The organism is Salinivibrio sp. MA427, assembly GCF_001996115.1.
GTDB classification, from domain to species: Bacteria; Pseudomonadota; Gammaproteobacteria; order Enterobacterales; family Vibrionaceae; genus Salinivibrio; species Salinivibrio costicola.
In genome coordinates, this window is sequence record NZ_MUFH01000004.1 from 1 (window position 1) to 43,169 (window position 43,169).

Genomic DNA, 43,169 nt, shown 5'->3' on the forward strand with positions numbered 1-43,169 from the left:
ATATAAAGATCTTATATATATAAAGCGAAAGCCTTAAGAAGATCAGGATCAAGGTTTGGTTCCTTGTTGAGATAAAAAGCGCTAGAATGTCGCCCCTTTTGCTTAGTTCATGCGCAAACACTTAACCAGGTTGAGGCTTTAATCATGTTTTACCAGGATCACTTTGACGTCATCGTTGTATATAAAGATCTTATATATATAAAGCGAAAGCCTTAAGAAGATCAGGATCAAGGTTTGGTTCCTTGTTGAGATAAAAAGCGCTAGAATGTCGCCCCTTTTGCTTAGTTCATGCGCAAACACTTAACCAGGTTGAGGCTTTAATCATGTTTTACCAGGATCACTTTGACGTCATCGTTGTGGGTGGTGGCCATGCTGGTACCGAGGCAGCACTAGCCGCCGCTCGAATGAATCAAAGAACGTTGTTATTAACCCATAATATCGACACTTTGGGACAAATGTCGTGTAACCCTGCAATTGGCGGGATCGGGAAAGGACACCTGGTAAAAGAAATTGATGCCTTAGGCGGCGCGATGGCGCAAGCTATCGACAAAGGCGGGATCCAGTTTAGAACCCTGAACGCGTCGAAAGGACCCGCAGTACGAGCAACACGAGCACAAGCTGATCGTGCGTTGTACAAAGCGGCGATCCGCCATACCCTGGAAAACACGCCACACCTATCCCTTTTCCAACAAGCCGTGGTGGATTTGATCGTCGATCAGGATCGCGTCACTGGGGTAGAAACAGAAATGGGACTGAAATTCAGCGCAACCACTGTGGTGTTGACTGTCGGTACCTTTTTAGGTGGAAAAATCCATATTGGTATGGATAACTACTCCGGAGGGCGCGCCGGAGATCCACCGTCGAACAAGCTCGCCGATCGCCTACGTGCATTGCCGTTTCGCGTCGATCGTTTAAAAACGGGAACGCCACCACGTATCGATGCGCGTTCAGTCGATTTCTCAGTGATGCAAACCCAACATGGTGATACACCGCGTCCGGTCTTTTCATTTTTGGGCGATGTCAGTCAACATCCTCAACAAATGCCTTGCTATATCACGTATACCAATGAAAAAACCCATGACGTGATTCGAGAAAACTTATCTCGAAGCCCAATGTATGCCGGTGTCATTGAAGGGATTGGTCCACGCTATTGCCCATCGATTGAAGACAAAGTGATGCGCTTTGCCGACAAAGACAAACATCAGATCTTTGTTGAACCTGAAGGGCTAACCAGCAATGAGCTGTATCCAAATGGCATTTCCACCAGCTTACCGTTTGATGTGCAAATGGGGATCATTCAATCGATAAAAGGCTTTGAAAACGCCAAAGTGATCCGCCCAGGTTATGCGATCGAGTATGACTTTTTCGATCCTCGCGATCTTAAGCAAACACTAGAAACCAAATTTATTAGCGGGTTATTCTTTGCCGGACAAATCAACGGCACCACCGGCTATGAAGAAGCGGGGGCTCAAGGTTTGCTGGCAGGATGTAACGCGGCGCTGCAAGCACAAGGCAAAGACGGTTGGAGCCCGCGTCGCGACCAAGCGTATATGGGCGTGTTGATTGATGATCTCTCTACCATGGGCACGCAAGAGCCCTACCGTATGTTTACGTCGCGTGCTGAGTATCGCCTATTGCTGCGTGAAGATAATGCGGATATGCGTTTGACGGAAAAAGGCCGTGAGCTCGGTTTGGTCGATGATACGCGCTGGGCGCGTTTTAATCAGAAAATGGAAAACATGGAGCAAGAGCGTCAACGCTTACGTGGCACATGGATCCATCCCCATTCTGACGATGTGGCAGCACTGAACGCGATGCTCAAAACACCGTTAACACGCGAAGCGAATGGCGAGGATCTCCTGCGTCGTCCTGAGTTGCGGTATCGCGATATTGTGACATTACCAAGTTTTGAACCGGCTCATGCGGATCAGCAAGCCAGTGAACAGGTGGAAATTCAGGTGAAATATGCGGGGTATATTGACCGTCAGCAAGATGAAATTGCTAAATCACAACGTCATGAAAATACCGAATTGCCTACTGATCTCGACTACGACCACATAAAAGGTTTATCGAACGAAGTGAAAGGTAAGCTCGCCGATGCGCGTCCTGAAACCGTGGGTAAAGCATCACGTATCTCTGGCGTTACGCCGGCGGCGATCTCCATTTTGCTTGTCCATTTGAAAAAGCAAGGCATGCTGAAAAAAGGGGCATAAAATGGAACAACAACTCGAATATGGGCTGGCGCAAGCTGGCCTTGTCCTGTCAGCACAACAGCAACAGCAGTTACTGGACTACGTGCGTCTGCTGCACAAATGGAATAAAGCTTACAATTTAACCTCGGTCCGTCATCCTGACGACATGGTGGTGAAACATATTCTTGATAGTCTCGTTGTCTCGCCCCACCTCAAAGGCCAACAGTTTATCGATGTCGGCACAGGACCGGGACTACCAGGCATCCCATTGGCCATTGCTAATCCGGACAAACAGTTCACCCTATTGGACAGTTTGGGTAAACGGATTCGTTTTATTCGCCAAGTTCTTCACGAACTTGGGCTGACAAATGTGACCCCGGTCCAAAGTCGGGTGGAAGACTTTACCCCTGAGCATGGATTTGATGCTGTACTCAGTCGCGCCTTTGCATCGATGAGCGACATGGTGAGCTGGTGTCACCACTTACCGCATGCGCAAGGATGCTTCTATGCGTTGAAAGGACAAGTGGACCAACAAGAAATTGATGCGCTTCCTACTGATTGTTCTGTGACCGATATCAAAGCTTTGAAGGTACCGGGATTGGAAGGGGCGCGTCATCTAGTAATCTTGAGAGCTAAGAGTAACGAGTAGAGGTCGAAAGCACGTGGGTAAAGTTATCGCGGTAGCAAACCAAAAGGGCGGCGTGGGTAAAACCACCACGAGTGTCAATCTCGCAGCATCACTGGCTGCCACCAATCGCAAGGTGCTACTGATCGATTTGGACCCACAAGGCAATGCGACCATGGCGAGCGGCATCGATAAGTACGATGTCCATGCAACGGCCTATGACCTACTCATTGAAGAAACACCGTTCGAACAAGTTGTGGTTGAAAATACGGCGGGAAGTTATCACCTTGTCGCAGCCAACGGTGATGTGACAGCAGCAGAAATAAAACTCATGGAAGTGTTCGCTCGAGAGGTTCGTCTACGCACGATGCTCGAGACTGTTGTTGACCGTTATGATTATATTTTTATTGACTGTCCCCCTTCCCTGAACCTTCTGACCATCAATGCGATGACTGCGGCTAATTCCGTTCTTGTCCCGATGCAATGTGAGTACTTTGCCCTGGAAGGACTGACTGCTTTAATGGATACCATTAGCAAGCTGGCAAGCGTGGTGAACGCCGACCTTCACGTTGAAGGTGTCTTGCGTACTATGTACGACCCAAGAAACCGATTAGCGACCGAAGTATCGGATCAGATCAAAAAACACTTCGGTGATAAGGTGTATCGTACAGTGATTCCCCGCAATGTGCGGCTCGCGGAAGCGCCAAGTCATGGCCGACCCGCCATGTACTACGACAAACTATCGAGCGGTGCTAAAGCCTACCTCGCCCTTGCGGGTGAAATTCTGCGTCGCGAAGAGCAAGCTCGCTCCTCGCCAGACGCTGTCAATGCCTGAGGAAAACAATGAATTCAGCGAAACGCGGGCTTGGAAAGGGCCTCGACGCCCTATTGGCGACCAGTGCACAGGCACAGTCTTCACAAACAGTGGTCCCTGAATCGACCGATACCAGCAATAGCGAATTACAACAGCTATCGGTCACCGTGCTGGAGCCGGGTCAGTATCAGCCGCGCCAGGGCATGGCTGAAGACGCACTGGAAGAACTGACGGAGTCAATTCGCGCTCAAGGTGTGATTCAACCTTTAGTCGTGCGTCAGATCGCGGCGGGACGCTATGAGATCATCGCCGGTGAACGTCGTTGGCGAGCCGCTAAACAAGCAGGATTAAAGCAAGTTCCTTGTTTGGTACGGGAAATGAGCAATAAGGTCGCGAGCGCGGTCGCTTTAATTGAAAACATTCAACGCGAAAACTTGAATGCCATGGAAGAAGCGCAGGCATTGGCGCGCTTAGTAGATGAATTTGAACTGACTCACCAACAGCTTGCTGAGTCACTGGGAAAGTCTCGGACCACTATTAGTAACCTACTTCGGTTAAATGGTTTGGAATCCGGGGTGCGGCAATTGCTGCTCAACAAACAACTCGAAATGGGCCACGCACGTGCCTTGCTGGCACTGGAAGGCGACGTACAAATTGATGCGGCTTTGACCGCGGTCAATAAGAAAATGACGGTTCGCCAAATAGAAAAACTGGTAAAAAAAATGCTTTCGCCACCAGTTGAAGCGAAAAAGCCTAAATTATCACCTGAAGTTGAATCCCTTCAGCAACGCCTGGGCGATAAATTTGGCGTGAGTGTCGCTTTAACACAACAGRAAAACGGCAGTGGGAAATTAGTGATTAATTTCGAAGAATCTGAAAAGTTAGCGCAAATTCTTGCAATTTTCGACGAAGAAATGTGACTTATGCCAGTCGCTTTTTGTTACATAAAAGTGCTTACTGTGATCAGGTTACGCTGTTGTAAAATTTTCCCTGCTTTTTTACATTGATGCGATTGCATTAGTCGGGGCGAAACGTATAATTTTTGCTGTTTTCCCAGCACGGCAACAGTGCTAAGTGGAACGGAATCGAGGAACAAATACATGGTATCGACGCTCGCGCGGCCGGGTCGTGAAATCGCGACAAAATTGGTGCTTTTGCAGGCTGGCGTCGTATTAGCAACGGCAATCTTGATGGCACTTGCTATCAATGTCGACTGGGGAAAATCCGCGTTAATCGGTGGGGGTATCTTTGTGATAGCCAATGCTGTGTTTGCGTCGTGTGCTTTCCTCTTTAGTGGGGCAAGAGCTGCAAAATTTGTGGTCGCGTCCTTCTTTGGCGGTGAAGTCTTAAAAATTTCACTGACCGTCGTCCTGTTTGTCCTTGCTTACCTGTATGTCGAGGTGGAACTTGTTCCCCTCAAACTGGCCTATTTGCTGGCATTAGGGATTAATATCTTTGCGCCAGTTTTATTCATTAACAACAACAAATAGGATGAGTTATGGCTGCGTCAGGTGATGCGCTTACACCGTCTAGCTACATCACTCACCACCTGACACACTTGTCAAGCGGTGAGGGGTTTTGGGCGGTTCATATTGATAGCCTGTTTTTCTCTGTCCTCATCGGTATCGTCTTCTTAGGCATTTTCCGATCAGTGGCAAAGAAAGCATCGACAGGTGTCCCGGGTAAGCTTCAGTGTTTTGTCGAAATCTTGGTTGAATTCGTTGATGACAATGTCCGCGAAACCTTCCATGGACGCAATCCGCTGATCGCACCTTTGGCCCTGACTATCTTCGTCTGGATATTCCTGATGAATACGATGGACTTAATTCCTATCGATTTTCTTCCTTATCCGGCGGAACACTGGTTGGGTATTCCATATTTAAAAGTGGTTCCAACTGCAGACGTAAATATCACCCTTGCAATGGCGCTGGGCGTGTTCTTCTTGATGATTTTTTACAGCATCAAGATAAAGGGTATCGGTGGCTTTGCTAAAGAGCTAGCGTTACACCCGTTTAATCACCCGATCATGATTCCGTTCAACCTCCTGTTGGAGATAGTTTCGTTACTGGCGAAGCCTATTTCTCTTGGGATGCGTCTGTTCGGTAACATGTTTGCCGGTGAGGTGGTATTTATTCTTATCGCGGCGTTACTGCCGTGGTGGGCGCAATGGCTGGGTTCTGTGCCGTGGGCAATTTTCCACATTCTAGTCATTACGATTCAAGCCTTTGTCTTTATGATGTTGACCGTCGTGTATCTCTCGCAGGCGCACGAAGACTCAGATCATTGATGACATTTTTTAGAAAGCAATTTGTTAGTCATTATTGGCTTATAGCCGACAACGAAAACTGGAGATAGTGATGGAAACTTTATTGAGCTTTTCTGCAATTGCCGTGGGCATCATTGTAGGTCTTGCTTCCCTTGGTACTGCGATTGGTTTCGCCCTGCTGGGTGGTAAATTCCTTGAAGGTGCAGCACGTCAACCTGAGATGGCTCCTATGCTGCAAGTTAAGATGTTCATCATCGCGGGTCTTCTTGATGCGGTTCCAATGATCGGTATCGTAATTGCACTGCTGTTCACGTTCGCGAACCCATTCGTAGGTCAACTGTAAACTGGCTAATAGCTGAACAGACCCTTTAGCTTATGATTAAGGAGGCGCCGTTGTGAATATCAACGCAACTCTGCTAGGCCAGGCAATCGCGTTCACTATCTWTGTGTGGTTCTGCATGAAATATGTATGGCCACCATTGATGCAAGCGATTGAAGAGCGTCAGAAAAAAATCGCTGACGGTCTCGCGGCGGCTGATCGCGCCGCCAAAGACCTGGATTTAGCCCAGGCGAACGCTTCTGATCAATTGAAAGAAGCGAAGCGCAATGCAACTGACATTATCGAGCAGGCCAACAAACGCAAAGCACAAATCCTCGATGAGGCACGTGCCGAAGCGGCTGCTGAGCGCGACAATATCCTAAACCAGGGTAAGGCCGAGTTGGAAGCAGAGCGTAACCGTGCACGCGATGAGCTGCGTAAGCAAGTCGCATCGCTCGCTGTTATTGGTGCCGAGAAAATTATTGAGCGTTCTATTGACCAGAACGCGCATAAAGATCTTCTCGATAAAATCACTGCAGAACTGTAACAAGGAGGGGCAGCAATGTCTGAACTGACAACACTCGCTCGCCCCTACGCGAAAGCAGCCTTTGATTTTGCGGTAGAAAAAGGCGAGTTAGTCCAATGGGCTGAAATGCTTGCCTTTACTGCTGAGATTGCCCGTGATGAGCGCGTAAAACATATGTTAGACGCGTCCTACTCTGCCGAGAAATTAGCAGATATTTTCATCACAGTGGGTGGCGATCAGCTCAACGATTTCGGCCAAAATTTGATTAAAATGATGGCGGAAAACAAGCGTCTAAAAGCGCTTCCTGAAGTTTGTGAACAGTTTCTCGCCATGCGCGCGGAATTGGAAAAAGAAGTTGATGTGCAAGTCACGTCAGCGACGGCTCTTTCCGAAGAGCAACAACAAGCCATCAGTGAAAAGCTAACGACGCGTTTTGAGCGCAAAGTAAAGCTGAACTGTAGTGTAGACGAAGCCCTGGTTGCCGGGGTTATTATTCGAGCTGGAGACTTGGTCATCGATAACTCAGTAAGTGGCCGTATGCGCCGCCTGAGCGATGCATTGCAGTCTTGATTTGGGGAATTGGAGCATGCAACTTAATTCCACGGAAATTAGCGATCTGATCAAACAACGCATCGAAAAATTCGACGTTGTGAGTGAAGCGCGTAACGAAGGTACCATCGTGTCAGTCAGCGACGGTATTATTCGTATCCATGGCCTTGCTGATGCGATGCAAGGGGAAATGATTGAACTGCCTGGTAACCGTTATGCGCTAGCATTAAACCTTGAGCGTGACTCTGTAGGTGCGGTTGTGRTGGGTCCGTATTCGGACCTACAAGAAGGCATGAAAGTCACCGGTACTGGTCGCATTCTTGAAGTACCGACGGGTCCTGAACTGTTAGGTCGTGTGGTGAACACCTTGGGTGAGCCAATCGACGGTAAAGGACCGATCGAAACCGAAACCACTTCGCCTGTCGAAGTGATTGCGCCGGGCGTTATCGCTCGTCAATCGGTCGATCAACCTGTTCAAACCGGCTATAAAGCGGTTGACTCAATGATCCCTATCGGCCGAGGCCAGCGTGAGCTGATCATCGGTGACCGCCAAACCGGTAAAACAGCGTTGGCGATCGATGCGATCATTAACCAGAAAAACTCTGGTATCTACTCTATTTATGTCGCGATTGGTCAAAAAGCCTCAACCATTGCCAACGTAGTTCGCAAGCTGGAAGAGCATGATGCACTGAAAAACACCATCATCGTCGTATCATCGGCTTCTGAAGCGGCTGCTCTGCAATACCTGGCACCTTATGCAGGTTGTGCAATGGGCGAGTATTTCCGTGACCGCGGTGAAGATGCGCTGATTGTGTATGATGATTTGTCGAAGCAAGCTGTTGCTTATCGTCAGATTTCATTGCTATTGCGTCGCCCACCAGGCCGTGAAGCCTATCCAGGTGACGTTTTCTACTTGCACTCACGTCTTCTTGAGCGGGCTGCACGTGTAAACGCGCACTATGTCGAAGAGTTCACCAAAGGTGAAGTGAAAGGTAAAACCGGTTCATTAACCGCCTTGCCTATCATTGAAACCCAAGCGGGTGACGTGTCTGCATTCGTACCGACCAACGTTATCTCGATCACCGATGGTCAGATCTTCCTGCAAACTGAGCTGTTCAACGCCGGTATCCGTCCCGCGGTTGACCCAGGTATCTCGGTCTCTCGTGTCGGTGGCTCTGCGCAAACTAAGATCATGAAAAAACTGTCAGGCGGTATTCGTACAGCCTTGGCACAATATCGTGAGCTTGCTGCATTTGCTCAGTTCTCATCGGATCTGGATGACGCAACCAAGAAGCAATTGGATCACGGTCAGAAAGTGACCGAGCTGATGAAGCAGATGCAATATGCGCCAATGTCTGTCTTTGAGCAGGCCATGGTTATTTTTGCGGCTGAAAAAGGCTACTTGGAAGACGTTGAGCTGAACAAGATCGGTGACTTTGAGCGCTCTCTGCTCGCCTTTGCGAAGGCGCAGTATGCCGACCTAGCTGCTCAGATTGATGAGTCTGGTGCTTACAACGATGACGTTGAAGCGCAGTTGAGAAAGCTGTTGGACGACTTCAAAGCGACCCAGACTTGGTAACATTGTAGGTGACCACTTAGGTGGTCACCCACTAACGGAGAGTAACTATGGCCGGCGCAAAAGAGATTCGTACTAAGATCGGAAGTGTGAAAAACACACAGAAGATCACTAAAGCGATGGAAATGGTGGCAGCCTCCAAAATGCGTAAAACGCAAGAAGCCATGGAGTCGTCACGTCCATATGCTGTCACTATGCGCAAAGTGATCGGTCATCTTGCACTGGGTAACTTGGAGTACCGTCATCCTTATTTGGAAGAGCGGGAAGCCAAGCGCGTTGGTTACATCATCATTTCTACTGACCGCGGATTGTGTGGTGGCTTGAACATTAACCTGTTCAAAAATGTCATCACAGATATGGAAAGCTGGACCCACAAAGGTGCTGAGATCGATATGGCATTGGTCGGGGCGAAAGCGACCGCTTTCTTTAACAATTACGGCGGAAATGTAGTCGCACAAACCTCTGGTTTGGGGGATACCCCCGTACTGGAAGACCTGATCGGTACGGTCGGGGTGATGCTGAAAAAATACAATGAAGGTGAGCTGGACCGCTTATATGTTGTTTTCAATAAATTTGAGAACACCATGGTGCAGACCCCAGTGATCGATCAATTGCTGCCTTTGCCCAAGTCAGACGACGAGGATATGCAGACTAGCCACGCTTGGGATTATATCTATGAGCCTGAGCCGAAGCCCTTGCTCGATACTTTGTTGGTTCGCTATGCCGAGTCACAAGTGTATCAAGGTGTGGTGGAAAACCTCGCCAGTGAGCAAGCGGCGCGTATGGTGGCGATGAAAGCTGCGACCGACAATGCAGGTAATCTGATTGATGATCTGCAGTTGGTGTACAACAAAGCCCGTCAGGCTGCGATCACCCAAGAGCTGTCAGAGATTGTTTCTGGCGCAAGTGCGGTGTAAAGGCAAAGGTTAACGAACTAGTTTAGAGGAATAACGATGGCTACAGGTAAGATCGTTCAGATCATCGGTGCGGTAGTCGACGTAGAGTTTCCACAAGACGCAGTGCCTAAGGTATATGATGCGTTGAATGTGAAACGTGAAGGCGAGCGTCTGGTGTTGGAAGTTCAGCAGCAGCTAGGTGGTGGCGTAATTCGTGCTATCGCTATGGGCTCATCTGATGGTCTGCGTCGTGGAATCGAAGTAGAAAACTCAGGGGCTGCAATCCAAGTCCCTGTTGGGGAAGCAACGCTAGGACGTATCGTCAACGTTCTGGGTGATGCAATTGATGAGCGTGGCGATCTTGGTGAAAAAGAGCGCTACTCGATTCACCGTGAAGCGCCAACTTACGAAGAACAATCGAATTCCACTGAGCTTTTGGAAACCGGTGTTAAGGTTATCGACCTTATCTGCCCGTTTGCGAAAGGCGGTAAAATCGGTTTGTTCGGTGGTGCGGGTGTTGGTAAAACCGTCAACATGATGGAGCTTATCAACAACATCGCACTGCAACACTCAGGTCTGTCTGTATTTGCTGGTGTAGGGGAGCGTACTCGTGAGGGTAACGACTTCTACTACGAAATGCAGGAAGCGGGTGTTGTTAATATCGAAAACCCTGAAGAGTCAAAAGTGGCCATGGTGTATGGTCAGATGAACGAGCCACCAGGTAACCGCCTGCGTGTCGCACTGACCGGTCTAACCATGGCGGAAAAATTCCGTGATGATGGCCGTGATGTTCTACTGTTCATCGACAACATCTATCGCTATACCCTTGCCGGTACTGAGGTATCTGCACTGTTGGGTCGTATGCCATCAGCAGTAGGTTATCAGCCAACGCTCGCTGAAGAGATGGGTGTATTGCAAGAGCGGATCACGTCTACCCGTACTGGTTCGATTACTTCCGTACAGGCGGTTTACGTGCCAGCGGATGACTTGACTGACCCGTCACCAGCCACCACCTTTGCCCACTTGGATGCAACGGTTGTATTGTCACGTAACATCGCGTCTATGGGTATGTACCCAGCGATCGACCCATTGGATTCGACATCACGTATGTTGGACCCCTTGGTGGTAGGTCAAGACCACTATGATATGGCACGTGGTGTGCAATCTGTGCTTCAGCGCTATAAAGAGCTGAAAGACATTATTGCTATTCTGGGTATGGATGAGCTATCTGAAGAAGATAAGCTAACGGTTGCACGTGCACGTAAGATTGAACGTTTCTTGACTCAACCTTACCACGTCGCTGAAGTGTTCACCGGCCAACCAGGTGTTTATGTTTCGCTGAAAGATACTATTGCAAGCTTCAAAGGCCTGCTCAGTGGCGAGTACGATGATATTCCAGAGCAGGCTTTCCTGTACTGCGGTAGCATCGACGAAGTACTCGAAAAAGCGAAAAACCTGTAAGGCTTGAGTAGGAGGCGATATGGCAGCGATAACCTTCCATCTGGATGTGGTCAGTGCAGAGCGACGATTGTTCTCTGGCCGTGCCGAGCATATTCAGGTGACCGGTAGCGAAGGTGAACTGGGTATTCACGCAGGACACACACCGCTGCTGACCGCTATCACGCCGGGCATGGTGCGTATCGTCAAGCAAGGCGGTAGCGAAGAGATCATTTATCTTTCTGGCGGCACGCTTGAAGTTCAGCCTAGTACAGTCACTGTACTAGCTGATACGGCAATTCGTGGTGAAGAGCTAGACCAAGCCAAGGCAGAAGAAGCGAAGCGTCGCGCTGAGGATAAAATCCATAATCAGCATAAAGACGTCGACTTTGCTCAAGCGGCCAGTGACCTGGCTAAAGCGGTTGCGAAGCTTCGAGTGATCGAGCTGACCAAACACAAGCGTTAATCAGGCACTTACGGTAAGAATATAAGCGACGCTTCGGCGTCGCTTTTTTTATGTGCCGCGCGACGTGATATCTGCTAGGTGCGTCTTACCACCAAAAAGCGTTACACTGAGCCTCATTATTTATTCAAATCAACCCTCATCACGGAAAGACTATGCAATACAGTGCGGTTATTCTCGCGGCCGGTAAGGGCACGCGCATGTATTCTCAAACCCCTAAAGTGCTTCACACATTGGCTGGTAAACCAATGGTTGAACATGTGATTGATACCTGCCATGGCCTCGGCGCTTCGCAAATTCATTTAGTGTATGGCCATGGTGGTGAAACCATGCAGCGTGTGTTAGCTCACTCGCCGGTGAATTGGTGCTTACAAGCCGAGCAGCTCGGGACAGGCCATGCAGTGCAACAAGCTGCGCCACATTTCGCCGATGATGAGCAAGTGTTGGTGCTCTATGGCGATGTGCCCTTAATTTCAGAGCAAACCTTAACGCGTTTGCTAGAAGGGCAGCCAGAGGGCGGGATTGGGCTGTTAACTGTGCATCAGGACGATCCAACCGGTTACGGTCGTATTGTGCGTGAAAAAGGGGAAGTGGTCGCGATTGTCGAGCAAAAAGATGCGACTGACAGTCAGCTTGCGATCACCGAAATTAACACCGGCGTATTGGTGGCAACAGGACGCGACCTACGTCATTGGTTGTCGCAGCTAGACAATAATAATGCCCAAGGCGAGTTTTACCTTACGGATGTGATTGCGCTGGCGCATCAACAAGGCCGGGCTATTCAAGCGGTTCACCCCGTCAATGCTGTCGAAGTCGAAGGCGTCAATAACCGCCTGCAGCTCTCTCGTCTTGAGCGTGAGTATCAAAAAATGCAAGCCGAGCAACTGCTACTGAGCGGCGTCATGCTTACCGATCCGGCGCGCTTTGATCTACGCGGCCAGTTGCAATGTGGCCGAGATGTCACCATTGATGCCAACGTCATCATCGAAGGCAGTGTGACCTTGGGTGATAACGTCACTATCGGGGCCGGAAGCGTACTGATTGATTGCGAGATTGATGACAACACCTTAATTCGCCCTTATAGCGTGGTGGAAGGTGCTAGCGTCGGGGAAGACTGCACGGTTGGGCCGTTTACGCGGCTACGTCCCGGCGCTGAAATGGCACGCAATGCCCATGTGGGCAACTTCGTGGAAATGAAAAAAAGCCAACTTGGCGAAGGTTCTAAAGCCAACCATCTGACGTATCTTGGTGATACTGAGGTGGGATGCGGCGTGAATATCGGCGCTGGCGTGATCACCTGCAATTACGATGGTGCCAATAAACATAAAACCGTGATTAAAGATAATGCCTTTATTGGATCGGACTCTCAGCTCGTCGCCCCGGTGGTGATTGGTGAAGGGGTCACCGTTGGCGCGGGCAGTACCATCAGTAAAGATGTCGCGGATGGTCAACTAATCATCACTCGCGCCAAACCAAGGACAATTGAGGCTTGGCAACGGCCGAAAAAAAAGTAGAATACTGACTATTGAGCGCGCACAGCGGCTTTTTAGCTTGATAGGCGAAAAGTTGTGCGGTTGGTAAAATCAGGTATTGACTCCCGATAAAAACCAGCCTATTATGCGCGCCTCAGTTGGGGTATCGCCAAGCGGTAAGGCAACGGGTTTTGATCTCGTCATTCCCAGGTTCGAATCCTGGTACCCCAGCCAACGCGTCCGTAGCTCAGCTGGATAGAGTACCTGGCTACGAACCAGGCGGTCGGAGGTTCGAATCCTCCCGGACGCGCCATCTTTCTTCAACTACCATGAAGTGAGATGAACAACTTGGAAAGCGGAAGTGGCGGAATTGGTAGACGCACCAGATTTAGGTTCTGGCGCCGCAAGGTGTGAGAGTTCAAGTCTCTCCTTCCGCACCATTTATTAAAGACATGTGGCTGTAAAGCGGCATGAAAAATTGGGGTATCGCCAAGCGGTAAGGCAACGGGTTTTGATCTCGTCATTCCCAGGTTCGAATCCTGGTACCCCAGCCACTTTAGGTCGGCTACGTAGCTCAGTTGGTTAGAGCACATCACTCATAATGATGGGGTCACAGGTTCGAATCCCGTCGTAGCCACCATTATTCTGATTTATTGCAGATGCAGTGAATCACACCGGTTTGCGGCGGTGGCGGAATTGGTAGACGCGCTAGCTTCAGGTGCTAGTGTCCGAAAGGACGTGAGGGTTCAAGTCCCTCCCCCCGCACCAAGACAATTGATACTTAGCCCGCCCGCTGAGTTATCATAAAAAACATGCGGAAGTGGCGGAATTGGTAGACGCACCAGATTTAGGTTCTGGCGCCGCAAGGTGTGAGAGTTCAAGTCTCTCCTTCCGCACCATATTAAGCCCACTAGCTTCAGCTGGTGGGCTTTTTTCGTTTTTGTTATCTGCCAGTCACACTTCTCGGTCCCTCTAATACTTTTCGCCACTTCATCTTGAACTTTGTTTTGTTTTGTTTATCATAAGTTTCGAATCGAAACTTTAGTGGTTATATGTCGAAACGAAATACCCAACAACGCCGTCACACCATTGTGTCCTTGCTAACAGAGCAAGGGCAGGTGAGTGTTGATGCCCTCTCTCAACGCTTTGAAACCTCCGAAGTGACTATCCGTAAAGATTTGGCCGAGCTGGAGAAAAACGGCCTGCTACTGCGCCGTTATGGCGGAGCTGTGCCTGTACCGCAAGAAATGGTATCGGAGCAGGCGGTGAAAGTGTCGAAGCAAAAGCAAAGTATTGCCGATACTGCGGCGGCGCGTATTCGAGATCATAACCGTATCGTCGTCGACAGTGGCACCACGACTGCGGCTTTAATCCCTTTGCTCGACAAAAAGCGCGGTCTAGTGGTGATGACTAACTCATTGCAGGTTGCCAATGCGATTCGTGAGCTTGAACACGAACCCACTTTATTAATGACGGGGGGAACGTGGGATACCCATTCTGAGTCCTTTCAAGGCCAAGTAGCCGAACAAACCTTACGTGCCTATGACTTTGATCAGCTCTTTGTTGGCGCCGACGGCATTGATGTCGGGCGTGGCACGACCACATTTAATGAAATGACGGGTCTGACACGGGTGATGGCGGAGGTCGCGCGTGAAGTGGTGGTGATGATCGAATCTGACAAGATCAGTCGCCGTATTCCTAACTTGGAGCTTGCCTGGTCCAGCATCGATACCTTGATCACCGATAGCCAACTCGACGACGATCTCAAGCGCGCGATCGAACAAACGGGGACAGATGTGATCTGTGCCGATACCTGATAAACCCAATAAGGAAAGACTATGTGTGGAATTGTAGGCGCTGTGGCGCAGCGTGATGTGGCTGAAATTTTAGTGGAAGGCCTACGTCGTCTTGAATACCGCGGTTATGACTCTGCTGGCGTTGCGATCACGGATGACCAGGGGCAATTAACCCGCGTTCGTCGTTTGGGTAAGGTTGCTGCGCTCTCCGATGCTGTTGCAGCGTCTCATCCGACCGGGGGAACGGGGATTGCGCATACACGTTGGGCCACCCATGGAGAACCCAGCGAAGCCAATGCCCACCCACACATGTCCGGTAATGATATTGCGGTGGTCCATAATGGCATTATCGAAAACCATCAGACATTGCGTGAACAGCTGCAAGCACGTGGCTATCAATTTGATTCGCAAACCGATACCGAAGTGATCGCTCACTTAGTTGACTGGGAGATGCAACAAGGTGGTGATTTGCTGAATGCATTTCAACGCACCGTCGATCAGCTTGAAGGGGCTTACGGCACCGTAGTGATGGATAGACGCCAACCTGAACGGTTGATTGCCGCGCGCTCGGGCAGTCCATTAGTGATTGGCCTTGGGGTAGGAGAAAACTTTCTCGCCTCGGATCAGCTTGCGCTTTTGAATGTGACGCGTCGCTTTATTTACCTTGAAGAAGGGGATGTGGCTGATATCTCTCGCCGCGAGGTGACAATTTATAATCAGGAAGGCACACCGGTCGATCGCGAGGTGCATGAAGCCAGTGCTCAATACGATGCCGCCGATAAAGGCCAATATCGCCACTACATGCAAAAAGAAATCTATGAGCAACCCACGGCATTGACGAACACCATGGAAGGCCGTTTGGGCAACGACCATGTGATTGTGGATGCGATTGGCAATGGCGCCAGCGATATTTTGGCCAAAGCGCAGCACATTCAAATTATCGCCTGCGGGACCTCTTACAATGCGGGCATGGTGGCACGTTATTGGTTTGAGTCGTTGGCTGGGATTAGCTGTGATGTCGAGATTGCTTCTGAGTTTCGCTATCGCCAGTTTGTTACCCGTCCCAACAGTGTGCTCATTACCTTATCGCAATCTGGCGAAACGGCCGATACGCTAGCGGCGCTGCGCTTAGCGAAAGAGCGTGGTTATATGGCGACCATGGCCATTTGTAATGTGGCAGGTTCATCACTGGTTCGTGAGTCTGACTTAGCCTTTATGACGCGAGCAGGGACGGAAATCGGCGTTGCATCGACCAAAGCTTTTACTACCCAGCTGTCCGCGCTACTGATGCTGGTCACCGCGCTGGGTAAAATGCAAGGGCGTATCGGCCGTGATAAAGAGCGTGAGGTTGTCGATGCCTTGCACCATCTCCCCTCTAGCATTGAGCAGGCACTCACGTTTGATAAAGCGATTGAGCAGCTCGCTCAGGACTTTGCTGACAAGCATCATGCGCTCTTCCTTGGCCGTGGTGAGTATTATCCGATTGCTATTGAAGCCGCGCTCAAGCTAAAAGAAATCTCTTACATTCACGCTGAGGCCTATGCCGCTGGTGAGCTAAAGCATGGCCCATTGGCGCTGATTGATGCTGACATGCCGGTGATTGTGATCGCACCGAACAATGAGCTGTTGGAAAAGCTCAAATCAAACATTGAAGAAGTACGTGCTCGTGGTGGCCAGCTCTATGTGTTTGCCGATCAAGATGCCGGTTTTACACCGGAAGAAGGCATGAAAATTATCGCCATGCCACACGTGGATGACATCATCGCCCCGGTGTTCTACACCATCCCGATGCAGCAATTGTCGTATCATGTGGCCTTAATTAAAGGCACGGACGTTGACCAACCTCGTAACCTCGCCAAAGCGGTGACGGTGGAATAATCCTGCCTAGTAATCACCACGCTCTGACTAGGAGCGTGGTTGATCATTTATCAGTTACTTCTTCTTTGCTATAAAAATGCGATCTGCATAGGCTTTGTTGCAAAATGCAAATCATTTTGCATTCAATCTCAGGCATGGCGTCTTGAAATGTAAACAGGACGTCGCGTTTATATCTAACTCTATGATTTTTAAGTCTTTATTTGATGCCTAATAACCTGGCCTACATTGTGCATACTCAGGGTATAACGACAAATATTGATAAGTTGTAGTGAGGAAGCAATGATTGATTCTAAAACCCAAGTAGCAAAACGCATCAAAGAAGCGCGTGAGTGGAAAGGCATCACTCAAGTGAAAATGGCCAAACTACTCAATGTGGCGCGTCAGACTTATTTGGATATCGAAAACGGTAAAACTGAGCCTCGCGTTCGCATGCTTTCCAATATCGCTGAATTGACTGAACGTCCATTAGTGTGGTTTGTCTATGGCGACGAAGATGTTGAGATGCATGATGTTCAATATAAGCAAGATGTGAACCGCTTGCTCGAGCATTTCTCGCGTTTACCCCATGAAGCGCGCACGGCCATTTTAAATCAAAGCGTGAATATGGCGTCGTTCCTTGTGAACTATTCAAAGGCCGCTCAACGCGCATAAGAGCACTGCCTGACCGACTAGATATGCGGGTAAGTGCTTGCTTACTGAGGTAGGCATCCGTAGCGCAGCATCACACTATCGATGTGCGCTACCATGATACGCCTATCGAGCCATGCATAATGCAGGGTTGGTGTTGTGACGGGCTTTTGTTTAATACAGCTCGGGTAGCAGAGATGAGGCATGAATCATGGTGATTTCGACCGCGCATATGGCGCAACGGATCCGTGRAGCACGGGAATTCAGTAAAATCACTCAGGTAGAGATGGCGCAGCGTTTGAATGTCGCGCGGCAAACCTATCTAGATATGGAATCGGGAAAAACCGATCCAAAAATTCTAGCGCTGGTCACGATTGCAGAGATCACCGGTCGCCCTTTTAATTGGTTCGTGCATGGTGAGTCTGATGAGCGCGACATTGCCTTCACTCATCGTGACGATTTAGCCGCCTTAACCAGCTTGCTGAGTCAGTTGCCGCAAGTTGCGCGTCAAACCGTTATGGATAACGCACTATCAATTGCTGAGTATGTCGTATCAATGACGCCCGAGCCGCGAAACGAATAAACAAAAAGCCCGATAAACGTTATCGGGCTTTTGCTTATTTGGCGTCTATGTCGCCGAGTGGGAGAGGAAAAAACGAAAGGCGGGATTCGACGTTTCATCTTTCCATTCATAGCCGAGCTCGCGTAAATGCGCGGTAAATGCCAGCAAATCCTGGTCGCCGATCTCAAAGCCACATAAAACACGTCCGTAATCTGAGCCATGGTTTCGGTAGTTAAACAGGCTAATATTCCAGTGGGTGCCCAGTGTTTGTAAAAAATGCAATAGTGCGCCTGGGTATTCAGGAAATTCGAAGCTGTACAGGCGTTCATGGAGGTGGGTTGAGGGACGCCCGCCAATCATGTAACGCACATGAACCTTGGCCATTTCATCGTCGGATAAATCTTCTACCGGATAACCTGCTTGGCGTAGATCCTTGATTATCTGATCCAACTCTTCTTGGCCTCCCAGCAACCGCACCCCGACGAAAATGTTCGCCAGGTTTTCATCCCCATATCGATAGTTAAACTCAGTCACGGCGCGATCGCCCAAAATCTGACAGAAATTGAAAAAAGCGCCAGTGTGTTCAGGGATAGTGACGGCAAGTAGGCCTTCGCGTTTTTCCCCCAGCTCAGCCCGTTCAGAGACGTAGCGTAGCGAGTGAAAGTTGGTGTTGGCACCGGATAACACCGCCGCCATTTGCTTGTCTTTTAGCTGATGTTTTTCAACATAGTGTTTTAGTCCAGCCAGTGCTAACGCGCCTGACGGCTCGGAAATAGCACGGGTGTCTTCAAAAATGTCTTGTACCGCCGCGCAAATGGCATCACTGGACACCGTGATGCTGTCATCAAGGTATTGCTGGCATAGCCGAAAGGATTCATCGCCGATGCGCTTGACTGCAACGCCATCGGCAAAGGTTCCAACCCGATCGAGGGTGACGGGAAAGCCAGCATCTAACGCCGCGCGCAGACAGGCCGAGTCTTCCGCTTCGACACCGATCACCTTGATATTAGGCATCAGTTGTTTGATAAGCACTGCGACGCCGGCAGCGATGCCTCCGCCCCCGACGGGTAAGAAGACATAATCGAGATGACCATTTTGTTGCACTAGCTCAAGACCGATAGTTCCTTGACCGGCAATCACCTGTGGGTGATCAAAGGGCGGAACAAAGGTATAGCCATGCTCATCGGCAAGCTGTTGTGCTCTGCCTTTGGCGTCATCAAAATTATTACCATATAGTACCACTTTGCCGCCAAAGCCGCGTACCGCATCGACTTTAATCGCCGGTGTTGTCCGTGGCATGACGATGGTTGCTTGCACGCCAAGCTTGCTTCCAGATAACGCCACCCCTTGTGCATGATTACCGGCAGAGGCAGCAATCACACCGGCTTGCTTTTGCGCGTCGGTTAACTGGGCCATCATATTATGCGCGCCACGCAGTTTAAATGAATGAACCGGTTGACGGTCTTCGCGTTTGAGCTGCACCTGGTTATCGAAGCGCTCAGACAAGCGTTTCATGGTTTGAAGTGGCGAGGTGATCGCCACTTCATAAACAGGCGCGCGCAAGATATCCCTAAGGTAATCAGCACCGTCCATCGGTTGTGCGGGTAAAGATTGCGCCTGTTGCATGCTTACTCCTCCAATTTACTGCGATCGCGCACCGCGCCTTTATCAGCACTGGTGGCAAGGGTGGCATAGGCTCTTAAGGCGTAAGAAACCTGACGCTGGCGATCTTTCGGTTTCCACCCTCTTGCCTGCGCCTTTTCTCGGCGTGCAGTGAGGGTGGCTTCATCTACCTGCAAGCTGATTTCACGGGTCGGGATGTCAATGTGAATGCGATCACCGTCTTCAACGAGGGCGATGGTGCCGCCGTTAGCTGCTTCGGGTGACACATGACCAATGGATAGCCCGGAAGTGCCGCCAGAAAAACGGCCATCAGTGAGCAGGGCGCACGACTTACCCAGCCCCATCGATTTTAAGTAGGTGGTGGGGTAGAGCATTTCTTGCATCCCTGGTCCACCTTTGGGTCCTTCATAGCGAATCACGACCACATCGCCGGCTTTGACTTTTCCACCGAGAATCGCTTCCACGGCGGTGTCTTGGCTTTCGAAGACCACCGCGGGCCCTTCGAAGGTCAGAATGCTCTCATCCACGCCGGCGGTTTTGACGATACAGCCATTTAAGGCGATATTACCTTGTAGCACGGCAAGGCCACCGTCTTGGCTGAATGCGTGCTCGAGGGTACGAATACAACCAGATTGACGGTCATCATCCAGAGTGTCCCAACGACAGCGTTGCGAGAAGGCTTGGGTGGTACGGATGCCCGCCGGCCCTGCTCGATAAAACGCTTTGATGTCTTCATCGTCGGTTTGCATGATGTCATAGTGCGCCAGTTGCTCTTTAAGGCTCATGCCCAGCACAGTTTGCTGGTCCATATTCAGTAAGTTGGCGCGTTGGAGTTCGCCGAGGATCCCCATCACACCACCGGCGCGGTGCACATCTTCCATGTGATACTGCTGAGTGGATGGTGCCACTTTGCAAAGATGAGGGACTTGGCGTGACATGCGATCAATATCATCCATACCAAAATCGATATCGCCTTCTTGAGAGGCGGCCAGCAAGTGCAGCACGGTATTGGTTGATCCTCCCATGGCAATGTCGAGTGCCATGGCATTTTCAAATGAGGCGCGATTTGCAATATTGCGTGGCAGGATGCTGTCGTCGTCTTGCTCGTAATAGCGCTTGGCGAGCGAAACAATCCGTTTACCGGCGTTGAGAAACAGTTGTTCACGATCTGCATGAGTGGCGAGCATGGATCCATTACCGGGTTGGCTGAGCCCCAGCGCTTCGGTTAAACAGTTCATCGAGTTGGCAGTAAACATCCCTGAGCATGAGCCACAAGTGGGGCACGCTGAGCGTTCAATTTGCTCGCTTTGCTCATCAGACACATCTGGGTTGGCCCCTTGCATCATGGCATCGACCAGATCGAGTTTAAGGATTTGATCGGAAAGCTTGGTTTTCCCCGCTTCCATCGGCCCGCCAGAGACAAAAATAACGGGCACATTTAAGCGCATGGCGGCCATTAACATGCCTGGGGTAATTTTGTCACAGTTGGAAATACAGACCATGGCATCGGCACAGTGGGCGTTGACCATGTACTCGACCGAGTCAGCGATAATCTCACGCGAGGGCAGTGAGTAGAGCATGCCGCCGTGGCCCATGGCGATGCCATCATCCACCGCGATGGTATTAAATTCTTTGGCAATCCCGCCGGCTTGTTCGATTTCTCGCGCCACCAGCTGGCCCATATCTTTGAGGTGGACGTGCCCGGGCACAAACTGGGTAAACGAGTTCACCACCGCGATGATGGGCTTGCCGAAATCATCATCTTTAACGCCGGTGGCACGCCATAGTGCGCGTGCGCCTGCCATGTTGCGACCGTGGGTGGTGGTTTTGGAACGATAGGTTGGCATATTACGACTCCTTTGCCTTATGCGCGCTGGTCGGGGTGAACGGGATCAAGCCAGCCCCATTTGTCTTCGGTAGTGCCATCAAACAGGCCAAAAAAGGCTTGCTGTAGTGAGGCGGTGATCGGGCCTCGTTGACCTTCACCCACTGTAATTTGGTCGACGCTGCGCACGGGGACGATTTCAGCTGCGGTTCCCGTCATAAACACTTCATCGGCCAGATAAAGCGCTTCACGTGCAATCGACTCTTCGCGAATCGTTAGCCCTTGTTCTTTGGCAAGTGTGATGATGGAATTTGGGGGCGGCACGGTTCCAGCTCGAGACCATGGCATCGACCCCTTGTGCGAGGGCGTCTTCGCCAAGGTAGCTTCCCCAGCTAAAGGCAGCGATGATGATGTCCATCTGTGTCTCTGGCGGTGGACAAACGCCGAGGCCAACATTGCCGACAAAGCCAAGCGGACGAATATAGGCGGAGCGAAGCTGGTTCACGCGCAGGGTTTCTCGGCAACCTTCCATCAGCGCATCCACGCTAAATGGGATCGGAAAACGATAAATCTTCGCCGAGTCTTTAAGGCGCTGCATGTGTTCGCGATGGCGAAATACCACGGGGCCGTTTGGGGTGTCGTAGCAACGTATCCCTTCAAAGACTGAGGTGCCATAGTGCATGGCGTGGGTGAGTACGTGCACAGTGGCATCCTGCCAAGCGATCATTTCCCCGTTAGACCAAATATAATCAGCGGTATTTGTCGACATTCTTTTCTTCCTTTTTGGTTATGCGCGTAGGGACTGTGTAGTCGAAGAGGCCATCATGACCTCTGCCACGTCCCATAGCTTAGTCAGTTGTGGCCGCAAGGTCTCGATCGCGCGTTGGCTTTCGACGGTGACATCAAAAATTACCTGTCCCGAGTCCGAAGGCATTGACATCGTAAACTGGCAGACGGTAAAGCCACGATGACGGATCACGCGCAACACGCGCTCCAACAACTCAGGGCTGTGGGTGGCATGAATTGAAAATTGGTGTTGTGTCATCAGCTTTGCTCCATCATTTGTTGGTTGGCTGCCCCAGGCGGTACCAGTGGCCATACATTTTCCATTTCGTCGATGGCAACATGCAGCAAATACGGGCCCTGATGTGTCATCAAGGTGTTGAGGGCGTCCTCGACCTCGTCTTTGCGCTGGATACTGTGTCCAGGAATATCAAAGGCGCGCGCTAGGGTGAGAAAATCCGGATTGTCAGACAGATCGGTCTCACTGTAGCGTTGATCGAAAAACAGCTGCTGCCATTGACGAACCATGCCTAAACGCTGGTTATCAAGCAGAATGATTTTAACGGCGATCCCTCGGCGTTTGAGTGTGCCCAGCTCTTGAATATTCATCATAAACGAGCCATCTCCGGTCACTAACACCACCTCATCATTGGGGCGAGCGACTTTGGCGCCCATTGCAGCCGGTAAACCAAAGCCCATAGTGCCCAGCCCTGCTGAGGTTAATAGATTCTCTGGCCGTGATGGGAGTACATGTTGCGCGACCCACATCTGGTGCTGGCCGACATCGGTCGCGACCACCGTACTGGTTGGCATACGCTGCGAAAGGTTGTTCAGCAGTGCCGGCGCATAGATAGCGTCACCTGGGTGGTCATAACGCCACGCGTGCGTCGTTTGCCAGGTGGTGATTTGAGCGCGCCAATCAGGCGATGTGTCAGGGTTTTCTAAGGCGGGAAGCACGAGATTGAGCGGGGCGCAAACCGGTGCTTGTGCGCGGCGCAGTTTGTTGATTTCCGCCGCATCGATATCGATATGCACCACGTTAGCGTGGGGGGCGAATGTATCGAGCTTGCCGGTGACTCTGTCATCAAAGCGTGCGCCGATGACAATCAGCAAATCGGACGCTTGCACCGCCAAGTTAGCGGCTTTGGTGCCATGCATGCCCAACATGCCTAGATAATACGGATAGTGCGGTGCGACGGTGCCTAAGCCTTTTAAGGTGCTGACCACAGGCAGTTCACTGCGCGCTAAATAATCGCGCACTGCTTGAGTGGCTTTGCCTAACACCACACCGCCGCCGAGATAGACCATAGGGCGCTGACTGGCTCGGATAAGCGCATTCGCCTGGTCGATATCTGTCTTGTTGAGTGGCGCGATATGTGGCGTGGTGATCTGGACTGTAGTCTCAGGGATCAAGCCTTGCTGTACGTCTTTGGCGATATCGACGAGCACGGGGCCCGGTCGACCTGATTGTGCCACTTCAAATGCTTGTGCGAGTGTGGGGGTGAGCTCAGCGGGATCGGTCACTAAAAAACTGTGTTTGGTGCAGGCTAACGATAAGCCCAGCACATCGATTTCTTGAAAAGCATCGGTACCGATAAGAGGGCTAGCAACCTGGCCGGTGATGGCCACAATAGGGACTGAGTCCATCATCGCATCGGCAAGCCCGGTCACGAGATTGGTGGCGCCAGGGCCTGATGTCGCAATGCATACCCCAGGACGGCCACTGGCTCGGGCATACCCGATCGCAGCCATGGCGGCGCCTTGCTCGTGGCGACAGAGGATATGTTCCACCCCACCGTCAAAAAGGGCATCGTAAACGGGCATGATGGCGCCCCCAGGATAACCAAAAACGGTATCCACCCCTTGTTGTTGTAACGCTTTTACCACCCATTGTGCACCGGTCATCGTCGCCCCTCCCCGTCTAAGCGGGGAGAGCAGGGTTGCGAATAACCTGTCTCTGCGCGCTCCATCATGATTGCTTCCGTTGTCGCGTGGCATCGCCACATGAATGAAAAAAGCCCCCGAACCTTTGGGTTGCGGGGGCTTGGTTGCGATGTTGCTGCTGTCTTTCGCGTACCTACACCCCTCGCGGAATAATGACCACGATGAGGCGAATAATGAGAACGATAGCGAAATTTAACATGTGTCTGTCTTATCTTTTATTGGGCCCATTTTATGAGCGTTTTGTTAATTATGTTTTTGTTTATGCCTGCTTGTTGCAGGTCAGTCACGGAGCCGATCTATCGCCGAGTCTCGTGTTTAATTGTTGTGCATTTGTAGTGGTATCACAGACCTCACTCGCATGACAAGAAAAAATTACTCTCAATCACAGATTAGCGCGGCAGTATAAGAGCTGGGTTTCATAGCGATGACAGTAAGCGGAGTGGGAAAATATGGCATTGGCGATAGTTCACAGTCGAGCCTGTGTCGGTGTAGAAGCGCCGAGTGTGACCGTAGAAGTACATATATCCAATGGTTTACCGGGGTTTGCGCTGGTGGGCTTACCGGAAACGACGGTCAAAGAAGCCCGTGATCGGGTACGAAGTGCGATTGTGACTTCTAATTTTGAGTTCCCTTCGCGCCGGATCACCGTCAACCTGGCCCCAGCCGACTTACCTAAAGAAGGGGGACGATTTGATTTACCCATTGCGCTTGGGATCTTGGTGGCGTCGGGACAGTTGCCAGAAAAGCGTTTAAACGCGTTTGAGTTTTTAGGTGAACTGGCGTTGTCGGGACAATTACGGCCGGTTAAAGGCGCATTGCCGGCGGCGCTCGCCAGTCAAAAAGCGCAGCGAGCCCTGGTGGTACCGGATGATAATGCCAATCAAGTGGCGCTGGTAGACAATGAGCGGCATGTGTCAGCGCCCGACCTGATTGCCGTGAGCCAACACCTAGCCGGCCAGCAAAGTTTATGTTTAAACGCTGTCCCTGCCGTGAATGACACGCCAGCGGTGACGCGATGCTTACGCGACATTATCGGTCAGCAACAAGGCAAGCGGGCGTTAGAAATTGCCGCCAGTGGCTCTCATAACTTACTTTTTGTAGGTCCTCCCGGCACTGGAAAAACCATGCTTGCGTCGCGTTTATGTGACTTGCTGCCACCGATGAATGATGATGAAGCGTTGGCCTCAGCCGCCGTCACCTCTTTGACTCAACAACCTTTGCATGAGGGAAATTGGCGTCAGCGCCCTTTCCGTAGCCCCCACCATTCCAGCTCCATGGCAGCCTTGGTCGGAGGCGGCAGCGTACCGCGCCCTGGTGAGATTTCGCTGTCTCACCATGGGGTATTGTTTCTTGATGAAATGCCGGAGTTTGAGCGTCGCGTACTCGATGCGTTGCGCGAGCCGCTTGAGTCTGGCGAAATTGTGATTTCGCGCGCCAATGGTAAAACCCGGTTTCCGGCTCGCTTCCAACTTATCGGTGCATTAAACCCGAGTCCAACCGGTCATCACGAGGGTGAATTGGCCCGGTCTAACCCACAACAAATTCTGCGTTATTTAGCGCGTTTATCTGGCCCACTGTTAGACCGATTTGATATGTCCATTGATATTCCCGCACTGCCACGAGGCTGTCTTTCTAGTGGCGGAGAACGCGGTGAGTCAACGTCGACGGTAAAAGCGCGGGTAGCGGCTGCGCGTGAGCGTATGCTGGCACGCCARGGAAAGGTGAATGCGTTGTTGAGTAATCAAGAAATGGAGCTGCATTGTCAGCTCGTTCAGGCTGATGCGGCGTTTTTAGAACAGGCTTTACATCGATTGGGGTTGTCCGTTCGGGCCTATCACCGCATTATCAAGGTAGCACGTACCATTGCCGATCTTGGCGGCGACGCTCAGATCTCACGACCTCATTTAGCGGAAGCGCTGGGATATCGGGCGATGGATGGCTTATTGCGCCATCTCAACGCCCAAGTCAGCTAATTACTTTTGGGTCAGTAAAAAGTTGATCAACTGGAAGTATTCTTCCGGAGTTTCTACTGTTTTGGGTGTCACGTGATATTTACCGTTGACGATCACCGCAGGCACACCGCGCAAGCCCGCTTTTTCGAACGATTGGTCGAAACGCTTGGCCATGGAGTTCGCGGCAAAGCTGTTGTAAGCGCTGTCAAATTCTTTGCCATCAATGCCGTTATCGACAAACATTTGGCGAACCTCCGCCAGTGATTTCGGTGGGTTTTGTGCCGCATGAATGCGATCAAACATCACCGGAATAATGGTTTTTTGTGCATCGAGCACAACCGCCGCTGCGTAGGCGCGTGTTACCACACTGCCCATCTCGCCGCCCATAAAAGACACATGGTGTTTTACCACTTTCGCATTATCAGGCACTTGTTGTTTGAGCTGCTGGACCAGTGGTTCAAACTGATAACAATGTGGGCAATAGAAAGAGAAAAACTCGGTCACTGTTGGGGAATCAGTTGCCGGCGTCTCTAGCACCTGGTAATCCTCACCAGCTTTAAAGCGGCCTGGTTTAGCATCCGCTACCTCAATCGGTGTTGCAGGCTCTGCCGACTCCGTTTGCGTCTGCGTGGTTTCGGTTGTTGGGGTGGTGTCTGGTGATGTCTGCGTCACGCTCTCAGGCTCAGAGCACGCGGTTAGGCCTACGACCAGTAGCAAAGGCAACAGTTTTTTAAACATGATTGAATGACTCTCCGTTATCGATTGAGTGCTTACGGATACAGTGTAAGCGGTGGTGCTTCAAGGGCGGCAAGTTGTTCTTTAAAAGCGAGTACCTGACCTTCCCAGTATTTTGCATCAGCAAACCAAGGAAATGCACGAGGAAACGCCGGGTCTTGCCAGCGTTTTGCCAACCAGGCCATGTAATGCACCATTCTCAGACCACGCAATGGCTCGATCAGTTGCAATTGGTCGGCAGGGAATTCACGAAATTCGCGATAACCCTCCGCCAAGGTGTCGAGTTGCGCGAGCTGATCGGCGCGACTGCCGTTTAAAAATAGCCATAAATCTTGCATCGCGGGACCGTTACGGGTGTCATCAAAATCGACAAATAGTGGACCGTCTCGCCACAAAATATTGCTGGGATGACAATCGCCATGGAGCCGAATCGCGGGCCACTCCGTGTGCCATCGCGCCGCGATGGCATCGATTAATCGGTCGAGATCAGAGAAGAATGTCGCTTGCAGGCTTGCTGGGATCAAGCTGGCTTCTCCTAGCTCGCGGCGTGGCTGATAAAGGTGGCTGTCGAGATCAAATTTAGCGCGAGTTTGAAAAGGCTTAGCGGCGCCCATTTGGTGGATTCGACCCAGATAACGGCCGACCGCTTCGAGCTGATCCCAATTGTCCACTTCAAAGCCGCGACCGCCCACACTGGGGAATAAGGCAAAGCGAAAGCCTGACGCGTAAAAAAGACTGGTTCCCTCTCGTTGAATCGGCGCAACGACGGGAATATCTGCGTCAGCTAGCTCGCGGCAGAAAGCATGTTCTTCATGAATTTGCGCATCGGACCAGCGAGCGGGCCGATAGAACTTGACCACATAGCGCTGGCCATCATCGGCGACAAACTGGGCCACCCGATTTTCATAGCTGTTCAGCGCGAGTAGGCCGGATTGAGGAAAAATACCGACCGATTCAATCGCATTTAATTGAACGTCGGGAGTAAGAGCATGAAAGTCAAAGCCTATCTCGGTCATACGCCACCTGGCTCCATCTCGTACGTATCGACTGCCAGACTAATCGGCAGTGAGAAAACCTCACCCGCTTGTACACTAACGGTTTGTGGCCCGTGCCATGTCACCTCATCCAAGCCTTTAACCGACAGCTGATATACGTCGTCTGTCTGCGTTTTATTTAAGATTTTTAAGGTGTAGGTATTTTCAACCAGTCCTTGGTTGTTAATGCGATACAGTTGATTACGGTCGCGTATCACATCCAGCTCCATCGGCATGACCGACATCGCCAGATAAATAAACATTGCAGTCACAATAACCATGACCGCCCCATAACCCACCAGTTTTGGTCGCATGACCGCGGTTTTCTTGCCTTCGAGCTTGTGCTCGGTGGTGTAGCTGATTAGGCCGCGCGCGTACCCCATGCGATCCATAGTTTCATCACACGCATCGACACAGGCACCACAGTTGATGCATTCATACTGCAAACCATCACGAATATCGATACCTGTCGGACACACTTGCACACATAGGTTGCAGTCAATACAGTCGCCTAATCCTAATGCTTTGGAATCTTTCTTACGTGGGCGAGGCCCGCGTTTTTCGCCGCGTTTGGCATCATAGCCAACGATAAAGGTGTCTTTATCAAACATTGCGGACTGAAAGCGCGCGTAGGGGCACATGTGAATACACATGATCGATCGCATCCAGCCCGCATTCCCGTAGGTGCAGGCAGCAAAGAAGATCACCCAAAAGCCGACCCAAAAGCTAGTATCGAACGTGACTAAATCGACCGCGAGCGATTGCACGGGAACAAAGTAACCGACAAATGTGGCGCCCGTGACCAGAGATATGAGCCACCAAGCCGCATGCTTCGCGGCTTTTCGCGCGGCCAATGCCGGCGTAAGTTTGAGCGAGTCTTGTTTTCGGCGTTTGTTGGCCGCCCCCTCCAGCTTTTCTTCAAACCAGATAAAGAGAAAGGTCCATACTGTTTGCGGGCACAAATAGCCACACCACACCCGGCCAAGAAAAGTGGTAATAAAAAAGAGGCCGAAGGCGGCGAGCATCAAAAGTGCAGCCAACAAGGTCAGGTCTTGTGGCCACAACGTGGTGCCGAAAAAATTAAACTTTTGATTGCCTATATCCAGCAAAATGGCTTGTCGGCCTTGATACGGGATCCAGGGCGTTAGCAGAAACAGCAGCATAAAGAACCAGCCCATGTAACGGCGCATTCGCTGGTAATAGCCTTTCACCGCGCGCACATAAATGCGATTACTCGGATTAAAGCGATCGTCGTTACCTTTATGGGTTTTGGGATTGTATTCTTTTGCAGTCACGTCTTTGACGTTAATTTTTTTATCGCTCATGACATTGGCTTTCCTTGGGATAGCGGGTCCATGGTGCATTGCCAGGCCCTAATTATCATTGTGCCTGTGATTGTAGCGCAGCAAACGCCGTGAATACGCTACCAGAGTCATAGTTTGCGATACAGCCACAAACTGAACGAATTCCAGCTATAACAGACGATTAGCGAGGCCACTGACTCACTCTTTTGTTGGGGTAATGCCTCTCGCCCGTAAAATAGCGGCTTTAAAGTCGTCTTCATTGTCTTTTGCAAGGCCAGGAATAGGCGCGTTGCTATCTTCTAGTCGCATTTTGAGTTGATAGATCAAGGTGTCGTCCGATAGCGTTGTTAAGTCATCGCGATGACCGGCCTCTTGGGCAATCAGATTGAGCATGGTCATGAGCGAGTGATCGGGCGTTTGTTGCCAAGATTGGTTCAGTAGATCGAGTAACTCGTTGATACGATGGCAGTGCATGGTGGTATCCTTAATGTGGCACGTAAAAAATACCATTTTGCCCGACGGCGAGCGGTGAATACTTAGCCAAGATCAAATTCCTTTCAGGCGAGAGTTAATTTATCGGCATCACACGATTACGCCCGAGGTTTTTGGCCTTATAGAGTTGTTGATCAGCACGATAAATGAGGTCGGCGCCAGATTCGCGAGCATGCTCGTCGTACTCTGCGACGCCCATAGACACGGTAATATGATCCAATGTTTGGCCACGACGCCGGTCTTTTATCACCATTCTATCGATAGCGGCACGTAGCGTTTCAGCGGTCCGTTTTGCGCTGTTTAGGCGTCTTTTAGGTAACAGTAGCGCAAACTCTTCGCCGCCGTAGCGGAACGCTTGTACGCCTTCTCGGCAGTAGTCGAGTAATCGCTTGGCGACCTGCTTCAAAGCGATATCGCCGAGCACGTGACCGTATGTATCGTTAAGTTGTTTAAAGTGATCGAGGTCGACGAGGACTAAAGCAAACGGCCAGGTTTGTGCGTTTTCGGTGTACGCATTGAGCTCGCGTTCAAAGGCGGCCCGATTGAGCAGGCCGGTTAAGCCATCATGGGTGGCTTGCTCGGTCATCTCTGCGAGGTTTTGTTTTAGTTGGGCAATTTCTTGCTGGGCATCACTCAGTTGGTGTTTAAAGTAGCGGGTCGATTGCGTCAGAGCTTGCGAGTCTTTCACTACATTACGGACAACGGCGATGGTTTCATCAATGGACAACCCTTCGTTTTCAACGCGAGACAGCTGTTCGAATGTTTTGTCGAGTACCGAGTGAAACGCGTCTGTGTCCTGAAGCGTGTCAGACATCGAATGACTCATCTCCGTCATCATTGACTCAAGGCTTTGCTTAAGGCTGCCAATGTTCTGGCTGTGTTTATCCGCCATATGCTTTTGATACAAGATGTCGCTTTGAAGAGGACTGCACGTGCCATGCTCATGGACGGTGGTATCGACGTCAGCGGTGAGCTTTGGATCGGTATTGGCGACGTAGGTGTACCATAGCGCGTAGTTGGTCGGTGTCGTGGGCACCTTATATTTCATCATCAAAGGGACCGCTTTTTTGAGAAATACGGTCGATTGTTGAAATTGATCGTCTGACATGGCGGTCCTTTCTGCTAAGCAACATAGATAGGCACTTTGTTCAGTGTATACCCAAAGTGACAGGAGTGGCAGCGTTGAGATAAAAAGCGTGAGCCTGCAGACACGGATGTCTGCAGGCTTGTGTTGGCGCAATAACGGGTGTTAAAGAAAGAACGGGCTGGGTTGGAATAGGCGTTCAACATCCGGAATGTATTTTTTATTCACCAAGAATAACACCACATGATCATCTTGCTGGATCACGGTTTTATCATGGGCAATCAATACTTCATCGCCTCGTACAACCGCACCTATGGTCGTGCCCGGTGGTAACTTTATCTCGCCAATTGCCCGGCCAACCACTTTGGACGTTGACGCATCACCGTGCGCAATTGCTTCAATTGCTTCAGCGGCGCCGCGTCGTAATGACGACACATTGACAATATCGGCGCGGCGTACATGGGTGAGCAACGCCGAAATCGTCGCTTGTTGGGGGGAGATGGCAATATCAATCACCCCACCTTGAACCAAGTCGACATAAGCACCGCGTTGAATCAGCACCATGACTTTTTTTGCCCCTAGGCGTTTAGCGAGCATTGCCGACATAATATTGGCTTCATCTTCGTTGGTGACCGCGATAAAGACATCAATCTGCTCAATGTGCTCTTCGCTGAGTAATTCCTGGTCAGACGCATCGCCACAAAAAACGGTGGTTTCTTCTAATAGCTCAGCCAAGTGTTCAGCACGAGCTGGATTGCGCTCAATTAACTTCACGCTGTACTGGCGCTCAAGTGCCATGGCTAGGCCAGCACCAATATTCCCCCCACCCACAATCATGATGCGTTTGTAAGGCTTTTCGAGGCGCTGCAGTTCACTCATCACTGAGCGGATATGGTTGCTGGCGGCGACGAAAAAGACTTCATCATCGGCTTCGATAATGGTCGTGCCTTGGGGGCGAATCGGGCGGTCACGCCGAAAGATAGCGGCAACACGGGTATCGACATGCGGCATGTGCTCGCGCAGTGCTGAGAGCGCTTTGCCGACCAAAGGCCCGCCGTAATAGGCCTTAACAGCCACCAGGCCCACTTTTTTGTCGGCAAAGCTGACCACTTGTAACGCGCCTGGGTATTCAATTAAGCGACGAATATAATGCGTCACCAGCTCCTCTGGGGCGATAAGGTGGTCAACCGGACAGGCGTCACTGTTAAACAGTTGCTCTTTTACCGCGAGATATTCAGGACTTCGGATCCGAGCAACACGATTGGGTGTGTTAAAGCGGGTAAAAGCGACCTGACAAGCGATCATGTTTGTTTCATCGGAGTTGGTTACGGCAACCAGCATATCCGCATCTTGCGCGCCAGCCTCTTGCAAGGTCGACGGATGGCTGGCAAACCCGTGTACAACACGTAAGTCGTATTTATCTTGCAGTTCGCGAAGCCGTTCTGGGGCGCGGTCAACAATGGTGATGTCATTGTTTTCTCCGACCAGATTTTCTGCCAAGGTACCGCCGACTTGGCCTGCACCCAAGATAATSATTTTCATGTTGTTGTTACTCCCTGCCTCGTTACTTGCCGGTTGGCTTTTTTAGGCATGCGTAATAGAAGCCGTCCATGTCGTGTTCTCCGGGGAGAATTTGTCGTCCTGGCTGGTCGTGGGTGCCGGTGCGCAATATTGCTGTTGGCTCGCGAGTTAAAAAGGCGCGAATTTGTGTCGCGTTTTCATCCGGTAATACCGAGCAGGTCGCGTAGACCAGCGTACCGCCTGGCGCCAATTGCTGCCACATTGCGTCCAAAATCTCCGCTTGTAACGTGACCAAGGCTTGAATATCGCTATCGCGTCTTAGCCATTTAATGTCCGGATGGCGACGGATCACACCTGTGGCCGAGCAGGGCGCATCCAGCAAAATGCGATCAAATGCTGGGCCCGAATGCCAAGCGCTCGGCAAGCGAGCATCGGCGTGTTTCACCTCAGCATTAAGCCCTAAGCGCGATAGGTTCTCTTTGATCCGCGACAAGCGATTTTCATCGGCATCAATGGCAGTGACGATCGCATCAGGCTGATGTTCAAGAATATGACAGGTTTTGCCACCGGGGGCGGCACAGCAGTCGAGAATGTGCTCTGCTGAATCGGGCTGGAGGTAGTCGACAGCGAGTTGTGCGGCGGCATCTTGTACCGATACCCAACCTTGGGTAAAGCCTGGCAAACGTGTTACGTCGCACGGTGCGTCGAGCTTGATTGCGTCCAAAGCTTGGGTGTGCGGAGAACCAGCGATACCCGCCGCTTGCAGTTCAGCAAGGTAGCTTGCCTGAGTATGATGCTGGCGGTTTACGCGCAACCACATGGGGGCTTTTTGATGGTTCGCCGCGATAATCTCTTGCCACTGGTTAGGGTAGGCCTGTTGAAGACGCGTTAATAACCAGCTGGGATGGCAGTGTTGCCCGGCGGACTCGGCTTGACTGGCATCATCGAGCGAGGCTTGATCGCGTTGATAGTTACGCAATATCGCATTGATAAGGCCACGTAACTGCGGACGCTTGAGTGTTTTGGTCGCGTTGACTGTTTCCGCCACCGCGGCATGGGCCGGAATACGCATATAGCCGAGTTGATAGAGGCCAACGAGTAACAGGTGATGAAACACACGTTGCTTACCTTTTAATGGTTTGTCCATCAAAGCTTGCACGATATGCTCTAAACGCGGCAACCAACGTAAGGTGCCGTAGCAGATCTCTTGCAGTAACGCCGCATCCCGTGGTGCGATGTGCTGCTGCGCAAGTGGCAGTTGCTGCGAGAGAGATTGGCCTTGATCGACCACTTGATATAGAACGCGGGCAGCCGCGGCTCTTACATTCATATGTTTACCCATTAAAAGGCCAAAATGGCATCAGACGATAGCGTCGCCTGTTACATTAAAAAAGGCCAGCGTACTGGCCTTAAACGATGTTGCTACATAAACGCACCCTTTATACTAATTGGGTGCCGGTTTCAAACCACTCGCGACGCGCATTGAGCAGCTCGTGAGCCTGCATGGCTTTCTTGCCCGGTGGCTGTAGGTGTGTCAGCTGAAGAACACCTTTGCCGGTCGCAATTTGAATACCGTGTTTATCAGTGTTAATGACGGTCCCCGGCGCAGCATCAACATCAATATCGAGTGCGTTCGCGCCCCACACTTTGATATTTTGCTCACCTAAGGTGAAAAAACTCACCGGGCGAGGATTGAATGCGCGTACACAGCGTTCGATAAACGCCGCGTCTTGATGCCAATCGATATGAGCTTCTTGCTTGGTTAGCTTTTCGGCGTAATTGGCTTTGGCGTCATTTTGCGGTTCAGCCAATATAATGCCGTTGGCCATATCATTGAGGCAATCAATCAGTGCCTGTGGACCCAGCTCAGCCAAGCGCTCATACAGACTGCCACTGGTTTCTTTGTCGTCAATCGGTAAGGTGGCGATTTTTAACATGTCACCGGTATCGAGCCCTTCATCCATCTGCATGATGGTGACGCCGGTTTCGTTGTCGCCTGCCCAGACCGCTCGCTCAATCGGTGCGGCCCCCCGCCAACGTGGCAAAATTGAGCCATGCACATTAACGCAGCCCAATCTTGGGATCGTTAACACGGCTTTCGGCAAAATAAGTCCATAGGCGACCACCACCAGAACGTCGGCATCGAGTGCGGCTAACTCGGCCTGTGCCGTTTCGTCACGCAACGTGCGAGGCTGGTATACTGGGAGTGCATGTTCAATCGCCAGTTGTTTAACTGGGCTCGCCGTGAGCTTTTTGCCCCGTCCTGCTGGTTTATCTTCGCGGCTATAGACCGCAATGACCTCATGCTCACTGTCGAGCAAGGCTTGTAAATGGCGCGCGGCAAAGTCCGGCGTGCCCGCAAATACTATACGCAGCGGTTTGCTCAAAGTGACCTCAGCTTACTTTTTGGTTAGCGCGTTTGAGTTTTTCCATTTTTTGCTTGATGCGTTGGCGCTTCAATGGTGATAGATAATCAACGAATAGCTTGCCTTCTAAGTGGTCAAGCTCGTGTTGAATACAAATCGCCAGTAAGTCGTCTGCATCGAACTGAAATGGGTTGCCGTCACGATCGAGTGCTTTGACCGTCACTTCGGCTGCTCGAGGCACTAAGGCACGTGAGCTCGGCACAGAGAGGCACCCTTCTTCAATACCGTCTTCACCGCGCTTTTCGATAATTTCAGGGTTGATCAGCACCATAGGCTCGTCACGCGTTTCTGATACATCGATCACGACCATGCGTTGGTGAAAATCAACCTGAGTAGCGGCAAGACCGATACCGTCTTGGTCGTACATGGTTTCAATCATGTCATCGGCCATTTTCTGGATCTCAGGGGTAACGGTATCCACCGGTTTCGCAACGGTGCGAAGGCGCTCATCTGGAAATGTTAATACGTTCAGTAAAGCCATAACGTCTCGCAAAAATTGAACTGTGCCGAATGCGGCACGGGATAATTGGGTTAATTCTAGACATTTTGCCAGCCAATTGACAGCATCAGCGCGTTCTGTCTGACAAGGAAGACGACGATGACAAAGAAACTGTGTAGGCTTGCTATGGCAGTCCTATTGACAGCGCTACTCCCGTTCAGTGTGGCGGCACAAAAGAGTGAAACACGTTATACCGTTGAGCGTGGCGATACGCTTTGGGATATTGCCGCCACCTTTTTTGCTGACCCTTGGCATTGGCCAAAGGTATGGTACGACAACCCAAGTATAAAGGATCCACACCTTATCTACCCGGGCGATACGTTGACGCTAAAGTGGCAACAAGGGAAACCGCATCTAACATACCAAGCCTCTCACACGATAGCCGCAGACGAACCGGCATCGCCTGTGCCCAGTGTTGCGCCCTTACTCTTACCCCACCTAGCACAAGATACCTTGATTGAGAAAGCACGATTAGTCGCGTTACCCAGGGTGTTGGGCTCGCCTGAGGGGCGTCGCCTTTTATCGGCGGCAGACACTGTGTATATCGATGCCGCATTACACGCGATCGATTGGCAGGTATATCGGGTCGCGCACACCTTTTCGCATCAACGCGCAGATCAAACGGCTGATAATCGCCCACAAATGGTTAGCTTGACGCACGTGGCCAATGGTTCAATCACCGACGTGGCGTCGAACTATAGCGTGATGACACTGACTCAGGTCAATCAAGAGATACGACCCAATGACGTGCTATTGCCGGCCCCCGACCGTGTTCAGGCGCCATTCTGGCCTTATCCTGCGAAAATCAAAGCGACCTTATTGGGTCACCTTTACGGCAGTGAATACGTGGCTCAAGGGCAGTTAGTCGTTCTGGATAAAGGGGCAAAGGCGCAGGTTTCGGCTGGGCAAGTATTTGAAGTCACTCAACCTGGAAAACAGGTCGTGAATCAGCCAGGTGAGTACCAGTATCAAGCACAAGCCGATAAAACCCCACGTGAGGTCACTGTATTACCGAACGTCAAAGTCGGTGAGCTGATGGTTATCCGCTCCTATCCATGGATGAGTTTGGCTGTCGTACAGCAAGCCACTCAGCCGATTAAAGCGGGTATGCAGGCGATTCCGCCTTCAAGCGCTCGGATCAGTCATGAAAGATGAGACGTTATACGCGTGGTTAACCTTGGCTCAAGTGCCACGGCTACGGGCCGGGCAACGTCGAAAACTCTTATCGACATGGCCGGTCGAGGCTATCCATCAGCAATCTCAGCAGGCGTTGGCCGCGATTGGATTAAGTGAGGATCAATGCCAGGCGATATGCAGCCCAAATCAGGCGTTAATCAATGCGAGCTTGCGCTGGGCCGAGGCGCCCGATTGCCACTTATTGTGTTTTGATCATCCCGCTTATCCCTCGTTGTTAAAAGAAATCGCCAGCGCGCCTCTCATTCTCTATGTTCAAGGTGATCCCAGCGCCTTAGCCAAGCCCCAGCTCGCCATGGTTGGCAGTCGTCATGCCACCCAATCTGGATTGACGACGGCTTATCACTTTGCCAAACAGTTGGCCGACTACGGGTTGACCATTACCAGCGGTTTAGCCTTGGGCATTGATGGGCGGGCGCATAAAGGTGCCTTAGACGGCAATGGACAAACATTGGCGGTGCTCGGCAGCGGGCTAGGGCGTATTTATCCTGCACGTCACCGTGACTTAGCCAGCCAAATTATTACGCAAGGGGCGTTGGTGTCCGAGTTCTGGCCAGATGCGCCGCCACGGGCGGAACACTTTCCTCGTCGTAACCGTCTGATCAGTGGCTTATCAGCGGGCGTATTAGTGGTGGAGGCTGCACCGCAAAGTGGCTCATTGATTACCGCGCGCTACGCACTTGAGCAAAATCGAGGGGTGTTTGCGATCCCAGGCCCAATCGATCAGGTCCAAGCGCGTGGATGCCATCAATTGATCAAGCAGGGCGCAACCTTGACGGACAGTGTGGATGATATTTTAAGTGAAGTAGACAGTTTGGTTCAGTTTGCAGTGAGCCAACAAAGCGAATTATTTAGTGATGCGCCCAAGTTAGATGCCGATCAAGGATTGCCATTTCCCACGCTGTTGGCTAACGTAGGGACTAACGCGACGTGTGTCGACGTACTAGCTGAGCGCTGCAACCAACCGGTTCACGAAATCATGATGCAGTTGTTAGACTTAGAACTCCAGGGGCTTGTAGCAGCAGTACCCGGTGGCTATGTCAGAACGAGGAGGGGCTAGCCATGATGGACATTCTTATGTACCTGTTTGAAACCTACATCCACAGTGATGTCGAGGTCATTATCGATCAGGACGAGTTAGCGGATGAATTGTCCCGTGCGGGTTTTCATCAAGATGATATTTATAAGGCCCTAAACTGGCTGGAAAAATTAGCTCAGTTACAAAACGCGGATAAACAGCCCTATCTAACAGGCAGTGCACAGAGCTCGATTCGTGTATTCACCGAGCAAGAAACCCGTTTTCTCGATCAAGAAAGCCGAGGTTTTTTATTGTTTTTAGAACAAGCTGGGGTGCTGTCACCAGAAACGCGTGAGATGGTGATCGATCGGGTGATGGAGTTAGAAACGCAAGAGTTTGGTTTGGATGATCTAAAATGGGTGATCCTAATGGTGCTGTTTAACGTGCCAGGTAATGAGCGCGCGTATACGCAAATGGAAGACATGCTGTACGACGCACAAGAGGGGTACGTGCATTAACGCTTATCAATAACAGTAAAGGTGTGAATGAATACAGATAACACCCCGAAGACCCAGGAGCGCTGCCCGGAATGTGGCAGCGCTCTTGCGTTTAAATCGGGCAAACGAGGCCCGTTTCTGGCCTGTACGGCCTATCCAGACTGCCACTATACCAAAGCGTTACACCATGGTGATGGCCATGTGGTGAAAGCGCTTGGCGTGACCTGTCCGGCGTGTCAGCAGGGAGAGTTGGTGCTGCGCCAAGGTCGATTCGGCATGTTTATTGGCTGTGATCAGTTCCCGCAATGCACGCATATCGAAAAACCAGATGAACCCGATCACACCACTCTGACCTGCCCAGCCTGCCACAAAGGTGAGCTGGTGGAGCGTACCTCGCGCTATGGCAAGCGCTTTTTTGCCTGTGATCAGTACCCTAAGTGCCATTTTGCCGTGAATGCACAACCGATAGCTGGTACCTGCGAGGCATGTGGTTTTGCACTCTTGGTCGAGCGTAAAAAAGGTGGGAAAACCGTGCATCAATGTGCTGATAAGCCCTGCAGCGCGATTCAAGATGAATCGGCTGCAGAGTCGGAGAGCGAGGATTAATCGGCTTGTGCGGCCAGTGCTAACGCGGCGGACTGTAAACCGTGAAAGGTGTCGTCGGGCAGGTAGCTGGCGAGGCTCGCTAACGTGGTGGCAAGCTCGGCGTTCGAGGTGGCCGTGACATTGATATGGCCCACTTTGCGCCCCGGGAGAGGCGTTTTATTGTACCAATGCACATGGGCGTCGCGATAGGTCGCAAGCGGGACACTACCTTGACCCAAAATATTGATCATCGCAGTGGGCTGAACCAAACGGGTAGCGCCAAGCGGTAAGCCGCTGACCGCACGCAAGTGGTTTTCAAACTGACAACAGGCGCTACCTTGCTGGGTCCAGTGGCCCGAGTTATGGACTCGAGGTGCGATTTCGTTCACCAGCAAGCGACCGTCAACATCAAAAAATTCGACCGCGAGCACACCCACGTAATTGAGTGTGTCGGCAATCTTTTTCACCATTTCAGCCGCTTGTAACTGCAAACCCTGTTCGTCAGGCCGTGCCACCGACAAAGTCAGTACGCCGTTGTGGTGATGGTTTTGGGTTAGGCTGTAGCTGGCAAATTCGCCATTGGCACCACGTACACCAATTAGTGACACTTCACGCTCAAAAGGGATCATGGTCTCAGCAATGATCGCCTGGCCATCGCGCTGCTCGGGCGCGGCAAGAAAGGCGTCCAATTCGGCCCATAATGCGCTGAGATCATCACCATCACGATAGCGCCATTGCCCTTTGCCGTCATAACCATCGAGCGTGCTTTTTAACACCAAGGGCGCGCCCAGTGCATCGACGGCCTTTTCCAAATCCGCCTGTGTATACACCACACGGTATGGCGCGTTAGCCACCCCAGCTTGCATCAATAAGGCTTTCTCTATTTGACGGTCGCCACCGGTTAAAATTGCCTGCGCACTGGGGCGTAACTTTCCGCTTTGCTCGCATTGATGCAAAATGTTGGCAGGAATATGTTCAAATTCAGCGGTGATAATATCCGCGCCGGCTATCGCGGTATCGAGCCCTTGACCGAGTGGCTGCTGGGTTAAAGGATGGATAATGTCGCCGCTGCGCACATCATAAGCACTGACGATAAGATTGAGCGGCGCGCCGGCTAATGCCATCATCCGGGCCAGTTGTCCCGCGCCTAACACCAGAATATTCATGGCCTTACCCTTGTGGGTTGGGTTGAGCGAGAACGGCTTCAGTTTGCGTTTGGCGAAACGCATCCACTTTTGCCATCAAATTAGGGTCGGCAGTGGCGAGAATTTGTGCCGCAAGGAGGCCTGCATTCGCGGCGCCTGCCTCACCAATAGCGAGCGTGCCCACCGCCACGCCTTTTGGCATTTGAGCAATCGAAAGCAATGAGTCCATGCCTTTTAACGCTTTCGACTGGACCGGTACGCCGAGTACCGGCAGGCTGGTGTGTGCGGCAGTCATCCCGGGTAGATGGGCGGCACCACCGGCGCCGGCAATAATCACTTTAATCCCGCGCTCAGCCGCTTGCTGGGCATAGTCGGCAAGTAACTGTGGCGTGCGATGGGCGGAGACAATACGGGTTTCGTAAGGGATAGCAAAGTGATCCAACATAGCCGCTGCATGTGTCATGGTAGGCCAATCGGATTGCGAGCCCATGATGATACCGACAGTCATAATACGTCCTTCTTGATGACAAGCGTGAATAAGTTAAGCTGAGCGTGGCGTGAATTATACCCAGATTTCATCGCAAGGAAAACGTTTGCGTCAGCGGTGGGAGATGAAATTCCGTTAAGATCCCACTGCGTGGATCAGGTAAAGTACACACATAGTCTCAGTAACAAAGGATGTGAGCGTGGCACACGGTCAGTCGACAATTGATAAGCAAGCCGTGAAGGCTTTTTTCCTCCAGCTTCAAGATGATATTTGCCAACAGCTTGCGCAACAAGATGGTCAAGCGCACTTTATTGAAGATGCGTGGGAGCGTGAGAAAGGGGGCGGTGGCCGTAGTCGCGTCCTGCGTCAGGGCCACGTGTTTGAACAAGCGGGAGTGAACTTCTCGCATGTATTTGGCGATCAAATGCCTGCTTCGGCGACAGCACACCGTCCGGAGCTCGCCGGGCGCTGTTTTGAGGCCATGGGGGTGTCGTTAGTGATCCATCCTCATAACCCATACGTGCCAACCTCACACGCGAACGTGCGGTTTTTCATTGCCGAAAAAGAAGGCGCTGATCCTGTGTGGTGGTTTGGCGGTGGCTTTGACCTCACGCCTTTCTATCCGTTCGAGGAAGACTGCCAGCACTGGCATGAGACCGCCAAAGCCTTGTGCGCGCCCTTTGGTGATAGCGTGTACGCTGATCACAAAGCATGGTGCGATCGCTATTTTTATCTGCCCCATCGCGATGAAACCCGTGGCGTCGGCGGGCTTTTCTTTGATGATTTGAACCAATGGCCATTCGAACAGTGCTTTGCCTACACCCAAGCGGTTGGAAAAGGTTTTATCGATGCCTATCTGCCGATTGTACAGTGCCGCAAAGCTACGCCCTATGGTGAGCGTGAACGCGATTTTCAGCTTTACCGTCGCGGACGCTATGTTGAGTTTAACTTGGTGTATGACAGAGGCACGCTATTTGGCTTGCAAAGCGGTGGGCGTACCGAATCTATTCTGATGTCGATGCCGCCGATGGCGCGTTGGGAATATAATTGGTCACCTGATGACGATGCGCCGGAAGCGAGACTCTATCGCGACTACCTTAAACCGAGGGAGTGGTAACCAATGACCGATCGTTATTGCGTGGTCGGCCACCCGATTGGCCACAGTAAGTCGCCGCAGATCCACGCCGCGTTTGCGACACAAACCCAACAAGACATCGACTATCAAGCCATTGAGGCGCCGCTTGAAGGCTTTGTGACCACCATGCAGGCGTTTTTTGCGCAAGGAGGGCGCGGCGCCAATGTGACCGTGCCTTTTAAACAGCAAGCGTATGATTGGGCTGATACACTGACAGAGCGTGCCCGCCGCGCCGGTGCCGTGAATACGCTGGTTAAGCAAAGCGATGGCTCTCTACTCGGTGATAACACCGATGGCGCCGGTTTGGTGACTGACTTACACCACCACCATGTGGCACTGCRCGATAAGCGCATTATAGTCGTGGGAGCGGGCGGTGCCGCACGGGGTGTGTTGCTTCCTTTACTGGAGCAAGCGCCAGCATCGCTGATGATTGTCAATCGCACCGAGCAAAAAGCCCAGCAATTAGCCGCTGCATTTGGTGAGGCCGGACCGATCGCCAGTCATGCCGTGGATAAACCTGTGGCGGCGCCTGTTGATGTGATCATTAATGCGACCTCGGCAAGCTTACATCAAAGCTATCCCCCTCTCCCGCAAGGAGCGATTGGCCCAGCGACCACTGTCTATGACATGGTGTATCAAGCTGGCAGCACAACCAGCAACCAATGGGCGCAACGCCAAGGAGCAGGGCGGTGTTTAGACGGCTTGGGCATGCTGGTGGAACAAGCGGCGGAAAGCTTTGCTATATGGCGCGGCTGTCGGCCACAAACCGAACGTGTGCGCGAGCAGTTAAGAGAGGCACTCAATCGATGAATCAGTCCCTTATTCTGGCTGCGGACGAAGCGCAGGTCGATACGGCAAAGGCCCGTGTTTGTTTTTACGGCCAGCTTAATGGTGCATTGCTAACATGCGCTGTCCGCTTTACCACCTTATCTGCGCTCGCCGGCTGTGCGGTGGACACGGATAATGCGCAGGCGATCGTCGAACAGGTATGGTTTGATATTGAAGAGCAAATGGAAGCGGCCATCGAATCAGAAGCGTTTGAACCCGATGGCAGCTTGGTGATCTAGTGCTCGCAGCGGTAGATGTCTTTGGTGTCGACATAGTTTTGCGCTGAGCGGGCAAAATAAGCACGCTCTTTGTCAGTGAGGGGGCGGACCTGTTTGACCGGTGAGCCAACATAAAGGTAGCCGCTCTCTAAGCGTTTTCCTGGTGGGACTAAACTGCCAGCGCCAATCAGCACTTCATCTTCTATGACAGCGTCATCAAGAATAATCGTCCCCATTCCCACGAGGACTCGGTTGCCAATCCGGCAGCCATGCAACATAACCTTGTGGCCGATTGTCACTTCTTCGCCAATGATCAGCGGGTAACCTTGTGGGTTTTCGGCATTTTTATGGGTGACATGAAGGACTGAACCATCTTGTACATTGGTTCGTGCGCCAATCTGGATATGGTTCACGTCACCACGCGCCGCAACCAGCGGCCAAATACTCACATCATCGCCTAGCGTAATATCGCCAGCCAATACACTGGATTCATCAATATAGACGCGTTCGCCAAGCTGAGGCGTCATGCCTTTATAAGCGCGCAGCTGTTTTGCCATCACAAATCCCTCTTTATATCGCTATACAATGTCAGATAACGCTGACTTTGTTACCAGTTTTACACTCTAGCGAGCAAAAAAACAGCGAGTGACAGTTTTTTTCTAAAAAACCACTAAAAAGGGGTTGCCAATCTGATCAGCTTCCCTATAATGCGCCTCCATCGACACGGCACGTAGGGCAAGCGCTCAGCGCCATGTTGAAGTAAAAAATCAAATAAAAATAAACGCTTGACGTGAGTTTTTAAAAGATTAAGATAGCCGTCCACTTAACGCCAAGCGTTAGGG

General features: G+C 51.3%; 41 protein-coding genes, 7 tRNA genes and 2 pseudogenes. 33 read left to right on the plus strand and 17 right to left on the minus strand.

Going from position 1 to position 43,169, the window contains the following annotated elements; all coding sequences use genetic code 11:
* The first annotated feature begins 323 nt into the window (after window positions 1–323).
* The 25 genes from mnmG (at window position 324) to BZG79_RS00905 (ending at window position 18,019) form a co-directional block, all read left to right on the plus strand.
* Window positions 324–2,213, plus strand: coding sequence for a tRNA uridine-5-carboxymethylaminomethyl(34) synthesis enzyme MnmG (gene mnmG, locus BZG79_RS00785; protein WP_077461789.1), 1,890 nt, complete (start codon window positions 324–326; stop codon window positions 2,211–2,213).
* Window position 2,214: 1 nt separating this feature from the next.
* The gene (gene rsmG, locus BZG79_RS00790; protein WP_077773537.1) at window positions 2,215–2,841 is read left to right on the plus strand and encodes a 16S rRNA (guanine(527)-N(7))-methyltransferase RsmG; all 627 of its coding nucleotides are present in this window, start codon (window positions 2,215–2,217) and stop codon (window positions 2,839–2,841) included.
* A gap of 13 nt (window positions 2,842–2,854) precedes the next feature.
* A complete protein-coding gene (locus BZG79_RS00795) occupies window positions 2,855–3,652 on the plus strand; it encodes a ParA family protein (RefSeq protein ID WP_025744729.1) in 798 nt (265 codons plus the stop codon).
* Between the two features lie 8 nt (window positions 3,653–3,660).
* Entirely contained in the window at window positions 3,661–4,551 is an 891-nt protein-coding gene (locus BZG79_RS00800; RefSeq protein WP_077773538.1) for a ParB/RepB/Spo0J family partition protein, read from the plus strand.
* Window positions 4,552–4,731: 180 nt separating this feature from the next.
* Window positions 4,732–5,121, plus strand: coding sequence for a F0F1 ATP synthase subunit I (locus BZG79_RS00805; RefSeq protein ID WP_077461786.1), 390 nt, complete (start codon window positions 4,732–4,734; stop codon window positions 5,119–5,121).
* A gap of 8 nt (window positions 5,122–5,129) precedes the next feature.
* The gene (atpB, locus tag BZG79_RS00810) at window positions 5,130–5,918 is read left to right on the plus strand and encodes a F0F1 ATP synthase subunit A (RefSeq protein ID WP_025744730.1); all 789 of its coding nucleotides are present in this window, start codon (window positions 5,130–5,132) and stop codon (window positions 5,916–5,918) included.
* 70 nt (window positions 5,919–5,988) lie between these two features.
* Window positions 5,989–6,240, plus strand: a complete 252-nt coding sequence (gene atpE, locus BZG79_RS00815; protein WP_025672872.1) for a F0F1 ATP synthase subunit C — start codon at window positions 5,989–5,991, stop codon at window positions 6,238–6,240.
* Between the two features lie 52 nt (window positions 6,241–6,292).
* On the plus strand, window positions 6,293–6,763 hold the full coding sequence (gene atpF, locus BZG79_RS00820) for a F0F1 ATP synthase subunit B (protein WP_077773539.1): 471 nt from the start codon (window positions 6,293–6,295) through the stop codon (window positions 6,761–6,763).
* Between the two features lie 15 nt (window positions 6,764–6,778).
* Window positions 6,779–7,312, plus strand: coding sequence for a F0F1 ATP synthase subunit delta (gene atpH, locus BZG79_RS00825; protein WP_077677237.1), 534 nt, complete (start codon window positions 6,779–6,781; stop codon window positions 7,310–7,312).
* Between the two features lie 16 nt (window positions 7,313–7,328).
* Window positions 7,329–8,870 (plus strand): F0F1 ATP synthase subunit alpha, encoded by a 1,542-nt coding sequence (gene atpA, locus BZG79_RS00830; RefSeq protein ID WP_077773540.1) that lies wholly within the window; start codon window positions 7,329–7,331, stop codon window positions 8,868–8,870.
* 47 nt (window positions 8,871–8,917) lie between these two features.
* Window positions 8,918–9,784 carry a F0F1 ATP synthase subunit gamma gene (gene atpG, locus BZG79_RS00835; RefSeq protein ID WP_025744734.1) on the plus strand — a complete coding sequence of 289 codons (867 nt, stop codon included), beginning with the start codon at window positions 8,918–8,920 and terminating at the stop codon, window positions 9,782–9,784.
* 36 nt (window positions 9,785–9,820) lie between these two features.
* A complete protein-coding gene (gene atpD / locus BZG79_RS00840) occupies window positions 9,821–11,224 on the plus strand; it encodes a F0F1 ATP synthase subunit beta (RefSeq protein ID WP_025744735.1) in 1,404 nt (467 codons plus the stop codon).
* Window positions 11,225–11,243: 19 nt separating this feature from the next.
* Window positions 11,244–11,666, plus strand: a complete 423-nt coding sequence (locus BZG79_RS00845; RefSeq protein ID WP_077661256.1) for a F0F1 ATP synthase subunit epsilon — start codon at window positions 11,244–11,246, stop codon at window positions 11,664–11,666.
* A 152-nt stretch (window positions 11,667–11,818) separates the two neighbouring features.
* Window positions 11,819–13,177 carry a bifunctional UDP-N-acetylglucosamine diphosphorylase/glucosamine-1-phosphate N-acetyltransferase GlmU gene (gene glmU / locus BZG79_RS00850; protein WP_021022744.1) on the plus strand — a complete coding sequence of 453 codons (1,359 nt, stop codon included), beginning with the start codon at window positions 11,819–11,821 and terminating at the stop codon, window positions 13,175–13,177.
* Between the two features lie 117 nt (window positions 13,178–13,294).
* Window positions 13,295–13,369: transfer RNA gene (locus tag BZG79_RS00855), tRNA-Gln, on the plus strand.
* A gap of 2 nt (window positions 13,370–13,371) precedes the next feature.
* Window positions 13,372–13,448: transfer RNA gene (locus BZG79_RS00860), tRNA-Arg, on the plus strand.
* A gap of 42 nt (window positions 13,449–13,490) precedes the next feature.
* Window positions 13,491–13,575 (plus strand) — tRNA-Leu (locus BZG79_RS00865).
* Between the two features lie 39 nt (window positions 13,576–13,614).
* Window positions 13,615–13,689 (plus strand) — tRNA-Gln (locus tag BZG79_RS00870).
* A 9-nt stretch (window positions 13,690–13,698) separates the two neighbouring features.
* A tRNA-Met gene (locus BZG79_RS00875) sits at window positions 13,699–13,775 on the plus strand.
* A gap of 41 nt (window positions 13,776–13,816) precedes the next feature.
* Window positions 13,817–13,903, plus strand: a tRNA-Leu gene (locus BZG79_RS00880).
* 46 nt (window positions 13,904–13,949) lie between these two features.
* Window positions 13,950–14,034, plus strand: a tRNA-Leu gene (locus BZG79_RS00885).
* 153 nt (window positions 14,035–14,187) lie between these two features.
* Window positions 14,188–14,952 carry a DeoR family transcriptional regulator gene (locus tag BZG79_RS00890; protein ID WP_021022743.1) on the plus strand — a complete coding sequence of 255 codons (765 nt, stop codon included), beginning with the start codon at window positions 14,188–14,190 and terminating at the stop codon, window positions 14,950–14,952.
* 21 nt (window positions 14,953–14,973) lie between these two features.
* Entirely contained in the window at window positions 14,974–16,809 is a 1,836-nt protein-coding gene (glmS, locus tag BZG79_RS00895; protein WP_077576856.1) for a glutamine--fructose-6-phosphate transaminase (isomerizing), read from the plus strand.
* A gap of 279 nt (window positions 16,810–17,088) precedes the next feature.
* Window positions 17,089–17,460: a helix-turn-helix transcriptional regulator gene (locus BZG79_RS00900; RefSeq protein ID WP_021022741.1), complete on the plus strand. Its 372-nt coding sequence runs from the start codon at window positions 17,089–17,091 to the stop codon at window positions 17,458–17,460.
* Window positions 17,461–17,647: 187 nt separating this feature from the next.
* Window positions 17,648–18,019: a helix-turn-helix transcriptional regulator gene (locus tag BZG79_RS00905; protein WP_077773541.1), complete on the plus strand. Its 372-nt coding sequence runs from the start codon at window positions 17,648–17,650 to the stop codon at window positions 18,017–18,019.
* A gap of 45 nt (window positions 18,020–18,064) precedes the next feature.
* Here BZG79_RS00905 and ilvA read toward each other — a convergent pair whose 3' ends face one another.
* The 5 genes and pseudogenes from ilvA to ilvG form a co-directional block, all read right to left on the minus strand.
* A complete protein-coding gene (gene ilvA / locus BZG79_RS00910; protein WP_077576857.1) occupies window positions 18,065–19,624 on the minus strand; it encodes a threonine ammonia-lyase, biosynthetic in 1,560 nt (519 codons plus the stop codon).
* A gap of 2 nt (window positions 19,625–19,626) precedes the next feature.
* A complete protein-coding gene (gene ilvD, locus BZG79_RS00915) occupies window positions 19,627–21,468 on the minus strand; it encodes a dihydroxy-acid dehydratase (RefSeq protein ID WP_021022738.1) in 1,842 nt (613 codons plus the stop codon).
* Window positions 21,469–21,485: 17 nt separating this feature from the next.
* Window positions 21,486–22,215: pseudogene (locus BZG79_RS00920) on the minus strand (aminotransferase class IV).
* Between the two features lie 18 nt (window positions 22,216–22,233).
* Window positions 22,234–22,491, minus strand: coding sequence for an acetolactate synthase 2 small subunit (gene ilvM / locus BZG79_RS00925; protein ID WP_021022736.1), 258 nt, complete (start codon window positions 22,489–22,491; stop codon window positions 22,234–22,236).
* The gene (ilvG, locus tag BZG79_RS00930; protein WP_077773542.1) at window positions 22,491–24,134 is read right to left on the minus strand and encodes an acetolactate synthase 2 catalytic subunit; all 1,644 of its coding nucleotides are present in this window, start codon (window positions 24,132–24,134) and stop codon (window positions 22,491–22,493) included. The genes ilvM and ilvG overlap by 1 nt, the downstream gene beginning before the upstream one ends.
* Window positions 24,135–24,622: 488 nt before the next feature.
* On the opposite strand from ilvG, the gene BZG79_RS00935 reads away from it, so the two are divergent.
* Window positions 24,623–26,146 carry a YifB family Mg chelatase-like AAA ATPase gene (locus tag BZG79_RS00935; RefSeq protein ID WP_077661250.1) on the plus strand — a complete coding sequence of 508 codons (1,524 nt, stop codon included), beginning with the start codon at window positions 24,623–24,625 and terminating at the stop codon, window positions 26,144–26,146.
* Here BZG79_RS00935 and BZG79_RS00940 read toward each other — a convergent pair whose 3' ends face one another.
* The 9 genes and pseudogenes from BZG79_RS00940 to def all read right to left on the minus strand — a co-directional run bounded on the left by BZG79_RS00940 (window position 26,147) and on the right by def (window position 35,202).
* Window positions 26,147–26,863, minus strand: coding sequence for a thiol:disulfide interchange protein DsbA/DsbL (locus BZG79_RS00940; protein WP_021022733.1), 717 nt, complete (start codon window positions 26,861–26,863; stop codon window positions 26,147–26,149).
* Window positions 26,864–26,895: 32 nt separating this feature from the next.
* On the minus strand, window positions 26,896–27,876 hold the full coding sequence (locus BZG79_RS00945) for a serine/threonine protein kinase (protein WP_021022732.1): 981 nt from the start codon (window positions 27,874–27,876) through the stop codon (window positions 26,896–26,898).
* Window positions 27,877–27,890: 14 nt separating this feature from the next.
* Window positions 27,891–29,219, minus strand: a pseudogene (gene ccoG / locus BZG79_RS00950) (cytochrome c oxidase accessory protein CcoG); the annotation flags it as partial.
* A 177-nt stretch (window positions 29,220–29,396) separates the two neighbouring features.
* Window positions 29,397–29,672, minus strand: coding sequence for a YihD family protein (locus BZG79_RS00955; RefSeq protein ID WP_077576863.1), 276 nt, complete (start codon window positions 29,670–29,672; stop codon window positions 29,397–29,399).
* A gap of 94 nt (window positions 29,673–29,766) precedes the next feature.
* The gene (locus BZG79_RS00960) at window positions 29,767–30,798 is read right to left on the minus strand and encodes a diguanylate cyclase (protein WP_077576864.1); all 1,032 of its coding nucleotides are present in this window, start codon (window positions 30,796–30,798) and stop codon (window positions 29,767–29,769) included.
* A 141-nt stretch (window positions 30,799–30,939) separates the two neighbouring features.
* Window positions 30,940–32,316: a Trk system potassium transporter TrkA gene (trkA, locus tag BZG79_RS00965; RefSeq protein ID WP_077773544.1), complete on the minus strand. Its 1,377-nt coding sequence runs from the start codon at window positions 32,314–32,316 to the stop codon at window positions 30,940–30,942.
* Window positions 32,317–32,338: 22 nt separating this feature from the next.
* Window positions 32,339–33,625, minus strand: a complete 1,287-nt coding sequence (rsmB, locus tag BZG79_RS00970) for a 16S rRNA (cytosine(967)-C(5))-methyltransferase RsmB (protein ID WP_077679283.1) — start codon at window positions 33,623–33,625, stop codon at window positions 32,339–32,341.
* 109 nt (window positions 33,626–33,734) lie between these two features.
* Window positions 33,735–34,682 (minus strand): methionyl-tRNA formyltransferase, encoded by a 948-nt coding sequence (gene fmt / locus BZG79_RS00975; protein ID WP_021022726.1) that lies wholly within the window; start codon window positions 34,680–34,682, stop codon window positions 33,735–33,737.
* 7 nt (window positions 34,683–34,689) lie between these two features.
* Window positions 34,690–35,202 (minus strand): peptide deformylase, encoded by a 513-nt coding sequence (gene def / locus BZG79_RS00980; protein ID WP_077461770.1) that lies wholly within the window; start codon window positions 35,200–35,202, stop codon window positions 34,690–34,692.
* Between the two features lie 117 nt (window positions 35,203–35,319).
* On the opposite strand from def, the gene BZG79_RS00985 reads away from it, so the two are divergent.
* From BZG79_RS00985 to BZG79_RS01000, 4 genes are read left to right on the plus strand one after another with little or no spacing between them, the layout of a single operon-like run.
* On the plus strand, window positions 35,320–36,375 hold the full coding sequence (locus BZG79_RS00985) for a LysM peptidoglycan-binding domain-containing protein (protein WP_077773545.1): 1,056 nt from the start codon (window positions 35,320–35,322) through the stop codon (window positions 36,373–36,375).
* The gene (gene dprA, locus BZG79_RS00990; protein ID WP_077661248.1) at window positions 36,365–37,474 is read left to right on the plus strand and encodes a DNA-processing protein DprA; all 1,110 of its coding nucleotides are present in this window, start codon (window positions 36,365–36,367) and stop codon (window positions 37,472–37,474) included. The genes BZG79_RS00985 and dprA overlap by 11 nt, the downstream gene beginning before the upstream one ends.
* 2 nt (window positions 37,475–37,476) lie before the next feature.
* Window positions 37,477–37,950: a DUF494 family protein gene (locus tag BZG79_RS00995; protein WP_021022722.1), complete on the plus strand. Its 474-nt coding sequence runs from the start codon at window positions 37,477–37,479 to the stop codon at window positions 37,948–37,950.
* 27 nt (window positions 37,951–37,977) lie between these two features.
* Window positions 37,978–38,535, plus strand: coding sequence for a type I DNA topoisomerase (locus tag BZG79_RS01000; protein WP_021022721.1), 558 nt, complete (start codon window positions 37,978–37,980; stop codon window positions 38,533–38,535).
* Here BZG79_RS01000 and BZG79_RS01005 read toward each other — a convergent pair.
* Both BZG79_RS01005 and purE read right to left on the minus strand, forming a co-directional pair.
* The gene (locus BZG79_RS01005) at window positions 38,532–39,680 is read right to left on the minus strand and encodes a 5-(carboxyamino)imidazole ribonucleotide synthase (protein ID WP_077576868.1); all 1,149 of its coding nucleotides are present in this window, start codon (window positions 39,678–39,680) and stop codon (window positions 38,532–38,534) included. The genes BZG79_RS01000 and BZG79_RS01005 overlap by 4 nt on opposite strands.
* Before the next feature lie 4 nt (window positions 39,681–39,684).
* Complete coding sequence (purE, locus tag BZG79_RS01010) at window positions 39,685–40,167, minus strand: 5-(carboxyamino)imidazole ribonucleotide mutase (protein WP_077576869.1); 483 nt, start codon at window positions 40,165–40,167, stop codon at window positions 39,685–39,687.
* Window positions 40,168–40,345: 178 nt separating this feature from the next.
* Here purE and hemF point away from each other — a divergent pair, with 178 nt between their 5' ends.
* From hemF to BZG79_RS01025, 3 genes are read left to right on the plus strand one after another with little or no spacing between them, the layout of a single operon-like run.
* Window positions 40,346–41,263, plus strand: a complete 918-nt coding sequence (hemF, locus tag BZG79_RS01015; protein WP_077576870.1) for an oxygen-dependent coproporphyrinogen oxidase — start codon at window positions 40,346–40,348, stop codon at window positions 41,261–41,263.
* A gap of 3 nt (window positions 41,264–41,266) precedes the next feature.
* On the plus strand, window positions 41,267–42,091 hold the full coding sequence (gene aroE / locus BZG79_RS01020; RefSeq protein ID WP_077773546.1) for a shikimate dehydrogenase: 825 nt from the start codon (window positions 41,267–41,269) through the stop codon (window positions 42,089–42,091).
* Window positions 42,088–42,348, plus strand: coding sequence for a DUF1488 family protein (locus tag BZG79_RS01025; RefSeq protein WP_021022716.1), 261 nt, complete (start codon window positions 42,088–42,090; stop codon window positions 42,346–42,348). Before aroE ends, BZG79_RS01025 begins: the two co-directional genes overlap by 4 nt.
* Here the strand turns inward: BZG79_RS01025 and BZG79_RS01030 are convergent.
* Entirely contained in the window at window positions 42,345–42,884 is a 540-nt protein-coding gene (locus BZG79_RS01030; protein WP_021022715.1) for a gamma carbonic anhydrase family protein, read from the minus strand. The genes BZG79_RS01025 and BZG79_RS01030 overlap by 4 nt on opposite strands.
* Window positions 42,885–43,169: the final 285 nt, after the last annotated feature.

Excerpts from the sequence above, each read along its gene's own strand:
- mnmG (WP_077461789.1), top strand. The coding sequence starts at position 324 with ATGTTTTACCAGGATCACTTTGACGTCATCGTTGTGGGTGGTGGCCAT.
- rsmG (WP_077773537.1), top strand. The coding sequence starts at position 2,215 with ATGGAACAACAACTCGAATATGGGCTGGCGCAAGCTGGCCTTGTCCTG.
- BZG79_RS00805 (WP_077461786.1), top strand. The coding sequence starts at position 4,732 with ATGGTATCGACGCTCGCGCGGCCGGGTCGTGAAATCGCGACAAAATTG.
- atpB (WP_025744730.1), top strand. The coding sequence starts at position 5,130 with ATGGCTGCGTCAGGTGATGCGCTTACACCGTCTAGCTACATCACTCAC.
- atpE (WP_025672872.1), top strand. The coding sequence starts at position 5,989 with ATGGAAACTTTATTGAGCTTTTCTGCAATTGCCGTGGGCATCATTGTA.
- atpH (WP_077677237.1), top strand. The coding sequence starts at position 6,779 with ATGTCTGAACTGACAACACTCGCTCGCCCCTACGCGAAAGCAGCCTTT.
- atpG (WP_025744734.1), top strand. The coding sequence starts at position 8,918 with ATGGCCGGCGCAAAAGAGATTCGTACTAAGATCGGAAGTGTGAAAAAC.
- atpD (WP_025744735.1), top strand. The coding sequence starts at position 9,821 with ATGGCTACAGGTAAGATCGTTCAGATCATCGGTGCGGTAGTCGACGTA.
- BZG79_RS00845 (WP_077661256.1), top strand. The coding sequence starts at position 11,244 with ATGGCAGCGATAACCTTCCATCTGGATGTGGTCAGTGCAGAGCGACGA.
- glmU (WP_021022744.1), top strand. The coding sequence starts at position 11,819 with ATGCAATACAGTGCGGTTATTCTCGCGGCCGGTAAGGGCACGCGCATG.
- BZG79_RS00890 (WP_021022743.1), top strand. The coding sequence starts at position 14,188 with ATGTCGAAACGAAATACCCAACAACGCCGTCACACCATTGTGTCCTTG.
- glmS (WP_077576856.1), top strand. The coding sequence starts at position 14,974 with ATGTGTGGAATTGTAGGCGCTGTGGCGCAGCGTGATGTGGCTGAAATT.
- BZG79_RS00900 (WP_021022741.1), top strand. The coding sequence starts at position 17,089 with ATGATTGATTCTAAAACCCAAGTAGCAAAACGCATCAAAGAAGCGCGT.
- ilvA (WP_077576857.1), bottom strand. The coding sequence starts at position 19,624 with ATGCAACAGGCGCAATCTTTACCCGCACAACCGATGGACGGTGCTGAT.
- ilvD (WP_021022738.1), bottom strand. The coding sequence starts at position 21,468 with ATGCCAACCTATCGTTCCAAAACCACCACCCACGGTCGCAACATGGCA.
- ilvM (WP_021022736.1), bottom strand. The coding sequence starts at position 22,491 with ATGACACAACACCAATTTTCAATTCATGCCACCCACAGCCCTGAGTTG.
- ilvG (WP_077773542.1), bottom strand. The coding sequence starts at position 24,134 with ATGACCGGTGCACAATGGGTGGTAAAAGCGTTACAACAACAAGGGGTG.
- BZG79_RS00940 (WP_021022733.1), bottom strand. The coding sequence starts at position 26,863 with ATGTTTAAAAAACTGTTGCCTTTGCTACTGGTCGTAGGCCTAACCGCG.
- BZG79_RS00945 (WP_021022732.1), bottom strand. The coding sequence starts at position 27,876 with ATGACCGAGATAGGCTTTGACTTTCATGCTCTTACTCCCGACGTTCAA.
- BZG79_RS00955 (WP_077576863.1), bottom strand. The coding sequence starts at position 29,672 with ATGCACTGCCATCGTATCAACGAGTTACTCGATCTACTGAACCAATCT.
- BZG79_RS00960 (WP_077576864.1), bottom strand. The coding sequence starts at position 30,798 with ATGTCAGACGATCAATTTCAACAATCGACCGTATTTCTCAAAAAAGCG.
- rsmB (WP_077679283.1), bottom strand. The coding sequence starts at position 33,625 with ATGAATGTAAGAGCCGCGGCTGCCCGCGTTCTATATCAAGTGGTCGAT.
- def (WP_077461770.1), bottom strand. The coding sequence starts at position 35,202 with ATGGCTTTACTGAACGTATTAACATTTCCAGATGAGCGCCTTCGCACC.
- BZG79_RS00985 (WP_077773545.1), top strand. The coding sequence starts at position 35,320 with ATGACAAAGAAACTGTGTAGGCTTGCTATGGCAGTCCTATTGACAGCG.
- dprA (WP_077661248.1), top strand. The coding sequence starts at position 36,365 with ATGAAAGATGAGACGTTATACGCGTGGTTAACCTTGGCTCAAGTGCCA.
- BZG79_RS00995 (WP_021022722.1), top strand. The coding sequence starts at position 37,477 with ATGATGGACATTCTTATGTACCTGTTTGAAACCTACATCCACAGTGAT.
- BZG79_RS01000 (WP_021022721.1), top strand. The coding sequence starts at position 37,978 with ATGAATACAGATAACACCCCGAAGACCCAGGAGCGCTGCCCGGAATGT.
- BZG79_RS01005 (WP_077576868.1), bottom strand. The coding sequence starts at position 39,680 with ATGAATATTCTGGTGTTAGGCGCGGGACAACTGGCCCGGATGATGGCA.
- purE (WP_077576869.1), bottom strand. The coding sequence starts at position 40,167 with ATGACTGTCGGTATCATCATGGGCTCGCAATCCGATTGGCCTACCATG.
- BZG79_RS01025 (WP_021022716.1), top strand. The coding sequence starts at position 42,088 with ATGAATCAGTCCCTTATTCTGGCTGCGGACGAAGCGCAGGTCGATACG.
- BZG79_RS01030 (WP_021022715.1), bottom strand. The coding sequence starts at position 42,884 with ATGGCAAAACAGCTGCGCGCTTATAAAGGCATGACGCCTCAGCTTGGC.